Below are 57,671 nucleotides of genomic sequence, written 5' to 3' on the forward strand. Positions count from 1 at the left end.
GCCTTCCAGGTGCTATCGGTGCCAAGATTGGTAATCCGGACACACCGGTCATCTCCGTTTCCGGTGACGGCGGCATGCAGATGAATATTCAGGAGCTGGCTACCGCAGTTCTGGAGGAGCTTCCGATCATCTGCTGTATCTTCAATAATGAATATCTCGGAATGGTCCGCCAGTGGCAGAAGCTTTTCTACGGAAAACGTTACGCCATGACAAACCTGAAGGCCGGTGCACTCTCCCGCCGTACAGACGGTCAGGAATATCCGGAATACACACCGGATTTCATCCGTCTCGCAGAGAGCTATGGGGCAAAGGGTATCCGTGTAACTGAGAAGGATCAGATCGCGGCTGCTTTCGAAGAGGCTAAGAAGAACACAAAAACTCCTACGATCATCGAATTTATCATTGATCCGGAGGAAATGGTTTACCCGATGATCAAGCCGGGCGGCACCCTGGCTGATCTGATCATGGATTGTTAGGAGGAATGAATGATGGATAAAGGAATGAAAAAAAGATGGATCTCTCTCTACGTTGAAAACCAGGTCGGTGTTCTTTCCAAGATTTCTGGTCTTTTCTCCGGAAAGTCCTATAACCTGGACAGTCTTACGGTTGGAACTACGGAGGATCCCACAGTTTCCAGAATGACCATCGCCACAGTCAGCGATGATGAAACCTTTGAGCAGATCAAAAAACAGCTGAACCGTATGATCGAGGTGATCAAGGTTATTGATTTTACAGACGTGTTCGTTCGAATGAAGGAGATCCTTTACATCAAGGTAAAGGACTGCTCCCCGGAAGATAAAGCGGAACTTTTCCAGATTGCTGAGACTTTCAAGGCACGTGTCATCGACTATGGAAAAGACAGCCTCCTTCTGGAATTCGTCCAGACCGCAACCAAAAATGACGCGGTCATCAAGCTTATCAAAGAAGAGTTCAAACATATCGAAGTTGTCCGCGGCGGAAGTGTCGGAATTGAGTCTATCAGTATGATGGAGAGATAAAAGCTGAATAATATCACGATATAAAAACAACGGGAAGATGATCCCTTCCGCAGACAGCGCCAGCTGCTGCGGAGGGGAGCCATAAGCCATCTTTTCTTTTAGGGCAAGTTTCTTTCCTATTGTATCCATCACTTCATTCCTCCTATACGACATTCATCACATTCTTTTCATCTGATACAACACACAACCATGACTATCTACTTCTTCTGCTGCTTCAGTTGCTTTTTTGCCGGACCAGATTTCTTTTGCATCCTCTTTGATATATATTTCTGCTAATTTATCAGGAATTTCTTTCTTTTTATCCGATACATTAAATATTGCAATATATGTATTCTCTTCGTTTTCTCCTGACCAGACAATCCATTCATCGTCTCTGTACTCTTGTCTCTGTCCATCCAGTGTACGATGCATCTCGTTTACCTCTGTATTTGTTAACAATGAGAGCGTCCACTCATCCAAATCAGCTAGTTCTCCGCCATACATCAATGGTGACTGAAAGATAGACCACAATGTGATCATTGTCTTTTGTTCTGGCTTTGTAAAGCAGGTCATACGGTCTGCCTTTCCACGTTCACCTGAGCGTATTCCAATATGCCCCAATGGAAGCATGTCACAATCAGGCCAGTTTCCTTTACGAATAAATGGTGACCAATAATTACAGCGGTCAAACATATCATACAGCAATTCCCACTCATCCCAGAAATCATCTGTCAATCTCCACATATTTGCAGTTTTTTGAAGAAAACTTCCATCCTGCAGTCTTGCCGGTCCCGGCGAAAGGGAAAGTACAATGTCCCGTCCCGTTTTGTCGATAGCCTTTCGAATCCCTTCAATTTCCTTTCTATGTGAATCTCTGTAAATCGTTGAATATGCGATATCATCAACTTTAATGAAATCAACTCCCCAAGAAGCATACAATTCCATAAGCGAATCATAATATAACTGTCCTTCTGGAATTGACATATCCACTCCATACATATCTGAATTCCATGGACAGATACTGTTTATTGCAATCTGATCTGCTGTCTTATCCGTTCCTTTGATATGCATTCTTCCATGAACAGCCTGTCTTGGTATTCCCCTTAAAATGTGAATACCGAATTTCAACCCTAATTGGTGTACATATTCAGCAAGTGGTGCAAACCCAACTCCATCTGCTGAACTTGGAAAACGATTTTCAGCCGGAAGCACACGACTATATTCATCTATCTTCAAATCCGCAAACTTGCGATATGCTGCTGACTCAGCTCCTGGCTCGTACCACTGAATATCTACAACCACATAGTTCCATCCATATTTCTTAAGCTTTTCTGCCATAATATCTGCATTTCTTTTTACTTCTTCTTCTGTAACAGACGCTCCATATACATCCCAGCTGTTCCATCCTTTTGGTGGTGTTTTTGCAAATTCTAACATATCTCTTTCCTTACCTTTCCATTTTATTTTAGGGTGCACAAAATACAGGTCACCTTTTACAAACTGACTTCTTTCTTCTAATAACTATAGCTTTTTACTTTTCTGTGAATTTGAATCGATTCGTTTCCTGTCTGAATTTTTAGATTATTTTTGTCTTTTCTTTCTCTTGTCTACATTGATATCATATACTATAATCTTATTACCATGTTAGTCACTTTTGTTGGGTAACTTATAAATTTTGTCGGAAATTGTAGTTTAATAAAAGCAAGAATTTTGTATCTATCGAATATAAATATACAAACTACCGAAAGGAGATCCTATGGAATTAGAAAAATTGAATCTGTACAGAGACACCATCTGGAATGATATAAAACTTCGTTTCTGCGGTCATTCAGAATGTCTGCCGCTTCATTCCTACGGACCTGGAACAAGACCCTATTATCTCATGCATTTTGTTCTTTCCGGGAAGGGACGTCTTGTTGTTAATAAAACAGAATATCTTATTGAAGAAAAACAGATTTTTTTGATTGAACCGGATCAGATGGTCTTCTATCAGGCCGATAAGGAGAATCCATGGACTTATTCGTGGGTTGGCTTCAATGGCAAACTCGCTCCATACTTCATTCATCGTCTTGGATTCGGTTATCCGTCCCTCACAAAAGGACTTTCTACAGAAGTCTTTGAGGAAATCAAGGATCTCCTTGAGATTCTGATTTCCATAAAAAATGATAGTACAAAAAATGATCTGTATACCAATGGCATTCTTCTCCTTCTTCTTTCAAAAGTTGGTACTTTTATCGAGAACTCCAAAGAGCTTCCCGAAAGAAAAAGTCGTCAGAATTCAGAAAGTCATGTACAGCAAGCAATTTCTATTGTAGAAGATTTCTACGGACGAGACCTGACAGTTCAGTATATTGCAGACAAACTGAATCTGAATCGATCCTATCTCTCAGAAATCTTTTCAAAGCAGATGGGTGTTCCATTGAAAAAATATATACTGGATTTTCGCATCACCCAGAGTGAAGAATTTCTTTTTACTTCTGACTGGTCCGTGGACTATATCAGTCAGATCTGTGGATTCAGTTCGCCTTCTTATTTTTCAAAAGTATTTAAAGAATACCACGGAATTTCTCCTACAGAATATAGAAAAAACCGTCACAAACGCGAACGCCAAATTGTTCTGGTAAAATAATGGGCTGTCGCACTAAGTATTAGTGCGTAGCTCATTTTCTTGTGCAAAAAAATAACTGCCAGACCTCGAAAGAATAAATTCTGTATCGCCCAGAACACTTTTGAAGATTGTGCTTTATTCTTACATGAACGGGGATTACTCCTCTCGTTCCATGGAAGTGAATTACTCGGTAACTGAGTTACCAGAGCATCTGAATTAAGGCGGGATACCGCCTTTTTTTCAGGGTGCATCCATGACACCACTACTGCCTGCTCGTTAGAGCTATACAGCTACTTTTATTATTTCCGGTGTTTTCAGTCCGGTTACGGACAGTTCTTTTTTCACTCCGGACACGGAATGATATTTTCTCAGGATATTATATGCGCCTACGGCATCTGCGTTATAAACTCTGTTTCCATCCCTGTACAGTCCTCTCTCTTTCCGGTTGGACGGTTCTGCATATCTTTTCCCTACTTCCGGTGACAGTGGGCTGCACTGGCTCGTATAACTTTCTTCCTGCTTTACGAAACGGATCCCATACATTTTCAGCTTATATTCCAGCATGGTGTAGATCCTGTTATACGGCAGACTGTGAAATTTCTGGTTTGTCCTGTGTCCCAGGTCTTTTTCTCTCCGGATGTTCCGGATATCCCCTGCAACAACACAAGTGATCCCTCGTTCCCGGCAGTATTCTGCAAGATATCTTGTGACTTTGTGCAGATAATCTGTTACCGAATCCTGTTTTTTCCTATATAATTTCCTGATATGTTTTGATGTGACCGGATGTTTTACTCCCTTTCCGGACTGCTGCCCATACCACCGGGCCTGCACCCTTGCAATCTCCTTATGGAAATATCTTTCCAACGCAAGGTACTTCCTGCCCAGGATAAACGTCTTCCCATTTTCAGAATCATAACACGTCATAAGGTTGTGAAGCCCCAGATCAATAGACAGTTCATGTCCGTTCTGTGGAAGTTCTTCCTGGTCAGGGACCTCATAAACAACTATGATTTTACAATTTCCCTTCTCCGGCGGATAGATCCGCATCTGTTTGATCCGACCCATGTCCCTGAAGATCTTATTTTCAAGGTAAAGAAATCTTTCATGGATCTGATATGTTTCTTCCATATATTTTTTTAATGCCTTTGGAAGGGAAAGGCGGACTCTGCCCGTATCCCTTTCATGCGCGATTCCCATCTGCATATAGGTAATGGGGATACTTTTCTGCTTAAACCGCGGCGGTCTGGGAGTCTCGATCCCTCCGGATCTTTTCAGGGCATAAAAAGATTTCCATGCCTTGTCCAGCAGCTTACAGACTTCCTGGGCGGTCTGGGACGGGAGCTGTTTATACCACAGATCCTCTTTATGGGCTTTTTTCTGATAATACCAGTCCGGATACTGCTCCATCCCGGTTTCTTTGTAATGCTGACGCTCGTAATTACAGACATTCCAGAGCTTGGATGCTGCATAGCACATATGCCCGATGAGGTTCGCATATTCCCGGCTGACCTTTATGGATGTTTTCTTTGACAGCAGCATTTCCTCTCCTCCATCGTATCAGTAAGCTTTGCTCTGATGTTCGATATACCTGCGGATATTTTCTTCCGATACAGATCCGACCGTTTCCACATAATAGGAATGGTTCCACAGCTCCCCTTTCCAAAGCTGGTTTCTTATTTCCGGAAAACGTTCGAAAAGTTTCCTGCCGGATATCCCCTTCAGGTATTTCACGATCGCAGTTATGGACAATTTCGGAGGGGCTGACACAAAACAGTGTACATGGTCTCCTTCCCCACATTCAAACAGATGGACCGTAAAGCCCTTATCCTCTGCGATCTCCTGCACCAGTTCCTGCAGATATGCCTCGATCTCCGCATTTAATATCTTCCGCCGGTATTTTACCGACCATACCATATGGTAATTAATATTGCACACACAAGTGCGGTAATGTATAAGATTTTCTTTCATGCATATAGTATACCATGATATCGAAAATTCTGCAATAAAATATCGAACATACTTTCTTTTTTATAATGCTGGATACAGCTTTTTATAGAAAGCTTTTATAGGAGAAAATTGAACGAAAACCGTTTTGTTATTTCTGTTTATTATGAGTGCAGATATGCACAGTTTACGCTTTCATCTCGGTAATTGAATTGCCGAGGATTCCCGCTTTTATCCTAAATTGTAAAAGAGATATCAATTTTATGTTTCTTCTAGAAGGTTCCCCAACTCCTGATCATGCAACATTTGCAAGATTTAGAAGTATCCATTTTGCTCCCTGTTCTAAACGTATCCTTGCAGAAATGTCTAATGCATTGTTTGATATGGGAGAACTTCCCGGAGAAACCATTTTTATTGATGGTACAAAAATTGAAGCCAGTGCCAATAAGTATACTTTCGTCTGGAAGAAGGCAGTAACAAAAAACCAGGCAAAACTTTTGCAGAAACTTGCTGATTTTGTAGCTGAGTGTGAGTTGCTTTATGATATAAAAATCGTTTATGGAAATACGATAAAAATAATGGTCCCATATTATCAGCTTTGACCCAAAAGACAGAGAGGAATGTGGATATGACTCTCTTGAAGATTTCCATATTGCACTTGATCAGGCATCCGATCAGACCAGTGCCGCCAGAAAATCTTTAAAGGATACAGAACAGCAACTTAAAGATGTGAACGAGCAAATACATTTTACCGGACAATATCTGGCATATAAAAATGTGTATGCCGACTACCGCAAGAGCCGCAATAAGGATAAATTCTACGAAGAACACCGGGCAGAGCTTTCTCTTTATGATACAGCTCTCCGAACACTGAAAGAAAAATCTGTCGGAAATAAACTGCCTTCCATGAAAGCCCTCTATGCTGAAAAAGACCGACTTATTGAATCGCGAAATATGCAACGGGAAGATTTTTCTAACCGCCGGAATTATGAACGGGAATTTCGTACCGTGTCTGCCAATATTGATATGATCCTTGGAAAGAGCTACGAACAGGAACAGCAGATTGAGAAAGAACAGAATTTATAAATTTCCTGTTTTCATGCTTTCTAAAAAGAGGTATTATATAAAAAAACGCAGGAGGTATATTCAAATGAAAACACATAAATATTGGTCACTTGGTGCATTGGCAGCCATGATTGGAACCTTTTATACCGGCTATAAAAACATGAAAACGGCTCACAAATATTTTGCTTGCAGCTCTCTTCTCTGTATGATTATGGCTATCTACTCCGGTCATAAAATGATTTCGGGAAAGTCCCGAAAAAATTCTTTTAATTCGTAAGAAACGCCCGGTACATTAATTTGCACCGGGTAATCTTTTTATGTTCCAAATTGTTCTAAACCATGCTATACTAAAAGAGCTGTCGAACCTCCAGCAGAAAGGAGGTGTCCACGATGGAAGAAATTCTCACCTCATTCCTTGTCTCCGTTATAGCAAGCGTAGTTAGCTACTACATATGCAAACGGCTGGACGGTAGACGATAGGCAGCAACAGCCTAAACGGAATAACTCACCTTAACGAGCAAGAAAGCCCCCAGAGCTGCAACTCTGAGGGGCTTTCACTTTGCCACTTGGAATCTCACCACATTCCTTAGCTGTTATTATCATATGCTATTACCGGTAAAAAGTCAACTCAAAACGTCACGGAGCTCTCCATATTTTCTGGCGTTTGTCATAAAAACGTCACAAAACCATATCTCTGAATCAACCCACATATCCAGAAATGGCTTAAAATCAACACTTTCCAGACTTCACAGTATAAATACATTGCTTTCCTTTTTATAATACTGTATTTAAATCAGACCTGTATCATTTCTCCAATTACACCGAATATATCTTTCAAATTCTTCTTTGCACTCCAAGTTTTTCCCGTCCACATGGTCTACAATAATAATTTGAGGCAATATTCCTGTGTCTTCACCGATGGAATTGATTTCATCAAAAATTGTCTTATACATTTTATTGACGTGGTATCCTTCCCGTTGGTCAGGCTCGTGCGCTCTGCCGAGGGCTTTATCCGCTGTTGCAGGCAACATCGAAAGGAGGTGCCAGATATGGCAATTTATCATATGCAAGCTAAAGTCGTCAGTCGTGGTTCCGGTCGGTCTGCTGTTGCTGCTTCTGCTTATATGAGCTGTAGCCGGATGTACAATGATTACGATGGTATTCAGCATGACTATACCAGAAAGCATGGTCTCATTTATCAGGAAGTATTGCTCCCACCGATGGCTCCACCAGAATGGAAAGACCGTGAACAACTCTGGAATGCTGTGGAAGCTGCTGAAAAGACAAAAGACAGCCGACTGGCAAGGGAATTTGTTGTCGCACTTCCCATTGAATTAGATAAGGACAGTAATGTTTCTCTTCTTCAAAATTTTATTCAAAAGAATTTTGTGGATATGGGCATGTGTGCTGACTTTGCTATTCACGATACAGATGGACACAATCCTCATGCACACATTCTGCTTACCGTCCGTCCACTGAATGAAAACGGAACATGGCAGTATAAAACAGAAAAAGAATATCTCTGCATAAAAAATGGAGAAGAAAAAGGATTTACAGCTACTGAATTCAAAGCTGCTCAAAAAGATGGCTGGGAAAAGCAATACAGATATAAAGTTGGAAAAAAGAAGATTTATATGACCGCATCTGCCGCACAGGAAAAAGGCTATGACCGCATTGACAAGCATCCAAAAAGCAGCCGCTATGGCAGGCAGAATCCCATTTCTGAACAATGGAACAGTGATGAGCAACTCTGTATCTGGAGAGCAAACTGGGCAGATACTGTAAATGAAATGCTTGCCCGCAATCAGATAAATGCATCCATTGATCACCGCAGCTTTTCAGATCAGGGAATCACCGAACAGCCGACCATCCATGAAGGCTATATTGCTCAAAACATGGAAAAGAAAGGAATGATCGCTGACCGTTGTGAAATCAATCGTCAAATTCGTGCAGATAACAAAATGCTCCGGGAATTAAAAGCTCAGGTAGAGAAACTGGCTCAGGCTGTCAAAAATTCTATTCCTGTAATTGCAGAAACAATGGAAACTATCCGAAATCATATGATCTTTACACAATATCATTTGCTACACAATGAGATGCAAAAAGAAGTAATTCATGATTGGATGAATCATTTTAATCCAATACTGAATAAATACAACACCGTTAAAAAGAAACTCAAAGCTAAAGTTACGGAACGGAAAGAACTGAATGTGCAAAAGGATAAAACCAGTATTTTGAATCCCATCCAGCATATAAAATTGAATCAGCAGCTTACAACTGTTACCGAAGAAATTGAAGAACTGAAATCAAGGAAAGAGCAGCTAATCTTCCAGGCACAATGCTCTACTGATAAAGATATGATGAATCTATCCAAGAAATATGACCAGATGAATAACAATCTTGATATTCTTGATTCTCAGGACATCTCCCTTAAAAAACAGCTTGAAAAAGACGCCGCTGCTTTCCGGGAAGAAAAATTTCGTCCTGATCCAGAACAATACACAGAATTGCTGGACACCAGAATCCAGATACGTCCTGATTTTCGGGATAAGCTGATCGAACAGCTCAAAGGTACTTTCGGTAAATATTATGACTATCACCGTCGTGATATTGCAGCCAATGAGATGGATTATCTCAATGTGGAAGATCCTGATGTCTTCTCCCATCGTGCATGGGAACTGGAATATCAGAGGAAACGGGAAATACGGCGAAATCAGCCTGCTCAATCTAAGAAAAAATCACATGATATGGAATTGTAACCGTCTTTGAATAGATAATATGTTCTTACAAATCTCTTGTTCAAAAATGAGTTTTTTTCAAAAAAGCGTATGGATTTAAAACTTCCATACGCCTTTTTATATTCCGTTCTTCAAATTGTCTAAAAGTTGACTAAAAATATATCACCGTTCATATGATGCAATAATTTCTTTGCTATCTGCTGTTTTATAATCAATTGTTCCCAAATTACCAATCAAGTCAAATGTCATATCTGCATTAACCTGCAATTGATCTTCAAGTTTGACTGCCGACGGTTCATCTTTTAGAAAAACTGTTAATCCATAAGGCTCTGTTTCAGACTGTATCTCTATACTGTCATATGAGTATCCCTCTGGATACTCTTGACCGCTTACAATATTTATAACATTTGAAGAATCTCCTACATAATCTGTCTTATACTGCGATAAATCAGGAATTTCGTACAATTTTTCTTTTTTTCCGCACGCTGAAATCAACATGATTGACATGGCGACTAACATAATTGCAAGTACTTTTTTCTTCATAGAAACACCTCCCGAAAGCTTTATTCAACACTTTTCGATTTGAGTAAAAGGCCAAGGGACTTTAATGTCCCTTATGCTTTTCTCTTTTCTTTCGCTGTTTCAGTTCAAACATTCGCTGCTCTTCTGCCTCTTTTTTCTTGCGTCTTTTCTCTTTGCGTTCCTGCTTGTTCTGTTCCTGCTGTAATTTCAACGCCTGTTGCGATTTTGTACCAATGCCTATTTCCAGCATCTGCTTCTTTACTTCCCGCTGCATCCGTTTCGGATTTCTTTTGATATCCTTTACAACAGTTTCAACAACCGAACTGAATTTCAAACTGAAATAGCACTTTTGAATATATTCCTGTACTTCATAATCTTTTGGCTCTGCACCAAATGTTACCTTTGCCACAGATAGTTTACCATCTTCGATGCGTTCAAAGATTCCCACCCAAAACGGCTCTTCAAAAAATACTGTCAGCTTTCCATTTACTTTGTCCATAAGAATCCCTCCTAAAATTGATTGAACAAAGAATGGACAACCCGGAGGGGCAGGTTACTTACCCTATTTATATAGGACGGCCGGGCTACCTACCGGCTCTGGCACATCAAAGATGTACGTTGCGTTTTTATCTTTGCGTTTATAATCAAGCCATATGGCACGATTAACTTAATTCTATAACTTCTAAGTTACATTCCTCAAAAATCTTCTTGCTTCCTAAGATTCTATCTTCTGTTCAAATCATACCATATGATTAATGCATTTTCTATATACTTTCTTGATACCCAGCAAAAACCAGAAAAAAGCTCCCGAAGGAGCTTTCCACGTTCTAAATGTATGCTAATTCGCTTAACACAATCTCTTCTGCATCATTCCTTATTTCCCATGAAGAATGTTGTAAATTAGTAATATCCACAACGATAACAGGTAATTTAATTATTCGTATTTTTTCCCGATAATGTAAATCGAAACTACCATACCACCTAATATCATAATTAAGAAAATTTTACTTAAAATATCCCATAAAGCTATATTGAGACAATTGATTATTATAATACCTGCAAGAGGATATAGAACAACCGTTGCAAGTGTCCAAATTTTTAAAGTTGTACAGATGTACATCCAATTTCCGTTGTTAAAGGATAAACCAACTAGATGTATTCTAAAAATTCCTTGTGAAACATAATTTATCTTGTTTGCATCATAATATGTTGGTAATATGTCTTTGGCAAAGAAACAAAACCATGCACCAAATAAAAGCATTAACCCTGTAACCAGCAATATATCATCTTTCATCTCAGCTATTGAATTCCCAGATACGACTAACATAATAATTTCTGTAATAGATATTAAAAAGCATAGCAAATATGCTAATATCCAGTTTTTTCTATGCTGATGAATAGAATTCCTAACAGCCATATCGAGAGAGCCTACTACCAATTCCTCGACTTCTTTTGTATCAATATTTTTCTGTGTATCTATTTTTTCTCCACGTAACAATTCTGTAACGGTAACATCTAATATATCAGCTATTGGTATGAGTAATACGACATTAGGCATACTAAGACCACGTTCCCATTTGCTGACCGTTTTATCTGATACATATAATTTTTCAGCCAAATCCTTTTGAGTTAAATTCTTTTTCTTTCTTAATTCGGTTACAAATAAACCGAATTTTTCATTACTAATTTGATACATACATCCACCTCCTGCACACATATTATAATGGGAGTACGCATAAATCAATCGACTAGCAGTAGAATTGCAGAATATTAGCACAAATATATCAAATAATCTCTCCATTATAATTATTTCTGTGAAGTTATATTCGGATATTTTTTAAGCCATACTATGAAGTAATTAAATCTGTGTAACTTATAACCATGGCAGAAAAAAACAACCTTCCGGAACTTAGAAATGGTCACCTGATATGGAATTGTAATTTGATTCTTCTTTGAACCCTTACAAATGCAGAAGCTGAACAAATAGGAGTTTTCTTCCTACCTGTTCAGCTCTTTATTTACCTGTAAATCAATTCTTTTAACACAATCTCTTCTGCCATATTACGAATACCATTTACCGCCCTAACCCATTCCATCTGGTCACGAGCTTTCATTTCTTCCGTAATGCCCTGCCTCTCCATCATCTGATGCACCAGAACTTCCATTCTCTCCTGCGCTTCATCATCCACAAGATTCAGATGTTCCACCAGTCTGTCTTCCAACATATACAGTGAATACATTGCCGGACAATGCTCTTTCAGATACGTTTTCCGCATTATTCCATATTTTCCATAATGCGGTTCTTCATCTGTACTGACAAGATTCGGATAGTAAATTCCGTCTGCTCCCAGTGTGTAGGTTCCACCCATTTTTTCAAATGTGCTTTTCATGTGTTATTCCTCCTTGAAATCAGCGATATCCTTAAATCATCGCAAAATATTTCAGGGCAGCCTTGATAGCATCTTCTTTCTCTTTCGGACACTGTGGCACTTTTGGATTTTCTGTCTTTGGCAGATTATAGTTTTCTCCTACTTCGATTCCACATTTCCTTTTGATTTGAGAAATATATAAATTTGAAACCTTCAAGCCAAATTCCTTCAGCACATAATCTTTGATTTCCTGATAGGTTGCCTTCGTCTCTGCACTGGTTGCATCCAGCTCACCTAAGTCTAAGTCGATCTCTATCGTGTCATCCGGTTCCGGTTGCTCAAGAGACACACAGTCTCCACATGAACCCCCTGGCAGAACTGATCCACTGCACAGGCGTGGGTCATCTCATATCCTGCCTCATAAAATGCCGGGAGGTCTCTCACAAGACTTGTAACCTTGCAGGAAATGTATACGATCTGGTCTACGCCGTAAGCCAGGATCTTTGGAAGGGCTTTGGGGTGAACACCATCTCTTGGCGGATCAAGGATGATCACATCCGGTTTCTCCGGCACATCGTCCAGAACCTTCAGCACGTCTCCGGCAATAAAACGACAGTTATTGATGTTGTTAAGTGCAGCGTTTACTCTGGCGGCTTTTACCGCGTCTTCCACGATCTCCACACCGATCACCTCGCTGGCAACGGACGCCGCAAGCTGGGCAATGGTGCCGGTTCCACTGTAAAGGTCAAATACCACCTTGTCTCTGGTATCTCCTACATATTCCCGTACCTTGGAATACAGGATCTCCGCAGCCAGGGAATTTGGCTGGAAAAAGGAAAAGGTGCTGATCTTAAATTTCAATCCAAGAAGTTCTTCATAGAAATAATCCTTTCCGTAAAGGATCTTCGTCTCGTCGCTCTGCACTACATCAGATAAAGAATCATTTAAAATGTGCATGATCCCCACGATCTTCCCTTCCAGCGGAAGTGCAAGAAGCTGTTCTTTCAGAGGCTCCAGATCATATTCTTCCTGGGTGGTTGTTACCACATGGACCAGGATCTCACCACTTGTAACGCCTCTTCGAAGAAGAAGATGTCGAAGATACCCCACATGCTGCAGCTTTTTATAGAAGCTGGCATTACGCTCCAGGAAAAACTCCCGCACACAGACCAGGATCTTTGTCATATCCGGATGAACCAGCTTACAGTCATCCGTATTCAGGATATCGTAAGTGCTTCCCTTTTTGTGAAGTCCAAGGGACAGCGGCCCATCCTTATACTCATCCCCAAAAGAAAACTCCATCTTATTGCGGTACCCGAACTCAATGGGACTGCCGTAGATCCCATCCCAGTGATATAAACGATCTGCAGCCTCAGCTTCTTCTGTCACATTACCGTTCTTCCCGATCTTAGCCAGACTTTCTCTTACTGCCCCATCCAGAAGTTCCCTCACCTGACATTCCTTCATCTCCTTCTGTGCCTCATAGCTCATGGTCTGATACATGCAGCCGCCACATGCCGGAAACTCCTGACAGGCAGGTTCTCTTGTCTCCAGCGGAGATTTCTCCAGAACCTCCAGAAGACGTCCTTCCGCCCGGCCGGAACGTTTCTTATTGATCATAAACCTGACTTTCTGTCCCGGGATTCCGTTTTTTACAATTACTTTCTGGTCATCAACCCAAACAAAACCTTTGTTTGGAAATTCCACTTTTTCTATAATACCTTCGTAAATTTCACCTTTTTTCATAAATCCTCTTTCTGTTTTATAACTAGTACAGCGTTTCACGGTCCGTCTTCAAAAATCAAGCCCCGGTATCGCGCCGGGGCTTCAATTATCCGCTTCTCATATTCATACATAACAGACAGCCATTCTGATCTGCTCAAAACAGCCTCTGCAGTGAAAGTTCTTACTCTTCCTCATCCTCGAAATAATCATCGAAGTCATCATCAAAATCTTCTTCAAAATCTTCCAGATAATCCGGAGCGAAGAAACGGTATACTGCAAACGCAATACCGGCAACAGCTGCAACAGCACCGATGATCGCCAGTACCCAAAGGACTGTGTTCTTATCTTTCTCTTCTTCTTTTTTCTTCAGTGTTGCGAGCAGTTCTTCAAGTTTTGTTGTATTTAAATTCATAACACTGCACCATCCTTTCTTTCTGTTCGGCTGTACTTTCTGTCAGTAAATCTACAGCGCAGCGTTTTTGAGGTCGCTGCACCCGAGCCTTTTTTTAATGTTCTTATTATACCACCATATGTCTGGTTTTACCAGAACTTACACAAATTTTCGCAGAAACATTCTGTAAAAAAATCGCCGTATTTCCGGCATTTCCGGAAAGATACGGCGGTTTTCTCTTATTCTTTATGGGTTCCTCGGATCACTTTGATCCCGCGTTCTTCTATCAGACCGCAGATCTGTGTTATCCGCGGACATTCCTTTTTTTCCTCATTCAGACGGCATACCCCGACATGGATGACGCTGATCTTTTCACTGACCAGCCGGTCTGCCTTTTCCAAAATCCCCTCATCTTCAGCAGGTTCTTTTGCATTGGTTTCTTTGCATCCGTTGCATGTCATCACAGCTGCCAGAATCGTATCTTCCGGATAGCCGGAAAAAAAATCTCTTCTTTCCCGAAATGCAGACAGACATCCTGCCCTGGTACACACATCATTGGAATTAAGGCATGTCAAAATCCCAATCTTTTTCATCTTTTTCCCTCTATGCATCCCGCCTCACAGCCAGAATCATAAAAACAAAATATGCATCTTTCCGCGGCTGTCGTAAACGATCTCCGCTTCTACTTTATAGATCCTGCGGATCAGCTCCGGGGTCAGGACTTCTTCCGGCGTTCCGTAACCTTCCAGAACTCCGTCCTTCAGTACATAGATCTTATCACAGTATGCTGCTGCAATATTCAGATCGTGAATAGCGGAGATCACGGTTACATTAAGTTTTTTCACCAGCTCCATCAGCATGATCTGGTGGGTAATGTCCAGATGATTGGTAGGCTCATCCAGAATCAGTGCAGAAGTCTGCTGGGCAAGTGCTCTTGCCAGGATCACCCTCTGCTGCTCTCCTCCGGAAAGAGTGGAAAAGGTACGGTCTGCAAACGCCTCCATCTGTACGGTTTTCAGCGCTTCATCCACGATCTGGTAATCTTTTGCATTGTCCCGTTCCAGAGTCTTTTTATGAGGCGCACGCCCCATAAGAACCACCTCGCGGACCGTAAAATCAAAATTATAATAATTGTGCTGTGCCACCACGGCCATTTTTTTCGCAGAGCTTCGAACACTCATGGAATGAAGCTCCTCGCCGTCCAGATACACGGCTCCTGCGTCTGGTTTCAGAATACGGTAAATGCATTTCAGCAAAGTGGATTTTCCGCTTCCGTTTGGTCCGATGATTCCTACCAGTTCCTTATCCTGGGATTCCATGGAGATTCCCTTCAGGATCTGTCTGGCGTGAAAGCCAACCTGAATATTTTCTGTGGTGATCTTCATTACCGGGCACCTCCGAATCCATAGGATTTCCGCACAAGCAGATAAATAAAGCAGGGAGCACCGATAATGGATACCAGCACACCGATGGGCATCTCGGAATTTTTAAGGATCACACGACATGCCACATCGCACCAGATCAGAAACGATGCACCAAGAAGCGCACTTAAGGGGAGCAGTTTTCTGTGATCTGTTCCAAAAAGGATCCGGACCACATGAGGGATCACCAGTCCCACAAATCCGATCACACCGGCACAGTACACGGCAAATCCGATCATAGCAGAAGCAACGATCAGATAAAAAGTCCGCAGTCTGTGCAGATCTGTTCCAAGGGTAATGGATACGTCATCTCCCAGAAGCATCAGATTCAGGTTCCGGTACTGCGTCCAGAAAACAGCCACGCACACCAGCGTGACCGGAAGCATTACACCCACTCTGGTCCAGCTTGCTCCGGCAAGACTTCCCATGCTCCACTTCATAACTTCTGTTGCCGCATTTTTGTCATTGGTAATATAAATGACAAAATTGGAAAAAGCAGAACAGACTGCGCTGACCGCCATTCCCGCAAGGATCAGTTTTGCGGAAGTTGCCTTTCCACCCATGTTTGCAATGGCGATCACCGCAAAAGAAGTGATCATCGCGCCAATGAAAGCAGTGATTCCCACAGAGTTTCCGCCAAGAAAGCTTCCGATTCCAAGCATGATGGCCAGTGTGGCACCCAGAGATGCACCAGATGAGATACCCAGCACATACGGGTCTGCCAGCGGGTTCTGCACGATAGCCTGCATCACCACGCCGCACACGGAAAGAGCCATTCCAACTGCCAGAGCCAGAAGGACTCTGGGCAGCCGGATCAGCCACACAACATCATGAACTGCGCCTTCCGCATAGGCGGACAGACTTTTTATATGAAACAATTTATAAGCGATAACGCTGTATACATCCTTCAGTGACAGATCCGCATTTCCAAAAGTGATGGCTGCAAGTATGGAAAAAATAAGGAATCCTGCAAGTCCGATGAGAACTGCCACATACATGGATGTTCTGAGCACCTTATCTTTTTTTCTTTGTGAAGCTGTTTCTTTCACTGCATTTTCTCCGATCAGTCAAGATTTACGTCCGGATATAATCCCTTTGCAAAAGTTTCGATTCCGTCCTGGGTACGTGTTGCACTTGCATACATCTCACTGAGCATGATCGGGTAAACACGTCCGTTCTTTACTGCGTCAAGACTCTTCAGGGACTCATCATCCTGGATCACTGCAAGCTGGCTGTTCTTAACAGTTTCCGGATCATCTCCTGCATATGGCATGTAAACCACAAAGATCACGTCAGGGTTGGCTGCGATGATATCCTCTTTTCCAACGGTGGAAGCATCCGGGTTTGCAAGAGTTGCGCCTAACTGTGTTACCATATCTCCGCCAAGGCTCTTTACGCCATAGTTTGTGATGTCATCTCCAAGAGGCTCCAATACCATTACGCTTGGTTTGTCTTTTACATCTGCAGTTGCAGTAAGAGTTTTGTCGATCACTGCTTTTGCATCATCAACGATAGCCTGCGCTTTGTCCTGTACATCGAAGATCTTTCCGATATTTAAGATATCTGTGAATTCATTTTCCAGTGTTCTGTCGCCGTCCGGACGAGTATTGGTGTTGTAGTAGGTGTTGCAGCCTTTGTCGATCCAGTCTGTTACATTTCCCAGATTCTTATCAGAGAAAAGAGAGCTCCAGGATAAGATCATGTCCGGCTCCAGCATTGTTACAGTTTCAAGGGATGGGGTAAATTCGTCAAGATAATTTGTTTTTGAGAATGCTTCTTTGAGATCTTCCGGAACTTCATTATCAAGACCTGCGGTAGCTACCAGGTGGTCTTCCAGACCAAGTGCGAGCATAGTCTCAATGCTTCCCTGATATACAGCAAGGACTTTTTCCGGTGCTTTTTCATAAGTGGTTTCGATTTCGTTTCCATCGTAATCATAGGTTGTGATGGTCAGAGGATATTCTGTCTTGGTTGCCTCTGCGGAAGAATCTTCGGTGTCTGCAGACTCTGTACTGTCTTCTGCTGCCGGCTGGTTGTCTTCCTTGATGGTCTCGGAGTCTGCTCTCTCTGCGGCATAAACAGCCGGAGCTGCAGATACGGTCATTGCCGCTGCCATTACCATTGCCATGATTCTTGTGGATACATACTTGTTTTTCATTTCATTTCCTCTCTTTTCGCCTGTTTTATCTTCTGTTGCCTATGGGTAACCGAAAAGATGGGGCTTCATAAAATCTGCACGGAACACTTTGTACGGAAGCTCCCACTTACATACTGTCAAGCAGGTTTCCTGACTTACAGACTCAGAAAAAACTCCGCAAAATAAAAACTGATACACCATTCATCTTTTAGCCGATCATGAATGATGTATCAGAATTTTCTCCAGAATCTCTCTGACATCGGGATTTCGCCTTCTCACATAAGTTTCTGCAATGGCATGTGAAATCCCTTCTTCTGTATACAGTGGCCGCAACCGCTCAGGCTTTTTACCCGATTCCCTCTCACAGTATCCGGCAGCATATGTGCCGGTGATACTGTTCACTTCACAGTAATTCAATTACGCTGATATTAATTCTAACATACCGGTTTTCCAATTACAACCTTGAGGCCGGATTTTTACAGTTTTTTGCAGAAATAGTCTGCCCGGAGAGATCCCTCTCAGATCTTTTTCAGCTTGGCAAAACCGGCGAACATTTTTTTCACGCCGACTTTGTCAAAGTCTACCGTCACTTCGTAGTCTCTGCCGCCGTCTGCGATATTTTTTACGATACCGACTCCGAATTTCACATGACGGACCGTGTCTCCCTCACCATAGTCCAGGCTGTCCGCCTTCTTCACTGTGAAATCTTTTTTCTGCAGGGTGCTCTTTGCCTGGAAATTCATTTTCATCTGGGCATAGGCGCTTTTCGGAGATACGATATCATCTACCTTGGGCTTTTTTTCCTGAATGGTATGTCCAAGATCTACCAGCTCCCGTGGAACCTCCCTTACAAAACGTGACACACGGTTATACTGAGTCTCCCCACGGATCATCCGCTGTTTTGCACAGGTTAAGGTCAGCTCTTTCATGGCACGGGTGATTCCCACATAACAGAGCCTTCGCTCCTCCTCTATATCCGACGGATCACCGGACCAGATGGAAGCATATCCCGGAAAAACACCGTCCTCCATTCCTACGATAAATACATTGGGGAACTCCAGTCCCTTGGCACTGTGAAGGGTCATCAGCAGCACATAATCCTGATCCGGATCAACAGAATCGATATCTGCCACCAGTGCAATCTCCTCCAGAAATGCAGAAAGTGTTGCCGGCTGTCCGGCCTCCTCCATGGCTTCCTGGAAGGATTCTGTCTTGGAGATCAGCTCATCAATATTTTCGATCCTCGCCTGGGCCTCCTCCGTTTTCTCTGCCTCCAGCTCCTTCACATAACCGGTAAGCTCAATAACCTCTTCCAGGGTTTCACGGACTGTATAGGCCTCTGCCTTACTTTTCAGTCCCTGGATAAAGGATACAAAATCATTGATCTTTCCTGCTGCCCTGCCAATGGACGGTACTTCCTCCACCACGCGGAGAGCATCGTAAAAGCTCAGGTTCATCATATCCGCATAGTCCTGGACCCGGCCGATGCTGGTGAGTCCGATCCCTCTTTTTGGCACATTTAAGATCCTGCGCACAGCCAGATCATCACTGGCATTGTCAATGGTCTTCAGATAGCTTAACAGATCCTTAATCTCTTTGCGGGCATAAAAGTTCACGCCGCCGACAATCTTATAAGGAACATTTGCCAGAAGGAATTTCTCCTCAAAGAGACGGGACTGAGCATTGGTCCGATAAAGTACTGCACAATCCTTGTACTGGAATTTCCCGTTGCGGCGCCCCTGGATGATTTCTCCTGCAACATACTCCGCTTCCTCAAATCCGTTGTTGAACTGACGGAAATGTACTTTATCTCCCTCTTCGTTCTCTGTCCAGAGGCGTTTTTCCTTACGCTCTGTGTTGTTGACGATCACCTCATTGGCTGCATTGAGGATATTCTGGGTAGAACGGTAATTCTGTTCCAGGCGCACCACCTTAGCCTCAGGAAAAACCTTCTCAAATCCTAAGATATTCCCGATATTTGCTCCACGAAAACGATAGATGGACTGGTCATCATCACCAACCACACAGAGATTCTTGTATTTCTCAGCAAGAAGACTTACAAATTTAAACTGGGCAGTATTGGTATCCTGATACTCATCCACCATAATATATTTGAAACGTTCCTGATAATAGTCCAGGATATCCGGATTATGCTGAAAAAGCTCCACAGTCTTCACGATCAGGTCATCAAAATCCAGCGCATTGTTTCCCCGGAGGATAGACTGATATTCCTTATACATACCGGCAATCTTCCGTGCATCCGGATCGCCGCCCGCATTCAGCTCCATCTCTTCCGGTGTGATCAGTTCATCCTTGGCATGGGAAATATCAGCAAGAACAGCGCGTTCCTTGTAAATCTTGGTATTGATATCAAACTTCCGGAAGATTTCCTTCATGACTGTTTTCTGGTCGTCGGCATCATAAATGGTAAAATTACTGTTGAAACCCAGCACCTCAATATGTCTGCGCAGGATCCTCACGCAGGCGGAATGGAAGGTGGAGACCCATACGCTCTCCGCACCCATTCCCGCAATTTTATTCACACGTTCCCGCATCTCACTGGCAGCCTTGTTGGTAAAGGTGATCGCCAGGATATTCCATGGGTTTACCCCCTTTTCTTCCATTAAATAGGCGATCCTGTGGGTCAGCACTCTTGTTTTTCCGGAACCGGCTCCTGCAAGGATCAGAAGCGGTCCCTCTGTATGTACGGCAGCTTCCCGCTGCATAGGATTCAATGTGTCCAAAGCATCATGTATACTCATTTTGATCTCCATTTCTTTTTCCATATGAACAGTATCTTTATATACTATCATGACTTTACTTTCCGGTAAACCCACCTCTCTGAAAAAAGTTTCTTTACAAGTAGTATTTAAAACTATATAATAAGGAGCAGAGGTGATAATGCAATGACAGAAAACGAAAAAGAAATGATGAACAGCATTTTTGCAAAAATTGCTGAGCTTGATTATATAAAACCCGATGAAATTCCCAATATCGATCTTTACATGGATCAGGTCACGACCTTTATGGAAGATAATCTCGCTTCCACCAAACGTCATGATGATGACAAGATCCTGACCAAGACCATGATCAACAATTACGCAAAGAACAAGCTCCTTCCCCCGCCGGAAAAAAAGCGGTATTCCCGGGAGCATCTGCTGATGCTGATCTTTATCTACTATTTTAAAAATATCCTCTCCATCAGTGATATCCAGACCCTTCTGGGACCGATCACCGAGAAATACTTCAAGTCCGTTACAGAAAAGGACATGACTTACATCTACCGGGAGGTTTTCAGTATGGAGCAGTCACAGATCCGTTACCTGGAAAAGGATCTTATGCGCCGTTTCAAAAGTGCCGGAGAGATCTTTGAGGACGCCGACCCGGAGGATAAGGAATTCCTTCACCAGTTTTCCTTCATCTGTCTTCTTAGCTTCGACGTATATATGAAAAAAATGATCATCGAAAACATGATCGACCACATGAATTCCTCAAAAGATACTGATTCCTCAAAAAAAGACAAATAATATCCGGAGCTTACATCCGGTCATAAACGTGCGTCGCCGGACGCACCGAAAAAAAGAGACAGACGTGTGATCGCCTGTCTCTTTTTCGTTACAGCATTATCCGTTATCACCACGGTATGGACGTAAGCCTTATTCTGCTTCGCCGCCCTGCTCCCCGTTATCCTTCTTCATACGTGCAAATACCATCTCATAACCATCATTTCCATAGTTCAGGGAACGGTTCACACGGCTGATCGTAGCTGTGGAAGCTCCTGTTTTCTCGGAAATATCAAGGTATGTACGCTTATCGGTAAGCATCTTGGCTACCTCGAAGCGCTGAGATAAAGAAAGCAGCTCATTGATGGTGCACACATCCTCAAAAAATGTATAACACTCTTCCTTGTCCTTCAGGCACAGGATCGCTTCAAAAAGATGATCCACAGCCTCCGTCCTGATTTTTTTGCTCATTGTTACGCTCCTTTAAAATACATAAATTTCGTCTAATACAATACTGATATTTTAACACTCTAATTCGTGATAAGCAAGTCTTTTAGGGAAATTTAATAAACTATTTCACTATTTTGTCTTTCTATGGCGGACACATGATTTTCCTGTTTCCACAGTCTCGGAAAACATTTGGGATTTGCTTTTTCTGCTGTGATTGGGTATACTTAAAATAATATCCCAAAGAAAAGGAGACTTATCAAATGAATCGTTTTTTCAACATGGACAACAAATTCTTCGTGTTCATGGGACGCGTAGCAGATCTGCTTCTTCTGAATTTTCTGTGCATCCTCTGCTGTATTCCGGTTGTCACCGCAGGCGCCTCCATAACAGCTCTCTACTATGTCACACTGAAGATGGCAAGAGACGAAGAATCTTATATTGCCCGCAGCTTTTTCCGCTCATTCAAACAGAATTTCAAACAGGCGACCATCATCAATATCATCATGCTCCTCACCGCTGCTGTTCTGTTTATCGATCTTCGGATCGCCAGAGCCGGAAGCGGAGCTATGTACAAAGGACTTTTCAGTCTGTTCATTGCATTTGCACTGATCTATGCGATGATCCTTCTGTACATTTATCCGATCCTTTCCAAATTTTTTAATTCCATCAAGAATACCTTTGTAAATGCATTCCTGATGTCCGTCCGCCATCTTCCGCTGACACTTTTGATGCTTGTGATCTCTGCGTCTCCGCTCCTGCTGATGTGGCTTTTTGCTTATGTGAGCTACGCACAGTTTACATCCATCCTGATCATGCTTTTTATTCTGATGGGATTTTCCACGCTGGCCTACTGGAAATCAAAGATTTTTGTAAAGATCTTCGATAACTATATACCTAAAGATGAAGACGAAGAAAATGACGAAGAGAAAAACGAACTGAAAGAGGCATAATGAAACGCTGGAACGACAAGCCTTATCACTCTCTGGACTATATGCTCCGGGAGCGATACGGCGAAAAGGTCTACCGGGTTGCATTAAACGGCGGCATGTCCTGTCCCAACCGTGACGGCACCCTGGGCAAAAAAGGCTGCATCTTCTGCAGCCAGGGCGGGAGCGGAGATTTTGCAGCAAACGCCGCTCTTTCCATTACAGAGCAGATCAACACACAGATCAAAAGTCTCTCTTCCAAACGCCCGATTCATAAATATATCGCCTATTTTCAGGCATATACAAACACATACGCTCCTGTGGAACACCTGCATAAGATCTTCACAGAAGCCATCTCTCATCCGGATATCGTGGCACTGTCCATTGGTACCAGACCGGACTGTCTGGGAGATGATGTACTGGAGCTTCTTTATTCCCTGAACCAGATCAAACCGGTGTGGGTGGAGCTGGGACTCCAGACTATCCATGAAGATACCGCCAGATATATACGGCGCGGCTATCCACTGTCCTGTTTTGATACCGCATTGAAAAATCTCCGTACAGGCGACATCGAAGTAATCGTCCACACCATCCTGGGGCTTCCCGGCGAAAGCCGGAAGGATATCCTGGAAACAATGGCTTATCTGAACGCCATGGATATCCAGGGAATCAAGCTGCAGCTTCTTCATGTACTGCGTGGTACAGATCTTGCCGCTGATCATGAAGCTGGTCTTTTCCGTACTTATGAACGGGACGAGTATCTGGACCTTGTCATTGACTGCCTGGAACATCTCAGACCGGATATCGTGATCCACCGGGTCACCGGCGACGGACCGAAGGATCTGCTGATCGCACCTTTATGGGCCAGCCGCAAACGTGAAGTTTTAAATCTTCTTCATCACCGGATGAAAGAAAGAGCAAGTTTTCAGGGAAAAGCTCTCGAAGCCCTTTCCCGCAGCCAGTAAAAAGGAGGATTCTTATGGCATCACCTTTTACAACCTATAAGCTTATTATTTTATATATGCTGCAGAATTCCGATGGGGATCTCACAAATTCCCAGATCACCGATTTTATCCTGGACCGGAAATACACCAATTATTTTCAGCTCCAGCAGGCAGTTTCCGAACTTGTGGAGGCAGATCTGGTGGAAATGTCTTCACAGTCCAACCGCAGTTACTATCGACTGACCTCGGAGGGAAAAAACACTCTGAAATATTTTTCCAAAGAACTTTCTTCTGACATCAAGAAAGAAGTGGAAGAATATCTCAATTCCCTCCACTGCAAGATCGAAGAACATCTCCTGACTCCTGCTGATTACTATCCCACCAAAGAGGGCAGCTACTCGGTACGTCTGCGTATCATTGAAAGCGGTGTCAGCATCGTTGATCTCAGCATCAATGTTCCAAATCTTGCTGCTGCACAGTCTGTATGCGAAAGCTGGCCTTATAAATACCAGAATGTTTATGACAAAATAATGGAGGAGCTTCTCTGAGAGGCTCCTCCGTTTTACTTATATTCATTTATTTCGCTTCTTCGTGGATCTTCTTCATGTGCTCTTTCAGTTTCTTTTCATATCCCATATCACTGAGCTCGTAAAAATGTTCTCCTTCGATTTCTGATGGCAGATACTGCTGATTTACATAATGGTTCGGATAATCATGGGCATATTTATATCCGATACCATGACCCAGACTTTCGTGGCCACCATAATGGGCATCCTGCAGATGCACCGGAACGGTTGTCTTCTTCGCCTTCACGCAGCGCATGGCTTCCTGTATGGCATTTACTGCTGAATTGCTCTTGGGTGCACAGGCCATGTATGTAACTGCCTGGGAAAGAATGATCTGGGACTCCGGCATTCCCACACGTTCCACTGCCTGTGCTGCTGCCGTCGCCACGCAGAGGGCCTGGGGATCTGCATTTCCGATATCTTCAGAGGCAAGGATCATGATTCTTCTTGCGATAAATTTCACATCTTCTCCTGCATAGAGCATTTTTGCCAGATAATAGACTGCCGCATCTGGGTCGGAGCCTCGCATGCTCTTGATAAAGGCGGAAATGATATCATAATGATTGTCCCCGTTCTTATCGTAGCGCACCACACGCTTCTGGATACACTCAGAAGCCACCTCAAGGGTCAGATGGATCTTACCGTCTGTATCCCGGGGCGTGGTGAGGATTCCCAGCTCTACGGCATTTAAAGCGCTTCTGGCGTCTCCTCCTGCCATATCTGCCAGAAATTCCAGAGCATCCTCCTCGATCACCGCCCCATAGCTTCCCATTCCACGTTCCGGATCGTTAACCGCACGCAGGATCAGTTCCTTTATTTCCGGTATCTCCAGGGACTTCAGTTCAAAGATGATCGATCTTGAAAGAAGCGCTCCGTTTACCTCAAAATATGGATTCTCTGTTGTGGCCCCGATAAGAATGATGGTTCCGTCTTCAACAAAAGGAAGAAGATAATCCTGCTGTCCCTTGTTGAAACGGTGGATCTCATCAATGAACAGAATGGTCTTTTTCCCATACATGCCGAGATCGTCCTGTGCCTGTTTTACAACTGCTTCCATATCTTTCTTCCCTGCTACGGTTGCATTGATCTGCGTAAAGCTGGCGCTTGTAGTATTGGCGATGACTTTTGCCAGGGTGGTCTTTCCGGTTCCCGGAGGGCCGTAAAAGATAACTGATGTCAGCTTATCCGCCTTTATAGCACGATACAGCAATTTATCTTTTCCTACAATGTGCTGCTGCCCCACCACCTCATCCAGCGTTCGCGGACGCAGCCTGGATGCAAGGGGCGATTCCTGATCCAGCGTTTTTGACTTTGCGTATTCAAATAAATCCATGGTTTTCACTCCTGTATTTTCTGTAAAAAGCGGATATTCACGATCCGTATTCTTTTCATAGATCTGTATCCGGCAACGATCGTTTCATTTGTTTCCGGCATACGGACAGATTCCTTATTTTTATAATTTTACCTGTTTGCACATAAAAAAGCAATCGTTTCTGCCTTTTCGGCAGATCACAGTTACATTACAAGCAGTTGATCTGCAGTTACCAGGTCATAGCCTTCTTCCGTAAGCATATCCGCGATCTCCAGGGCTGCTTCCACAGAGGTAGAAAAGCTGTCATGCATCAGGATAATGGAGCCATCCTTCACTTGTCTTTTTACGATATTTTCCACAGAACGGACATTTTTTGATTTCCAGTCCAGGGTATCCACATCCCAGAATACCGGCAGCATGGTCACGCAGAGCTCCAGATCCTTCGGCCAGGCACCGTAGGGCGGGCGAAGATACATGGGATACTCTCCGGTGATCTCGTAGATCTCATTATTCGTCTTTATGATCTGCTGACAGGCCTGATCACCTGGAAGCTTATCAAGCTGCACGTGATCATACGTGTGATTACCGATGAGATGGCCGTCTCTCTGCATCTGCGTTACGATCTCCTCATTTCCCCGGATATTTTTTCCCATAAGAAAAAATGTGGCATGGATTCCACGCTTCCGCAGGCCATCCAGAAGCAGAGGTGTATATGTTGCATTCGGTCCGTCATCAAAGGTAAGAGCCACACGTGGTCGATCCTCTTTTTCGCTTCTGTCAGAGGCTGTCTCAGCCACCGGTTCTGCTGCTTTGTGTCCGTACTGTGCCGCCACCAGCCGGAGCATCCCCTCACCGGCGATCATTCTGGTCACCTGCATTTGAAATGCACTGTCTGACATTTTTCCATATCCGCTGAGCAGGATCAATACCACTGCCACTACACAGAAATATTTTTTTCGCTTATCCATATTTCCCGCCGGATCAAATATACTTTTCCACAATATATGAAAAAATCCCCGAGAAAAGACTTTTTGCTCTTCTTTCCCGGGGAGTATTCTCTGATATATGTCTTATTTCTTCAGGATCTCAAGTGCACTCTCGATCTCTTCCACGCATTTTTTATAGCCAAGGGTACCGTTATCCAGGCACAGATTGTATTTCGTCATGTCTGTCCAGTCAACACCCATGAATCGTTTGCAGAAATCTTCTTTGCGTTTGTCATCTTTATGCATGAATTTCTCAATGTCCTTTGTGGTTCCGCTGAGCTTCTTGCTTGCCTCGCGGATACGGAAATCCCAGTCTCCGTAAACAAACACACGAAGAACATTGGAATAATCCTTCAGGATCATATTTGCACAACGTCCGATGATCACACAGGACTCTGTTTCTGCCAGCTGCCGGATCACCTTTGCCTGATAATTAAACAGGTTCTCATCTGATGTGAAATCCTTGCTCTGAGGCGGGATCAGCTCACCCTTGTAGATTCCGGACTTTGCAAAAAATCTCTGCTTTGTGCTGACATTTTCATCTGCCCTTCCAAAAAGCTGCTCATGAATGCCGCTCTCCTCAGATGCCATGCGGATGATATCCTTGTCATAGTAAGAAATCCCTAATTTCTTTGCAAGCTCCTCTCCGATGGTACGTCCGCCGCTTCCATACTGTCTTGCAATGGTAATTACGAAATTATCCATGTCTTTCCCCCTACTCTCCAAGGTATGCCTTCTGAACAGCCTCATCGTTCAGAAGATCCTCAGCCTTTCCATCCATAGTGATGCTTCCTGTTTCCAGAACATAGGCACGGTCTGCAATGGAAAGTGCCTTCTTTGCATTCTGCTCAACAAGAAGTACCGTAGTTCCGCTCTCGCTCACCTCACGGATAATGTCAAAAATCTCATTTACAAAGATCGGTGACAGACCCATGGACGGCTCATCCATCAAAATGATCCTTGGTCTGCTCATCAGTGCACGTCCCATGGCAAGCATCTGCTGCTCACCACCGGAAAGTGTTCCGGCACGCTGTCCTTTACGTTCTTCCAGACGCGGAAATCTCTTGTATACACTTGCAAGACTCTCTGCGATCTCTGCCTTGTCCTTTCTTGTATAGGCTCCAAGGAGCAGATTCTCATAAACGGACATATCCGCAAATACACGTCTTCCCTCCGGAACATGCGCCATCCCCATCTCTACGATCTTATGAGCCGGTGTTCTTGTGAGGTCTTTTCCCTCAAACACAATGCTTCCGGACTTCGGAGAAAGAATTCCGGTAAGTGTCTGAAGTGTGGTTGTCTTTCCGGCGCCATTGGCACCGATCAGCGCAATAACCTCTCCCTGATTTACATGAAAAGAAATTCCCTTCAGAGCCTGGATCACACCATAATAGACCTGGAGGTCCTTTACTTCCAACATTGCCATTGTCTCGTTCCTCCTTATTCTCCCAGATATGCAGTGATAACCGTCGGGTCTTTCAGCACTGCAGATGTTTCACCCTGGATCAGTACCTGACCGAAGTTCAGAACTGTAAGTTCCTCACAGATACCGCCCACCAGTTTCATGTCGTGCTCGATCAGAAGAACAGTCATATCAAAATGCTCCCGCACAAAACGGATAGTATCCATCAGCTCCTGTGTCTCATTCGGGTTCATACCAGCCGCCGGCTCATCCAGGAGAAGAAGCTTCGGCTCTGTGGCAAGAGCTCTGGCAATCTCCAGCTTACGCTGTTTACCATAAGGCAGGTTTCCTGCCAGAGTATCCGCTTCCTTATCCAGATCAAAAACCCTCAGTATCTCCATTGCACGTTCATTCATCTCTTTTTCTACCTTGTAATATTTCGGCAGTCTTAAGATCCCGGTCAGTGTGGAATATGGATGATGATTGTGAAGTCCTACTTTTACATTGTCAAGAACCGGCATATCCTTGAAAAGACGGATATTCTGGAAAGTTCTTGCGATTCCGGCCTTGTTGATCTCAATGGTGCTTTTTCCTGTGATGTCCTGGCCGTCAAGTTTAATGATTCCCTCTGTAGGCTTATACACTCCTGTGAGAAGATTGAATACTGTTGTCTTACCGGCACCATTAGGTCCGATCAGTCCATAGAGCTGTCCCTTCTCAATGGTCATATTAAAGCCGTCAACAGCACGAAGACCGCCGAACTGGATAGACAGATTATTTACTTCCAGCATTGCCATGATCAGGCCACCTCCTTTTTCTCTTTTTTGCCTTTGAATTTCTCTACCATACGTGCTCTCCAGTCTCTTGCTGCCGGTGCCCAGTTAAAGAGCATCATGATGATCAGCACGATGGCATAGATCAGCATACGGTAGTTTGCAAATCCGCGGAGAAGCTCAGGCAGCGCATAAAGGATAATGGTTGCGATGATCGATCCTCTGATATTTCCGATCCCGCCAAGTACCACATATACCAGTACCAGGATGGACATGTTGTAATCAAATACAGATACCTTCAGAAGAGAAAGATTATGTGCATACAGCACGCCTGCCACTCCTGCAAGGGCTGCGGAAATTGTAAATGCAAGCAGTTTATATCTGGTGATATTGATTCCTACGGATTCTGCTGCGATACGATTATCTCTGGTTGACATAATTGCGCGACCACTTCTGGAATTTACCAGGTTCTGTACAATAAACAGAGTCAGAAGGAGCAGGAGCACACCGATCAGGAAAAAGTAACTCTTGATATCTTTATAAAGGGTTGCTGTTCCGGAAATACCAAGGGCACCCTTGAGGATCTGCTTTCCGCCGGCTTCCAGATGAAGACCTGCCGCACTGGTTGCAACATGAATACCCTTGTCATCCACACCAATATAAAGCACGTTGATCAGGTTCTTGATGATCTCACCGAATGCCAGTGTAACGATGGCAAGATAATCCCCGCGGAGACGAAGTACAGGGATACCGATGATCACACCGAACAGGGCTGCAACTGCCGCACCTACAAGGATCGCAAGGATAAAGCGCGGAACCTGCGGGATAGAATCTGCAGCCACCTGAGAAAACAGGGCGCTGGAAAAGGCTCCCACGCACATAAAGCCTGCATGTCCAAGACTCAGCTCACCGGAAAAACCAACTACCAGATTCAACGAAACGGATGCGATGGTATAAACACAAAGAGGAACCAGAAGTCCCATAAGCAGTCTGGAAAGATTTCCCGTCGAGGAAAGCGCCTGCACAATGATAAAAAGTACAATGACGATTCCATAATTGATCATATTGTTTCTTGTTGTTTTGTTCTTCATATTCTTCATATCGGCCACCTTACACTTTCTCCTGGATGTTCTTGCCGAACAGTCCGGTAGGTTTTACAAGAAGCACGACGATCAGAACAGCAAATACGATCGCATCTGCAACCTGGGAAGAAATATAAGCCTTTCCGAAGATCTCGATGATTCCCAGAAGGATACCGCCTACCATAGCTCCCGGAATAGAACCGATTCCACCGAATACAGCAGCTACGAAAGCCTTGATACCAGGCATGGCTCCTGTGTATGGAGTCAGTGTCGGATATGTCTGGCAGAGCAGAAGTCCTGCAATGGCCGCAAGTCCGGAACCGATGGCAAATGTGAGGGAGATCGTTGCATTAACGTTAACTCCCATCAGCTGTGCTGCATCCCTGTCCTCGGAAACAGCCTGCATGGCGCGTCCAGGTTTGGTCTTTTTTACAAAGAAAGAAAGTCCCACCATGATGATGATACATGCAAGAATGGTCACGATAGTGATTCCCTTAATGGTAAGTTCTCCGTCAAACAGTGTGATGGACGGAACCTTGATAACTGACACGAAGCTCTTGGCGTCTGCGCCAAAGATCAGGAGTGCCAGGTTCTGAAGCAGATAACTGACACCGATAGCCGTGATCAGAACGGCCAGGTTTGAGGAAGCTTTTCTAAGCGGACTGTAAGCTACCTTCTCAATGACAACACCAAGCAGTGTACAGATCACCACGGAAAGGATCACTGCAAGGATCGGTGACATACCGCCTCTTGTGATACAGGTAAGGATGATATAAGCTCCTACCATGATAACATCTCCGTGTGCGAAGTTCAGCATCTTGGCAATACCGTAAACCATAGTATATCCAAGTGCAATGATCGCATAGATACTGCCAAGACTGATGCCGTCTTTCAAATAAGATATAAAACTCATAACGCACCTCTTTTAATTGTTTATTGATAAGGGAAAAAGGGGACGGTTCCCACTAAAGGTGACCGTCCCCTGACCCCTAACGTTAACAGAAATTACTTATTTCATCTCTACATAAGCACCGTCTTTGATCTCGAATGCTTTCGGCTCTTTATCACACTCACCATCCTCGGTCCATTTTGCTTTTCCGGTAAGTCCGTCAAGCTCGATGTTTGCCATGGATGCGCTCATTGCTGCACTGATGTCTGCATTTTCCATATCTGGTGTGATCTTTGCATCGTCAGCTGCAAGCTGCATTGCGTAAAGTACATCATATGTATCTGCCGCAAACTGGTTCGGGATCTCACCGTTGTGAGCATCGCCGTATGCTTTTACGAAGTTCTGGCTCTTCTCATCTGTGGATGTTGCTGAGAATGGTGTCAGGAGCATAACGCCCTCTGCAAGAGATTTATCAAAGTTCTCTACGTTAAGGATACCATCCATACCGTCTACACCGAAGAATTTAATATCCATTCCTGCCTCAGATGCCTGCTGAAGGATCAGCGCATTGTCGGAATAGTAGTTCGGAAGGAAAAGAAGCTCAGCGCCGCTCTTCTTGATCTTTGCAAGCTGTACAGAATAGTCTGTGTTGCTGTCTGTTGTGTAAGCCTCATCTGCAACTACTTCAAGTCCGTCATCAGCAGCTGCTGCAACGAATGCGTCATGTACACCGGAGTTGTAGTCAGCAGCAGAATCATAAAGTACTGCTACTTTCGTTGCAAGTTTGTGCTCGGAAATGTACTGAGCAGATTTTGTTCCCTGTGCCGGGTCTGTGAAGCACATACGGAACTCGTTTGTTCCTGCTGTGATACAGTCAAGTGCTGTTGCGGATGGTGTGAAGAGGAATGTATCCTCAGCTGCCTCAGCTCCTACTGCGATACAGGAACCGGATGTTACAGTTCCACAGAGCATCTGCATTCCTTTATCGATCAGGTCATTGTATGCGTTAACAGCCTTCTCCGGATCTCCCTGGTCATCACCTGCATCAAGGATCTCAACCTTATATCCGTTGAAACCTCCGTTCTCGTTGATCTCATCTGCAGCGATCTTTGCTGCGTTGTATACGTTAGTACCGTACTGTGCGTAATCACCTGTCATCGGTCCGATCACACCGATCTTAAATGTCTCATCTGCTGCAAAAACTGATGCAGGCATCATCATAGCTGCTGTCATCGCTGCTGCTGATGCAACGCCGATTACTTTCTTCCAATTCTTCATAATAATCTCTCCTCCTGCGCTTTGTCGCGTTACTAATGTTTAATGGTAAAATTATAGCATCGCATATTTTTTATTTCAAGGACAAATTTTGTTATCTGCTGTTTTTCGTCTGATTGCACAACACGGACACTTGTCCGCTGTACAGCTTGTGTTGTTTTTCGGCAAATTGTCTGAATTTTTTCACGCAAAAAAATCCAGGGAAAACTCCCTGGACTTCTTCGTCTCTTAATACTTTACTTATGCGATTGCTTTCTTAGCGATCTCAGCAAGTGCTGTGAAGCCTGCTGCATCGTTAACTGCCATCTCTGCAAGCATCTTTCTGTTGATGTCGATGTTTGCAACCTTAAGGCCGTGCATCATTTTGCTGTAGGAAAGTCCGTTCATTCTTGCTGCTGCGTTGATACGAGCGATCCAGAGCTGTCTGAACTGACGTTTCTTCTGCTTTCTTCCTGCGTAGGAACTTGTAAGAGCTCTCATTACAGACTGTTTTGCTACTCTATACTGTTTAGAACGGGCTCCTCTGTAGCCTTTCGCCAGTTTTAATGTACGGTTATGTCTTTTCTTTGCGTTTAATCCGCCTTTAATTCTTGCCATTTCTTAATTCTCCTCCTGTTCGTCTTCTCTATCTTATAAATATGGTAATACTTTCTTCATGCTCTTTACGTTAGTAGAATCAACAACAGTAGATTTTCTCAGATTTCTCTTTCTCTTCTGAGATTTCTTTGTAAGGATATGGCTCTTGTAGGCTTTATTTCTTACTAATTTTCCTGTACCTGTTTTTTTAAAGCGCTTTGCTGCTGCTCTGCAAGTTTTAATTTTTGGCATTATGAATTCCTCCTTGATTTGGTACTTCTAAATTTTATATAGCATCCCGTTCTGCCCGGCTGTTGCCGTGAAGACTGAGATATCTACCGTTTCTCAGTCAGAAACATAGTCATGCTTCTGCCTTCTATCTTCGGAGCCTTCTCTACAGTCGCTATATCGGACAGAAGATCTGCGAAGTCGTCAAGCACATGCTTACTGCTGGCCATGTGTGCCATCTCTCTTCCGCGGAAACGAAGTGTAACCTTAACTCTGTCACCCTTGCTAAGGAACTTTCTTGCTGCATTTACCTTCGTCTTCAAATCATTCGTATCAATGTTCGGGGAAAGACGCACTTCTTTGACATCGATGGTTTTCTGCTTTTTTCTGGCCTCTTTTTCTTTTCTTGCAAGCTCGTAACGGTATTTACCGTAATCAATGATCTTGCATACCGGCGGTTTCGCCTGTGGGGCAATCTTTACAAGGTCAAGTCCTGCCTCCTGCGCTTTCGCCATCGCTTCTCTGGCGGACACGATTCCAAGCTGAGCTCCGTCCGGACCAATCAAGCGTACCTCTCTGTCTCTGATCTGTTCGTTAATCATTAAACCGCTAATTGTTGTACACCTCCATGAACATGATAGAATTATTTTTTTCTCATTAATGTAGCTAAAGCCGCACAAAAAAAGCGCAGACAGATGTCCACACTTCAAACAATTACACCTGCGCACCGATGGTTGATCCGTTCGCAGTACTGTGCAATATTGACCTGAGTCGCTTATCTTCAGCGCTGAGGTGAGAGTGAACTCTGCTTTCTTTTCGCTACGTACTTTAAGAGGATACCATGGTGTCTGCTATTTGTCAACTGTTTTTTTATATTATTATGTATTTTTTTGAGTATGATTTTTTCTTCTTTCGGACATACTATGCAACATCGGAATCTGTCAGGCTTTATCGCAGTGCTGACGATCAGACAGGGTGCGCATTCCGGCAGGCTGACGGTTTCCGGTAAAATCATAATTATCAGGAGGACACTTTTATGACAAATCTTAAATGTTCCGCACACAACTGCTACTATAACAAAAATTCTCTCTGTTCCCGGGGAGCCATCAATGTTGAAGGAGCAGATGCACGTTATGCAGATGATACCGCCTGTGAAAGCTTCCGTGCTCAGGAAGAAGGTTCTGTAAAAAATGCCGCAGATCCCTGCTATGGGTGTGAGACCGTTAACATCGACTGCAAAGCACACAACTGTACCTACAATGAGCACTGCAAATGCACCGCAGCTTCCATCAATGTATCCGGTGCCAATGCTCATCGCTGCTGTGATACAAAATGTGATACTTTTCACTGCGAATGCTGATATCCTGAACGGAACTCCTGTTTCCATACAGAGCAGTCATTCCTGTTTCTTTTGATCGAAGAGTCAAAAAGATCCGGCAACGTTCCAGATGGAACCTCTGCCGGATCTTATCATGTTCATTTATTATCTGTTCTTAAGAAAATCCGGGATCTGGATATCCTTTTTCTGAACAGTGCTTGTAGGAGCCTTTGTTCCAAACTGTGTGGAATTCATAGTCGGCAGGCTGAAGCTTGGCATGTTAAGGTTCATACCACCTGGCTGTGACTGGCTTGTTTTTTTGGTGTTTCCAAATACAGAATTGGAAGCTCTGTTTCCAAATGGTGTGTTCTGAAGGTTATTGTCTGTAAGACCTGTAGCAATAACTGTAATTCTTGCATAATCTGCAACAGAATCATCATACATAGCACCAAAGATGATGTTTGCCTCCTCACCTGTAAGCTCCTGTACATAGCTTGCAGCATCGTTGGCATCCATAAGAGAAATATCTCCGGAAATGTTGATGATCACATGAGTAGCGCCCTTGATGGTTGTCTCAAGAAGCGGAGAAGATACCGCCTGCTGTACAGCCTCCATAGCCTTGTCATCGCCTCTTGCCTCACCGATACCGATGTGAGCGATTCCCTTGTCCGTCATGACTGTCTGCACATCTGCAAAGTCAAGGTTGATCAGAGCCGGCAGATTGATCAGGTCTGTGATACCCTGTACTGCCTGCTGAAGAACTTCATCAGCCTTACGCAGTGCTTCCGGCATGGTTGTTCTTCTGTCAACGATCTCAAGTAACTTGTCATTGGGGATGACAATCAAAGTGTCAACTGCTTTCTTCAGATTCTCGATTCCCGCAAGTGCATTGTTCATACGGGTCTTTGCTTCAAAACGGAAAGGCTTGGTAACAACACCGACAGTCAGGATACCCATCTCTTTTGCCGCACCGGCAATCACAGGAGCAGCTCCGGTTCCGGTTCCGCCTCCCATACCACAGGTAACGAAAACCATGTCCGCTCCCTCGATGATCTTCTTAACTTCCTCAATGCTCTCCTCAGCTGCCTTCTGTCCAACCTCCGGCTGTGCGCCGGCGCCGAGACCTTTCGTAATTTTCTCACCAATCTGAAGTACAGTCGGAGCTTTACACAGTGTCAGAGCCTGTTTATCGGTATTAACACCTACAAACTCAACTCCGCCAATGGCCTCTTCCACCATTCTGTTTACCGCATTATTACCTGCGCCACCTACTCCAATTACAATAATTTTCGCAGAAGACTCAGCCTCATTCGTCATTATCTCTAACAATGTACTTCCTCCTTTATTTCTACCTGATATCCGATTCAGTGTAATAATCTATTCCAAGCTACATATACACATAGTTATATCATATATTTTTTTCGGTAATTAATCAACCATTAATTTTGTTTTTTTATACTTTTTTCACTAAATTTCGGCACTGTTTCTATTAACCGAAACATTTACAAAACAATCTCTGGCAAAATGCCCAAATACCGGTACTATACATTAAGAAAGCTTTTTTTATCTTTACTCATAATCGTACTCATCACTGTAATCGCTGTACGTATTTTCATCATAATCCTCAGACCCGTCTCCCAGATCACTGCTGTGATCAGCCTCTTTCCCGATGCTGTCCAGGCTGCTGTCTGAAGAATCTTCTTCATTTTCCGGATCTTTGGTATCCGTACTCTGAGCATCTGGATCTTCGGAGTCTGTTCTGTCTCCAGAGCTTTCTGCCGAGGCCTGATAATCCTCCAGAGTACCTACGTAATTGCCATCACGGTCATATTCACTGACTCCGTCATAGCCGCCGTCTTCCCGGTAACCGCCCTTCCAGTTTCCTTTTTCTGCCATGGTTTCTTCTGTGGGGGCTTCGCCTACATAGGTCATGTTGGCATCGTACTCACCACTGCCTGTGTAATCTCCCTCTTCATCATAACCACCCACCCAGTTTTCCTGCGCATACTCCAGATCCGTCTGCGGTTTCGGTCCTACATAGTTACCATTTTCGTCATATTCGCCTTCTCCGGTATAATTTCCCTCCTCATCATAGCCACCGGTCCAGTTTTCTGCGGAAGTCTGGCTCTCATCCTGTTCCTGCTCCAGGGTAATGTTCTTTGAATTATCATTTACATTTTCTGCATGGAGAATTCCTTTTTTTCCGGAAATCATCGGAAGGATAGCCAGAACTCTGGTCATTTTGTCTTCCAGATATTCATCCTTTCCAAGTTTAACTGTGATATCCCCGTAAACAAGACTGATCTGTCCGTCATCTTCAAATTCAATGTGATCCGGAACCTTATCATTTTTTGCAAAAATAGTAGAAAGAGCAACTGCCGTGTTCATCACCGTTTCATCCTTGATGGGGAGTTTCTCGTTCTGGATCACTTTTTTGACTTTGATCCCGTCAAAAAACGGGATTTTTTCGTCACGTTCCGTGGACCCTTCCACAAAAATACCGTTTCTGTCAAAATAAATATAACTGTCCAGATAAGGGATACAACCAACGATATCCTTCTCCTTCACACTGACACAGATGGTGTGCCGGTTCAGCCTTGTTACGGTATAGCCTTCTACAAAAGGAACATCTTTTGTGTTCTGCTTAGTATAAAGAAGCGGTGCAAAAACAGAATTGGATGCCAGCGGTCCCCTGAGTACCATCTTCCTGATCTGTTTTTCAGAATAATGGCTACTGCCCATCACCTGCACTTCATCTACCTGATAATACGTAAAAAAGAAAATAATTCCTGCCAGCAGCAGGACAAGAAGTACGCCAACTGCTTTCAGTGACTTTTTTTTTGATGTTTTCATAAAGTTCCTCTGTCCTTTATCAGCAGACCGCCCAGTGCGGTCAGATCCTCACAGATATGTTCATAGCCTCTTTCTATGAAACAACAGCCCCGGATCCTGGTAATCCCCTGCGCGGCAAGTGCTGCGATCACAAGTGCCGCACCACCGCGAAGCTCCTCTGCTTCCACAGTACAACCGGTCAGGGGCTGCCCTCCGTATATCACAGCAACTCCATCCCGGATCTGGATCTGTGCTCCCATTTTACAGAGCCATGAAGCTGTTTTATATCTGTCTTCAAAAATCTTCTCGCGGATCCTGCTCACTCCCGGGATCGTGGCCAGTACCGCCATCGCAGGAGACTGCAGGTCTGTAGGAAATCCCGGATAAACTTCTGTTTCCAGAAGCTCCAGGGGAAAACCTGTATTTTTTCCGTTGACTATTAGTTTACCACCTACCCTGCGGCATTGTCCACCCATTTTCCGATATACATCCAGGATTCCACCCATTTCCTCCAGAGGCGGATTTTCCAGGATGATCTCTCCTCTGGTTGCCGCCGCTGCCATTAGATAGGTTCCGGCGACAATACGGTCTGGTGGAATGCAGTCATCGCCAGCTTCAAGCTTCTCCACTCCTTCAATACAGATACAGCCTTTTTCATGAATCCGGATCTTTGCCCCCATTCCGGTAAGATAATGGCAAAGCCAATAAATTTCCGGTTCACAGGCACAGCCGTTAAGAACTGTTTTCCCCTCTGCAAGGACCGCTGCCAGAATGCCCTGTTCTGTAGCGCCTACACTTCTTTTTTGAAAAAACATCTCTGCACCTCGGAGTTTTCCACAGGATGCCCGGATCATCCCGCCGTTTTCCACCACAGCTGCCCCAAGGCGGCGCAAAACCTGGATATGAAGATCCACCGGCCGCTTTCCGATCACACAGCCTCCGGGATATCCTGTCTGTGCCTTTTTGCTCCGCCCCAGCATTGCTCCCATTAAGATCACGGAAGAACGCATTTTTCCGGAATAACACTCCGGTATCATGGTGCCGTCCGCATGGCTGCAGTCCAGATAAAGATCTTGACCTTCCCACCAGGTTTCTGCCCCCAGATATTTCAGGATCTTTTCCATCAAATATACATCACTGATTCTCGGGCATCCCCGCAGTACACTGGTCCCGGTGCTTAAGAGTGCTGCTGCCATAACCGGAAGTGCCGCATTTTTTGACCCCTGGATCCGGACGCTTCCATGCAGCGGCCTGCCTCCGGTCACGATGATCTCATCGATCTCATTCAAGTATTCCACTCCTAAAAGGGCCTCTTACTTGTTATTCTATGTGATCCTTCCATGTCTGTGACTGCTGACACTTAAGGCCAGCCCCATTTCCCCCAGAAGAAAAACAACAGAAGTTCCGCCATAGCTTACAAAGGGCAGAGTGATCCCGGTGTTGGGAATCGTATTCGTTACTACTGCAACATTCAGGACCACCTGGATCGCCATATGTGCCATGATCCCGGCGCACAGCAGCGTTCCCTGCAGATCCCGGCAGTTTAATGCCAGAATACAAAGCCTCCAGATCAGAATGCCAAACAGAAAAAGTGTCAGAAAGGCTCCCAGTATCCCCGTTTCCTCACACACAATAGAAAATATCATATCATTCTGGGCTTCCGGGACAAATCCCAGCTTCTGCAGACTGTTCCCGAACCCCTTGCCAAAGATCCCTCCGCTTCCGATTGCATACAGGCCCTGTATAGTCTGAAATCCTTTTTCATATTTTTCCGGATCCCGCCAGATTGCCAGGCGTTCCAGACGATAACTCTCCGCGGCAAGAAAAACCGCAATAAATCCTGTCCCCGCACCTCCAAGCGCGAGAAACTGCAGATATCTGGGATTGGCCACAAAGATCAGCAGCACACCGATCCCTAGAATGATCACCGCTGTGCTTAAGTTATTGGAGCCCACCAGACCTGCTACCGGAAGCAAAGTCATCATAGTCCTGCAGATAAACCAGAATCCGGTTGTTTTGCTTTTTGTATTGCTGATCTGCCATACCAGGAACAATATCACTGCCACCTTGGAAAACTCCGACGGCTGAAAGGAAAGCGGCCCCAGGTTCAGCCACCTCTTCGATCCATTGATCTCCTGTCCGAAAAGCAGGACTGCAGCAGACAGAAAAAGTGAAAAAATATAGGCAGCCGGCGCCAGCTTTACAAACAGCCGGTAATCTACCCGTGATGCCAGATACATAACAAGCAGCCCCAGTGCCGTGGCAAAGAGCTGCTTTTTAAAATAATAGGCAGAGTCGTGGAAACGTACTCTGCCATTATATTCACTTGCCGAAAAAAGCGCCCCGAGTCCCAAAACCACCAGAATCAGAACCAGTACCCAGAGAACGGTATCTGTCTTTCCGGTCTGTTTCTGTCCTGCCTTCATGCATGGCCTCCACAGTGGTCTTTATTTCAGCTTATGTATGTATTTTTCGGATTATTACAGTGCTTTCACATATTCCTTGAACATGTCACCGCGCTGCTCATAATTATCAAACTGTCCCCAGCTCGCACATGCCGGTGAAAGCAGAACTGCATCTCCGGGATTGGCTTTTTCCGCACAGACCCGGACAGCTTCCCTCAGATCCTCGCAGAGGATGATATCTGTAAATCCAAGACGTTCTGCTGCTGCTTTGATCTTCTCTTTCGTCTGACCGATGAGAACAAGATAACGGACTTTTCCGTCGAAGGATTCTATCCACTCATCATAGCTGGATTCCTTGTCATAGCCGCCGCCGATCAGAAGAGTCGGACGGTTCATTGCCTGAATCCCCTTGATGGCCGCATCCGGGTTGGTTCCCTTGGAATCGTTGTAATATGCAACATCGTTTTTCTCTGTCACATACTCGATCCTGTGTGGAACTGCCACAAACTCACAGACACTCTTGCGGATACTCTCCACAGAAACTCCCGCATAATATGCCATGGCTGCTGCTGCCATTACATTCTCGTGATTATGACGTCCCAGGATCTTAAGCTCTCCGGTTTTTACGATCGGGATCTCTTCTTTTTCTGTTTTGAGAATGATCTGGTCTCCGTCCAGATAGATTCCCCTATCCAGTTTGCGAAGACTTGAGAAATATACCACCTTCGGAACGATATTTTCACCGAATTTGCGAAGGACTTCATCCTCGTAATTCAGAACACATACATCTTCCGGTCCCTGATTTTTGGTGATCAGTTCTTTTACACGGATGTATTCCTCCATGGTATGATGACGGTTCAGATGGTCCTCTGTGATGTTGAGGATCGCACTTACCTTCGGGCGGAACTGGTCAATGGTCTCCAGCTGGAAGCTGCTGATCTCCGCAACAGTTACGGAATCCTCCCTCATCTCCAATGATTTGGATGTATATGCAGTTCCGATATTTCCTACAACGAATACAGATTCACGGGCATCTCCCATGATCTTTCCGAGGAGTGCTGTAGTTGTTGTCTTACCGTTGGTTCCTGTGATCGCAAGAACCTCTCCCTTGCCTGTACGGTAGGCAAGCTCCACCTCGCTCCATACCGGAAGGCCCTTTTCATAGAAGCTCTTTACCAGTGGAAGGTCTGTGGGAACTCCCGGGCTTAGCACTACGAGATCAAGACTGTCCAGCGCTCTCTCAGGAAAATCTCCGGCCCAGATCTCCGGGGTGTATTTTCCGTTTGTTTTATGTAAAACTACCTCTTTATCAAGATCTGCGTTTCCGTCATAGATCACCGGCTGTGCTCCTGCACTTCCAAGCAGATCAGCTGCTCCGATGCCGCTTTTTCCGGCTCCGAAAACGAGAACCTTTTTTCCTTTTAAATCCATTTTTCTGTTCCTCCTTATAATGCCAGGAGAGCGATCAGGCACATAATAGCAGTTACAACAGAGAACACTGCAACAACCCGTGTCTCGGACCACCCACAAAGCTCAAAATGATGGTGGATAGGCGCCATCTTGAAAATTCTTTTTCCGTGTGTTGCCTTGAAATAGGATACCTGGAGCATAACAGACAATACCTCCACAAGGTAGATCAGTCCGACCAGGATGATAAACAGCGGCATCTGCATGGCATAAGCTACACCAGCCACAAAGCCCCCCAATGCCAGAGAACCGGTGTCTCCCATAAATACCTTGGCAGGATATACATTAAACAGAAGGAATCCCATAAGACTGCCCACAACTGCACAGGTGATAGGTTCCACACCACTTTTCATTCCAAGGGAAACCACCGTAAAGAATACTGCCACGATCAGGGTAACACTGGAAGCCAGTCCGTCAAGTCCATCCGTAAAATTGACTCCGTTTACTGTACCGATCACCGCAAAGAACAGTACCGGAACCGCAAACCATCCCAGGTTCAGATAATGTCCGCTCCAGAACGGGATCTTCATAGTCAGGGATACGTTGGAATAATTTACAAGATAAAAAGCAAATACAGCTGTCACAACGATCTGCAGTGCCATTTTCTGCCATGGCAAAAGTCCGTCAGAACGCTTCAGGACTACCTTCAGATAATCATCCAGAAATCCGATCAGTCCAAATCCCAGTGTCAGGAAAAGTACCGGGATGATCATCGGATAATCTCTGATATAAAACAGTGATGTTACAGTTGTTGCAATGAGAAAGATCACTCCACCCATAGTAGGGGTACCGTTCTTTTTCAGGTGAGACTGCACACCCAGCTCTCTCTCTGTCTGTCCCATTTTAAGTCTTCTTAAAAAAGGGATAACAATCGGTCCTAATACAAGGCTGATCGCAAATGAGATCAGCACAGGGATCACAACATGAAACTCCATCCTCACACCTCTAATTCTTTCGTTTTTTTATACTTCTTCAACAGTATAAGGCTTTTATCCTCATTAATCAACCCCATCTGCCCGGTTTTCCCCGGATGGAGTTTCCGTAACTGTCCTCTCGATTCCAAGATAGGGAAGTACATTTTCAAAAATACTGCGTACCACCGGTGCGGCAATGATCCCGCCATAATACATACCCTGAGGTGCATAGATGATACAAAGAGCCAGGACCTTCGGATCCTCTGCCGGGGCAAACCCCAGGAATGAAGAAATATATCTGCCGGAGCCTCTGGGCAGTGTCTGAGAGGTAGCTGTTTTTCCCCCAATGGAAAACCCCTTGATCCCGGCATTTTTTCCGGAGCCTTCTGAAACTACAGTTTCCAGGATCTTACGTACTGTCCGGGAAGTCTCACCGGACACGATCCCGCTTTCCACCGGATATTCCAGTGTCCGCACCTTTGTTCCGTCCGCACTTTCCACGCTGATCCCAAAATGAGGTGTGATCCGGTTTCCGCCATTGATGATCCCACTGACGGTTGTTGCAAGCTGGATCGGTGTGATCTGAAACGACTGGCCAAAGGATACCGTGGCAAGCTCCACCTCCCCCATATTTTTGGGGTTATGCATGATCGTTCCTGCCTCTCCCGGAAGATCTATTCCTGTTTTTTTCAAAAGTCCGAACTGTTTAAAATATTTGTAATAACGGTCTGCTCCAAGCCGCAGGCCCACCTCAATAAATACCGGGTTGCAGGAGTTCTGGGCACCTTCTACAAAACTCTGCGCACCATGTCCTGTTCTCTTTGCACAGTGGATCCGCCGGTTCTCCACCACCTTATAGCCCGGACAGAAAAAACGATCCTCTGTTGACACCACTCCTTCCTCCAGCCCTGCTGCCATAGTGATAATCTTAAAAGTCGAGCCAGGTTCATAGGTATCATTCAGGCAGGGGTTTCTCCACATCCGGTTCAGAAGATCCTGCTTCTTTTCTCCCTCTGCTGCTGTTTCTTCTGTATTCAGAGTAAACGGATCGTTCAGATCAAATTCAGGCACATTGACACAGACATAGATTTCTCCGTTCTGAGGGTTCATAAGCAGTATGGAAACTCTCTCCGCCTGTTTTTCTTCCATGACTTTACCGGCTGCCTGCTGCACATATTCCTGGATATTAACATCCAGACTGGTACGCAGAGTATTTCCTGACACCGGTTCCTTCCTCCGTTCTCCGGTTCCGTCGATCTCCACACCACGTGCATCCGTAACTGTGAGGATCTTCCCGGGCTCTCCTTTCAGGATCTCATCGTATTTCACTTCAAGACCAATGATCCCCTGATTATCGCCTCCGGTAAATCCCAGTACTTTTGAAGCGAGAGATCCATAAGGATAATATCTCCGATAATCCTCATCTACCTTCACTCCCTCAAGGTCATATTCTCGGATCCTGTCTCCAATGCTTTTTTCCACGTTTGTCTGTATTCTTTCAATAGAAGAAATTTTTTCAACTTTTTTTCGGATTTCCTCTTCTTTTACAGACAATGCTCCGGACAGTACACGGATCACTTTTTCAGGATCTTTGATCTGGCTGTGTATCACCGATACTGTGCAGACTGTCCGGTTATCTGCCAGAATATTTCCCCTGATGTCCAGGATCTTTCCCCTGGCTGCTTTTATGTCACGTTCCCTCTCATGAAGATCCTCCGCCTTTTTTGAATAATATTCTGCCCGGACGTTCATAAGATACCAGAGTCTTCCCACAAGTCCCAGAAGAAGCATTATGCAGATCAGAAAAACCATCCATATTTTTTTCCTGTGATAAACCATGGTCCGGATCATAAAAAAATCCCTCTCAGAGGTCGTCACTGTAATATATGACGTTCCCCTGAGAGGGTATTCTTTTTATCTATTCCAGGCCGGCCTCCTCGTTGGTAAGACCTTCGCTCTGCATATCGTTATTATCTTCGGTATCACTGTCCTCCGACTCATCTTCCGGCGGACTTGGTACATTCTCATCGGAAATGGCCTCCTTCTGCCCGTCTGCGCCGGTTCCTGTTGCAGAATCGCTGATTCCCTTAAAAAGTTCCCACAGCTCTGTAGTCGGAACTTCTCCATCCTCTGCCTCATCCGGCTGTACATTCAGATACGGAAGTGCTTCGGAAAGGATTCCCTGTGCAATGTACTGTGCGTACGTACTGCTTGCCTGATCATCTACCTTCGGCTCATCCACAACTACATAGATCACAAGTGCCGGATCATCTACCGGTGCAAATCCGATAAAAGATACCAGATACTTGCCATTGCCTCGCGGAAGCTTCTCGGCAGTACCGGTTTTACCACCGGAGCTGTAGCCCTGCACCTTGGAGGTACGGCTGGTACCATGGTCTACGCTGGCTGCCATGTAGGAACGGATGTCTGCAGATATCTTCTCGGAAATCGTCTGCTTCATCAGTGTCGGAGAGATCGTTTTTACGATTCCGCCGCTGCTGTCCTTGATCTTCGTCACCAGATGAGGCTGATAGTAGTATCCTCCATTGATAACAGAACACATTGCATTGATCTCCTGGATCATGGTCAGTGTATATCCCTGTCCGAAAGCAGAACATGCAAGCTCCGTTTCTCCCATGGTATCGCTGGTATGGATCACACCGCTTCCCTCATTGGGAAGATCGATACCGGTTCTTGTTCCGAAATTGAAAACGCTTTGTGTCTTAAGGAAATTATCTTTTCCCATCTTTGCTGCGATCTGCATCATACCATCGTTGCAGGAATTGGCAATGACATCGGAAAGAGCTTCTGTCCCGTGAGCATCCGGCCATACCGCACATTTGATGAAAGTAGTCGCACCTTCCGCTCCAAAAGACTGTCCGCCGTCACAGACAAAATTATCGCTCTCGGAAATCGCTCCCATTTCAAGTGCGGAGCCCATAACGATAGGCTTTACAACCGATCCCGGCTCGTAGGCATCTGTCACGCAGAAATTACTCCACATTCCGTTCAGCGCATCTACGGTCTCCTCATCGTTCATGGCATCGATCTCACTCTGGGAATACACGTTTGAAAGATCTCTCGGGTTATTCAGATCATAACGGTCACCGCCATCCATTGCCAGGATCTCTCCTGTTTTCGGATCCTCGATGATCACGCCTACATTTTTGGCTCCCATCTTTTCTTCAAAGGTATTTACGTATTTTTCCACGATCTGCTGAAGTCCCAGATCCAGCGAAGTCTCAATGCTTTTGCCATCCGTCGGTTCGATAATCGTCTGTTCTACGTCGGAATTGTTGTTGATGTATCCGTATTGTCTTCCATCCACGCCGGTAAGTGTCGCATTGTAATATCCTTCCAGTCCGGCATCCGCCACATCTCTGGAAAGTGTAAATCCAATGGTATCACAGGCAGTCTCATTAAACGGATAAGATCTGAGATAATCTTCTTCAAACCATACACCTGTGATCCTGGAACGTTCTTTCAGCTGCGTGGCAGTCAGTTCACTGTCGTCTCCCGGATCTTCGTATTTTTCGAAGGCTTTTTTGTCGTCCATGGAGATCTGTTTCTTTACGATCTGATACTGACTTTCCTTTGTACCGCTGTCGGTGAGAAGCTTCCGCATCTCATCTTCATCAAGTCCCAGAACTTCTACAAGCGCCTTGATGGTAGGCTCCACGGAATCCTGATCCTTATTGACCTCCAGACAGTCAAGGATCACATTATAGACCTTGTTGCTGGTTGCCAGGATATTCCCGTTCCGGTCATAGATATCTCCTCTTTTTGCCGGGAGTGTCTGATTTTCATATTTCTGCTGAGCCTGGCTCAGCACCTGCTTTCGATATTTGCTTCCGCTGGTGGCATTGATATAGGTAATTCTTGCCACCAAACCGACTAAAGCCAGCAACACTAAGGAAAATAGTACTGCCAGCTTTTTCTTCATACTGTAATTTATTTTTTTTACCGGCCTGCGCCTTCTTGTACTCAATCGATCACCTGCTTAAAAACTGTACTTCTGCTACTTGTGTGTGTCCACATCCTGATACTGTCTCACATAACTGTTTCCTTCAGTGGTATAGGTCTGTATCTGATCCTCCGAAGGATATTTCATTCCAAGCTCGCCGATAGCTTTTTTCTTGATCTCGCTGATATCCACTGTAGAAGTGACCTGACTGTAATATGCATCGTTATCTTCTTTCAGCTGTGCAAGCTCAGATTCCAGATTTGCAACATTTTTCATACTCGCCGTGATTTCGGATTTTACCTGAAGATAATTGATACAGGTAAAAAGTACTGCGATAGAAACTGCCGTAAGAAACAGAACGAACCCCTTGTTCATGGCCATTGCCTTTTCCCGGTTCCGCTGTGCCTGTCTGCTCACCATCTGTTTTGCCGGTGTCACAGGTACTGCGGATTTCTGTTTTCTTTTCTGAGCCAGCCGTCGCCTTTCCTGTATCTCGGGCAGATCAGTCCTCTGAGGAACTTCCTGCAACCGTTTTACCGCATTTCCCTGAACATACATTTCTCTGCTGTTCCTGACGGTATTTCGATTTCTTCTGGCTGTAGTCCCTCTTCCTGTCTTCGCCATTTGCCTACCTTCCATCTCTCAACTACATTTTCCGTTCAAAAATACGAAGCTTCGCACTTTTGGATCTCGGATTCTCTTCCATTTCCTCTTTTCCCGGTAAGATCGGTTTCCTTGTGATCACCTTCCCCTTGGATTTCTTTCCGCATACACAGACCGGAAAATCCGGCGGGCAGGTACAGGGATTTTCATTTTTTCGGAAAATGGTCTTGACAATCCTGTCTTCCAGAGAATGGAATGTAATGATACAGATCCTTCCTCCGTCATCCAGGAGATCGATCATGCCGTCCAGGGAATCCCTGAGCACGTCAAGCTCCCGGTTGAGCTCAATACGTATTGCCTGAAAAGTCCTCTTGGCCGGATGTCCTCCTGTAGCCTGTATTTTCATGGGGATCGCACCCCGTATGATCTCTGTCAGTTCTCCGGTTGTCCGGATCGGTGCCTGCTCTCTGGCAGCCACAATGTGTTTCGCTATATTTTTGGCAAATTTGTCTTCGCCGTAATCACGGATAATACGATACAGTTCCCGTTCCTCATAGCCGTTGACAATATCACCGGCTGTACGGCTCTGTCTTCTGTCCATTCGCATGTCCAGAGGAGAATCGTACCGATAAGAAAAACCTCTCTCTTCATTATCCAGCTGATAAGATGACACTCCTAAATCCAGCAGGATCCCGTCCACCTTCTCAATGCCACGGGATCTCAGCTCATCTGCCATGTAACAATAATTGCTGCGAATGATTGTCACCTGATTAAAGGCTGACAGCCGTTCACTCGCAGCAATTATCGCATCCTGGTCTTGATCTATGCCAATAAATCTCCCCTTGGCAGAAAGTTTCTTACACACCTCTGTGGCGTGTCCCGCTCCTCCTAAAGTGCCATCCACATAGATTCCATCCGGCTTTACCCTTAAGCCGTTAATGGTCTCATCGAGTAATACAGATTTATGCTTAAATTCCATATCCGTCTCCTGTGGGATTTCTACCTGCGTTATGCTCAAATGACGATTCCTATGTTCTGCATGCTTTCCGCAATGCTGTCCATATCATCATAATTGCAGTTCTCGCTCCACTTCTCTTTGCTCCAAACCTCGATCCGGTTCAGATTACCCGTAAGCACCACATCCTTGTCCAGACCAGCGAACTGGCGCAGCGTCTGCGGCACCAGGATTCTTCCCTGCTTATCCAGCTGACATGCTGTAGCTCCGGCTACAAAGAAACGTGAAAAGGTTCTTGCGTCTTTATTTGTAAGTGGTAATGCTCGGAGTTTCTCTTCAAAGGCAACCCATTCATCCATCGGATAAATAGAAAGGCAACCATCCAACCCTCTTGTCAGTACGAACTCTTCCCCTAAGAGTTCCCTGAACCTGGAAGGGATGATCAGACGCCCCTTCGCGTCGATCGTATGATTATACTCGCCCATGAACATGAAACCCACCTACTCTCGTGAAACACGATTCTCCCCTTCGTGTTTCCAGGGCGCAAATGGTGTGTTCTGCCACTCATCCCCATTCGCTACCACTATTCACCACTTTCTACCACTTATGTAATCATTTTAAACTATTTACCATGAAAAAACAAGTGCATATCCAAGTTTTTTTTCATTTCATGAAATATCCACAGGTTTTTTTTCAACCTGTTTATTTTCTGTGCATTATTATGAAACGAAAAAGCTTCCGGACAGTCGCCGGAAGCTTTTTTCTGACTTTATGTTCTGTTATTTTATGACATTTTAAAGACCTTTGAACGCAAAGGAAAATTTCATCTTTCCATTGGTATCCAGGAGGTATTCCGGATGCGTGCGGGCACCCCAGCTGTCATCTCCTCCAACACCCATCTGCGCCTTTGCAGCACGGACAACGGTATAATGGATTGCCGGAAGCTCATAGGGATGCATGGCATTTTCCATTTCATGAGGAGTATATGGAAGTGCTGAGAACATCATCGGGCCGTTTTCTTTATCCATCTCAAAGAGCATTCCTCTACCCTTTCTGTCTGTGATCTTTGCCCAGCGTACTTCCTCTTTGTTTCCGCATTCCTGCGGCACAAGATAGCGTGCCATATTGTCTGTCACGAGATTCTCATAAATGCCGAGTTTTGCGCCATGCTTCCGGTCTGCATAAGTCTCTGCCGGTCCCAGGCCGTACCACTGAACATGATCATAATCCGCATTGAATTTAAAGAGTACTCCGAACTCCGGCATATCGCCCAGCTCTTTTACAGGATCATAGGTCAGCGTTGTCTTTACTCTTCCATCTCCGGTTACCTCATAGGCAAGGCGGCATTCACTGGCAGGCGTAGTTGGCAGGATGTAGGTAAAAGCAACCTCCACGCTGTTTTCGTGAACCGTTGTCTCCGGAGCATTGGCCGGACCATACATGCCTTTTCGGTAATCCTTATGACTTGCGTACATGCTGGCGATCTTCCACTGTGCATAACGCATCTGCATCAGACTTCCGCAATCATTATCTGTAGGTGCTCTCCAGAAGTTGGGCTTCGGGATCGCTTCGATCATTTCTCTTCCTGCATATTTATACGAAACCAGGCCACCATTGAGAACGGAGAACAGCACTTCGAAATTTTCCCCGCGGACACCGATGTTATGAAGGCTTCTCACAAGCTCCACGCCACACGCAGGAGCTTCCGGTATTCCTTCCACCTGATAAACATGCTGGCCGAAAGCAACCTCATGTCCTGCCTCTGCCCAGAGTGTTTTTTCTCTGAGAAGGAAGGCTACGGTTACCGTATATTCGCCCGGGCGCTGCTGTTTTCCAAATGGAAGTCTGTAGGTCTGTTGGCTTAAAGGCTCCACCGCTGTATCCAGTGTCTCTGTGCGGAGAACATGACCGTTCTTTGCAAGAGTCACTTCACATCGGAATGTGTCCGTATTTACAAAAAGATTTTTGTTGATGATCTTAACAGAATCCTCACTTACCTGCGCAGTGATATTCTGGTAGTTGAATTTTACCTCCTGCATCTTTGGAGAAGCATCTCTGTCACCGCCGTATGCGATACCGTTTCCACTGAAATTATAATCCGTAGGACGTTCACCGAAATCTCCGCCGTATGCCTGGAATTCTTTTCCGTAACGGTCTTTTTTGTAAATAGACTGATCAATGTAATCCCAGATAAAGCCACCCTGATATTTCGGTTCTGTATCTGTAAGATCTGTATATTTATGCATTGCGCCGCAGGAATTTCCCATTGCATGGGTATACTCACAACAGATAAACGGCTTGCTGTCATCCTTTGCAAGGAACTCCCGGATCGCTTCTACGGAAGGATACATCTGGCTTTCCATGTCACTGGTGGCATTGTAGCTGCGGTCATGGATAACCCCCTCATAATGTACCAGTCTTGTAGGATCATTCTTGCGGTAAAACTCAGACATCTCAAAGATATCTTTTCCGCCAAAGGATTCATTTCCACAGGACCAGATCAGGATCGCCGGGTGGTTCTTGTCACGCTGATACATGGAATTTACACGGTCCAGCATCATGCCCAGCCATTCCGGTTTGTTGTGCGGAACGATATCCGTGTAATCTCCGGTAAATTCTGCTATATCCCAGGTTCCGTGAGACTCCAGATTGTTTTCTGCGATCATGTAAATACCATATTCATCGCAGAGACGGTAGATCGGAGATGCATCCGGATAATGACAGGTACGGATTGCATTGATGTTGTTCTGTTTCATGATCACGATGTCTTTGAGCAGTTCCTCACGGGACACATGTCTTCCTGTGACGGAGCTGAACTCATGGCGGTTCACACCCTTGAATACGATACGTTTTCCGTTAAGGGTCATGATACCATCCTTCATTTCAAAACGGCGGAAACCAACTTTCTCCGGGATGATCTCCTGGAGCTTTCCGCTTTCATCACTGATCTCCAGCTCCAAATCATAGAGATTCGGCTCTTCTGCACTCCAGAGAAGGGGATCCTGAATCTCCCAGGTACAGGTATCCTCTCCGTTCAGAGATCTTTCCTCCTGCAAAAGAACCTCTCCCTTTCCGGAAAGTGTAAGCTTCATTTTTCCTTTTCCCCAGGTACTGGTCACGATCTCAAGCTCGGCTTTTCTGAGAGTTTCATCCGGAATGGCACGGATCCTGAGATCATATACATGGACATCCGGTACCGTAAACAGATAAACATCTCTGTAAATTCCGGAAAAACGGTAAAAATCCTGATCCTCGCACCAGCTGCTGGCTGTCCATTTGAACACCTGTGCCGCCAGCTTGTTCTCGCCGTCCTTCAGATATTCCGTAAGCTCAAATTCTGACGGAGTAAAGGAATCTTCACTGTATCCCACAAATTTTCCATTGAGCCACAGAGCCAGTCCGCTCTCTGCTCCCTGGAATGAAACAAATACTCTTTTTCCTTTCATGCTCTCCGGCACATGGAAATATTTCACATAGCTTGCCACCGGGTTAAAACGTTCCGGAATCTGTCCCGGATGAAGTTCTTCATGGCCTTCCCACGGATACTGGACATTGGCATACTGCGGTGCATCATATCCTTCCATCTGGATATGTGCCGGCACATAAATATCCTCCCAGTCCTTGCAGGAATATGCTTCTTCCTCAAAACCTGGGATGGCAGATGCATAATTCCGTGCATAATGGAACTTCCAGAGACCATTCAGGCTGTGACGGAAAGAAGTTTTTCCATCTTCTCTCTCTTCCTCACAGCGATAATACGTATGATCTGAATGAGCATCCATTCTTCCATCGCTGAAATACCGGGGATCTTTTAACAGAGAATGATCAAATCTTTTCATTTTTTCCTCCTGTCCGGCGGCTTCTGTTTTTCTGCCGGATCCTTCGTTTTTTTATGCTATGATCATTATAGTATAATCCACCGGATTATGGTATAATATGTTTCGCCAAAATATATAACATTTAGAAACAGGTGAATATCATGTCGATCTATTTCAGAAATACTCCGGTCAGTGCTCCCTTCATGTTTGAATCTCTTGGGAACCACTGGAATCAGGTTAATATCTTCCGTCCGGACGGATATCCGTATTATCATTACCTCCAGACTGAAAAGGGTACCGGACGCATTGAAGTCCGTGGAAAATTTTACACTCTCGGAGCCAACGAGGGCATCCTCATCGCTCCTGGTGTCCCTCATTCCTATCACAGAGAGTCTACTTCCTGGACCACAATGTTTGCCACCTTCACAGGAACACTGGCAGGCAGCATCCCTTACATGACAGACAACCAGGAAGTGATCCTTGTCGAAAAGGAACAGGGGGCCAGTATCCGGAAAATGATTTCTTCTACCTTGCGTAAATATCATCAGCCCACACCGGATATGAAATCTCTTTCTTCCGACTGCTACAACTTTCTTATGAATTTTACAGACTGTGCAGCTTCTCCGAAGATACAGGATAATCCTCTCTACCAGAGATATGTGATCCCGGTAATAAAAGAAATCGAAACCGGTTATCAGCAGGATATCACTGCAGCGCAGCTGAGCCGGAGCGTTTTTGTCTCTCCGCAGTATCTTTCCCGTCTGTTCCGCCGTTTTATGGGCTGCTCGGTTTACGAATACGTTACCATGTACCGCATCAGCCGCGCCCGTGAGCTTCTGCTTTCCAGACCGGATATGAAGATCCAGGATGTTGCCGGCGCTTCCGGATTTTCCGACGCCAGCCACTTTATCGCCATGTTCCGTAAAGTCACAGGCACAACTCCTCTGGATTTCCGAAAGATGTACTGATATATTCCTGCTGCACAGCACAAAAACTGCCCTGCCGGAAACGTCGCAGAAGACGTTTTCCTGCAGGGCAGTGTTCTGCTGCTCTTATCATCCAAATGCCGGTATCTTATCCTATACTCTGATCCATCAGACAAAAGCATCTGTATCTGTTTGATCTCAGTTTCCGTAATATAATTCCAGAATACGGTCAACTTTTTGGCTGGCCTCCAGATTCTTCAGAAGATCGCTCCTGCTCCTGATCTGGCTGTCCAGCTTCTTCCGTTCCTCCTGCAGCTGCTGCAAAAGTGACGCTTTCCGAAGAGCTTCCTCTTTCTGCTGTATCTCGTTCTGGTCCATTTTTTTCTCCCTGTACAGTCTCTGTTTCCAGATTCTCTGCTGCATTTTCCCGTTGCTGTTCAGCTTCTTTCTCTGCCTGCTGATCTTTCTCGATCCTTCTCATCCGTACTTTTGCCCGCTTTCTGGACATCACGCGTTTTACTGCAACTACCACGGTGCAAAAAACAAAAAGTATTACCGAGATCACCAGCGAAACATCCACGCCGGTTCCCGGAAACAGTACTTTATCTGTGCGGAACCACTGGATCACTGCTCTTCCCAGACCATAGCTCGCCAGATATCTCAGAAATATCTCTCCCTGGAATACTTTTTTGCGAAGCAGCATCATAAGCACCAAAAGCACAAGCAGACACCAGAGACTTTCATAGAAAAACAGGGGCTGTACCAAAATCCAGGTACCACCGTCCACGGTTTGAAGCTTTTCACGCATAGCCGTGGTGACCTCTCCTGCCCGTACCGCAGTCAGCGGCAGCTGCATGGAAAAAATGTTGTCTGCATATTCCCCGAAAGATTCTCTGTTAAAAAAGCTTCCCCACTTTCCTATTATCTGCCCGATCAGAAGTCCCATGCATGCAAGATCTGCCATCTGACAGAAGGATTTCTTTCGGATCCTGCAGTAGATCGCACCACCTAGCACACCGCCCAGAAGTCCTCCATAAAACATAAGTCCTCCGGACCGTATATTCAGAAGCTGTCCCGGATCATTTTTATAAAGGCTCCAGGAAAAAGCTGCATAAAGCAGCCTCGCCCCTGCCACACCGGAAAGCAGCGTTATGATGGCCAGATCCAGATATGCATCCGGATCTTCATGATTTCTTCTGGCTTCCAGTACCACAAAAAAGATTCCCAGAAGCATTCCTATCGCGATCAGGACGCCATAGATCGTGATCTCAAAGCCAAAAATCTCAAAGGATCTCGGCACATAATCCAAAACCAGATTTAATCCGGGAAACCGAATTGACATATCCATAAAATCACCTGTTATAATTTTTCAGCTTACAGCCGGTATTTCACGACGTTGGTGATCACACGTTAAATCTGAATAAGATCACATCTCCGTCCTGTACAACGTACTCTTTTCCTTCCATACGTACAAGGCCCTTCTCTCTGGCACCTGCATAGGAACCGCAATCCAGAAGATCCTGATAATTCACAACCTCTGCTTTGATAAATCCACGTTCAAAGTCTGTGTGGATCTTACCTGCTGCCTGCGGTGCCTTGGTTCCGATCTTGATGGTCCATGCTCTTGTCTCATCTTCTCCTGCTGTCAGGAAGCTCATAAGACCAAGAAGGTGATAGCTTGCGCGCACCAGCTTCTCAAGGCCGGATTCTGTCAGTCCCAGATCCTCAAGGAACATCTTTCTCTCATCCTCATCCAGCTCGGAGATTTCTTCCTCGATCTGTGCACAGATCACAAATACCTCGCTGTTCTGTTTGGCAGCGTATTCCCGTACTGCCTGTACATACTGATTGTTCGCCCCATCATCTGCGATATCATCCTCTGCAACATTAGCCGCATAGATCACCGGTTTTGCAGTAAGAAGATTATAAGTTGCAAGCCATGCATCCTCGTCTTCGTTCTCTGTTTCAAGAGTAATGGCAAGCTGTCCCTCTTCCAGATGCGCCTTTACTTTTTCAAGGAATGTAAGCTCTTTGGCAGCTTCCTTATCCATACGTGCAGTCTTGGTAACCTTGGCAATTCTTCTCTCGAGGATCTCAAGATCAGAGAAAACAAGCTCCAGATTAATGGTCTCTATATCGCGGAGCGGATCAATGCTTCCATCTACATGAACAACATTGGAATCCTCAAAGCAGCGTACCACGTGAACGATAGCATCTACCTCACGGATATTTGCAAGGAACTGGTTTCCAAGTCCCTCTCCTTTAGATGCGCCTTTTACAAGACCTGCGATATCGACGAATTCGATCACTGCCGGTGTTACTTTTTTTGATTTATAAAAATCTCCGAGAAGATTCAGTCTCTCATCCGGAACAGTTACAACACCCACATTGGGGTCGATAGTACAGAACGGATAGTTTGCGGATTCTGCTCCGGCTTTTGTCAGTGAATTGAATAATGTACTTTTTCCTACGTTAGGAAGACCTACGATTCCTAATTTCATCTCTCTATATACGTCCTTTCGATATATTTATTTACAGTATTTTTCAGATACTCTTTAAACAGGCCTTTCCGTTTTTCAGGCCATTCCTGTCCCATATTACCATACACAGCCTGAAATCGCAACTGTGAGGCATTTATTGTTACTGTCAGTCCCTGGACATGATCATCAGAAGCTGCCCGCTTTCATACAGAATCTCTGCGGTTTCTTCCGAAATCTCATTACTGACGGTCAGGCCACTGTCTTCTACTGTCAGATGATATCCGTTCAGAGGATACTTAAATCCCCTCAGAGTGAGGCCTGTCACATCACCTCCCACAGTAAAGAATGAAACATATTTTCCAAACTGCTCCTCTCTGTGCAGTATGGTTCCGCTTTCTGCAAGTGTAATATAATTCCACTGATCTGCGATCGCAATGTGGACACCCTTTTCTTTCCCCATGGAAAGCAGTCCCAGATTCGCCAGCACATGATCCAGCCTTGTGCCGGTAGCTCCCAGGATCAGGATATCCTTTGCACCCCTGCGGATCATCTGATTTACCGCAGACTGTGTATCCGAATCATCCTTCTCAGGCTTCAGCCTGATGATCTCCGGTCCCTTCAGGCTTTCCATGTATTTTTTGCCTTCTTCGGAAAGACTGTCAAAATCCCCTACTGCAAGATCCGGAATAAATTCCCGGTTTTTCATAAACCATTCCATCCCTTTATCTGCAGCAACAAGAGTAATTTTCTTTCCTCGGCTCTCTTCTATTCTTTTTTTTAAAAAATCGAGGGCAAAACCATTCTGGATATTGCCCCCGCTGATTATTATTGTATCGATCATTTTCAGTCCAGCTCTTTTTTGATATTGTGGATTTTTTCTGTAATGTGTCTTACATTGGCTGCCACATCGCCCTTAAATACCCAGGAACCTGCAACCATGAGGTTTGCACCTGCACGCATAACAGTCTCCAGTGTATCATCATTGATACCGCCATCTACCTGGATATCAACATCCAGCTCTTCCTCATCAATAAGCTCACGAAGCTCCTGGATCTTCTCCGTGCATTCGTCCATGTATTTCTGTCCGCCAAATCCTGGCTGAACAGTCATTATCAGCACCATATCCACATCTTCAAGAAGATGGCTGATGTCATTTACCGGTGTGGATGGCTTGATTGAAACTGCCGCCTTTACGCCTGCTGCCCTGATCTGCTCCAGTGTACGTTCCAGATCCTCACATGCCTCCGCATGTACAGTAATGGAATCTGCTCCGCATTCTACAAAATCGCGGATATATCTTTCCGGTTCTGTTACCATCAAATGTACGTCGAAAAACATGTTGGATTCTTTCCGGATCGATTTGATCACCGGCATTCCAAAAGAAATGCTGGGAACAAAATCTCCATCCATAACATCAATATGCAGATATTCAACGCCTTCCTTTTCCAGAATTTTAATCTGTTCTCCCAGTCTGTTAAAATCTGCTGATAAGATCGACGGGCACAATCGGTATTCCATGACTCAGTATCTCCTTTTCTCTTTTAATTCCTGGTGCAGCTCCAGATAATCTTCATATCGGAGTCTGCTGATCTCATTGTTCTCAAGGGCTTCCTTAACGGCGCAGCCCGGTTCATGTATGTGACGGCACCCCTGAAAGCGGCACTGTCCTTCATACCTTCGGAACTCCGGAAAGTAATCCTTCAATTCCTGCTCCTCCATATTTTCAATATATAAGGAGGAAAATCCCGGCGTATCCACAAGAAATGTATCCTGCGCCACCGGTATGATCTGTGCATGGCGGGTAGTATGTTTCCCACGCTTCAGCTTTCGGCTGATCTCGCCTGTTTCCATCTCAACCTCTTCCTGAAGAGAATTGGTAAGAGAGGATTTCCCCACGCCGGAAGGGCCGGCCACAACGGTGGTCTTTCCCTGCAGGACCTCTTCAATCTCTGCAAGACCTTCCCCCTTCAGGGCACTTGACAGGATTACCTGATAGCCGCAGCTCTGGTATGTTTCACAGAGAAATTCCAGCTCTTCCATTGTTGCCAGATCTTTTTTGTTAAAACAGATGACTGCCGGAACACCTTCCCTCTCCATCATAATGAGGAAACGATCCAGAAGCATGAAGTTCGGCTTCGGATTATCCATGGCAAAGATCACCAGTGCCTGATCGACATTGGCCACAGCCGGACGGATCAGAGAATTCTTCCGCTTGTGGATCTCCGTCACACTTCCCTCCAGTTCCTTTTCATCCAGAACTGTAATATCCACATTGTCACCTACCAGAGGCTTGAATTTATCCTTACGGAAAATTCCCTTGGCTCTGCATTCATATGTATTGCCGTCTTCTGCATATACGTAGTAGAATCCGGCAATACCTTTGATTATCTTTCCCTGCATGATCACTCAGCTTTCTTGAATGTAACCGTGTAGGTTCCAAGCTGCTGATAATCCCCGTCTACCTCCTCATAGAGATAGATGGTTCCTGAGGTAATGCCCTCAGCACCTGAGATATTAAGCTGATACGGGAAGCTGATATTCTGTCCGTCAATGATAGTGGATGCCTTAGGCTCACCGTTTACGTCCTGGATCAGTTCCAGACGAATTGCTCCTCCATTGTAACCAGACGGTGTATCCAGTGTCTGTGTACATTTCCAGCCTGTGTTTGCATTGACATCTGCTGTAGATGTAGTTGTGGATACTGTGCTGTCTGTAGATGCTGTGCTGTCCGCAGATGCTGTACTGTCTGCAGATGCTGTGCTGTCTGTGGATGGAGCCTTGTCACCGGAGCTGATGGTAAGATAAATTGGATCGTCCGGATCTGCTATTGTATCCTCATCTGCACTAACTTCTGGGCTCTGTGCAATAACCGTACCTGCTGGTTCTGAGCTCTGCTGTTCTGTTATCTGGATATCAATAAATTTACCTAAAGTAGTAAGTGCATCATCCTTGGTCATTCCCACAACACTTGGCACTAACGCATTAGCGCCAAAATCCTGACCACGACTTATTGTTAAAGTAACCGTTGATCCCATCTGCACAGATGTACCTTCCGCAGGTTCTACGCTATAAACATACCCTGGTTCTACTAAAGCAGAAACTGTACCCTGATCGTTTACATCAGTTTCACTATACTCTTTCTGGACATTCACTCGTAATCCTAAATCTTCAAGCGTTCTT

59 protein-coding genes and 1 riboswitch (2 of these 60 running past the window's edge) are annotated in these 57,671 nt (G+C 44.9%); of the genes, 13 read left to right on the forward strand and 46 right to left on the reverse strand.

All coding sequences use genetic code 11. From position 1 onward, the window contains the following. Window positions 1-476, forward strand: the 3' portion of a protein-coding gene (gene ilvB / locus MUB50_RS00755) for a biosynthetic-type acetolactate synthase large subunit (RefSeq protein WP_118623453.1). The gene continues 1,243 nt to the left of window position 1, outside the view; only the last 476 of its 1,719 coding nucleotides appear in the window; the start codon falls outside the window, past its left edge; its stop codon occupies window positions 474-476. Between the two features lie 12 nt (window positions 477-488). Beyond that, window positions 489-998, forward strand: a complete 510-nt coding sequence (gene ilvN, locus MUB50_RS00760; RefSeq protein WP_118513263.1) for an acetolactate synthase small subunit — start codon at window positions 489-491, stop codon at window positions 996-998. Between the two features lie 156 nt (window positions 999-1,154). Here ilvN and MUB50_RS00765 read toward each other — a convergent pair whose 3' ends face one another. Further along, window positions 1,155-2,315 (reverse strand): hypothetical protein, encoded by a 1,161-nt coding sequence (locus MUB50_RS00765; RefSeq protein WP_330384595.1) that lies wholly within the window; start codon window positions 2,313-2,315, stop codon window positions 1,155-1,157. A gap of 418 nt (window positions 2,316-2,733) precedes the next feature. Between MUB50_RS00765 and MUB50_RS00770 the strand changes: the two genes are divergently transcribed. Continuing rightward, window positions 2,734-3,606: an AraC family transcriptional regulator gene (locus MUB50_RS00770; protein ID WP_118062220.1), complete on the forward strand. Its 873-nt coding sequence runs from the start codon at window positions 2,734-2,736 to the stop codon at window positions 3,604-3,606. A gap of 261 nt (window positions 3,607-3,867) precedes the next feature. Here the strand turns inward: MUB50_RS00770 and MUB50_RS00775 are convergent, their stop codons facing one another. Together MUB50_RS00775 and tnpA are read right to left on the reverse strand one after the other, a co-directional pair. Continuing rightward, the gene (locus tag MUB50_RS00775; protein WP_244789949.1) at window positions 3,868-5,124 is read right to left on the reverse strand and encodes an RNA-guided endonuclease InsQ/TnpB family protein; all 1,257 of its coding nucleotides are present in this window, start codon (window positions 5,122-5,124) and stop codon (window positions 3,868-3,870) included. Window positions 5,125-5,142: 18 nt separating this feature from the next. After that, complete coding sequence (tnpA, locus tag MUB50_RS00780; RefSeq protein WP_180214248.1) at window positions 5,143-5,553, reverse strand: IS200/IS605 family transposase; 411 nt, start codon at window positions 5,551-5,553, stop codon at window positions 5,143-5,145. A 239-nt stretch (window positions 5,554-5,792) separates the two neighbouring features. On the opposite strand from tnpA, the gene MUB50_RS17110 reads away from it, so the two are divergent. The 3 genes from MUB50_RS17110 (at window position 5,793) to MUB50_RS00795 (ending at window position 6,871) form a co-directional block, all read left to right on the forward strand. Next, window positions 5,793-6,131, forward strand: a complete 339-nt coding sequence (locus MUB50_RS17110) for a hypothetical protein (RefSeq protein ID WP_353652858.1) — start codon at window positions 5,793-5,795, stop codon at window positions 6,129-6,131. A gap of 127 nt (window positions 6,132-6,258) precedes the next feature. Continuing rightward, entirely contained in the window at window positions 6,259-6,615 is a 357-nt protein-coding gene (locus MUB50_RS00790; RefSeq protein WP_244789947.1) for a hypothetical protein, read from the forward strand. A gap of 64 nt (window positions 6,616-6,679) precedes the next feature. Continuing rightward, window positions 6,680-6,871 (forward strand): DUF6219 family protein, encoded by a 192-nt coding sequence (locus MUB50_RS00795; RefSeq protein ID WP_118623451.1) that lies wholly within the window; start codon window positions 6,680-6,682, stop codon window positions 6,869-6,871. Between the two features lie 511 nt (window positions 6,872-7,382). On the opposite strand, the gene MUB50_RS17010 is transcribed toward MUB50_RS00795, so the two are convergent. Beyond that, complete coding sequence (locus tag MUB50_RS17010) at window positions 7,383-7,763, reverse strand: DUF3732 domain-containing protein (protein WP_306466228.1); 381 nt, start codon at window positions 7,761-7,763, stop codon at window positions 7,383-7,385. Here MUB50_RS17010 and mobQ point away from each other — a divergent pair. Further along, the gene (gene mobQ, locus MUB50_RS00805; protein ID WP_118623449.1) at window positions 7,644-9,353 is read left to right on the forward strand and encodes a MobQ family relaxase; all 1,710 of its coding nucleotides are present in this window, start codon (window positions 7,644-7,646) and stop codon (window positions 9,351-9,353) included. The two genes, MUB50_RS17010 and mobQ, sit on opposite strands and share 120 nt — an antisense overlap. A gap of 141 nt (window positions 9,354-9,494) precedes the next feature. Here the strand turns inward: mobQ and MUB50_RS00810 are convergent, their stop codons facing one another. The 12 genes from MUB50_RS00810 to pcrA form a co-directional block, all read right to left on the reverse strand. After that, the gene (locus MUB50_RS00810; RefSeq protein ID WP_117688327.1) at window positions 9,495-9,875 is read right to left on the reverse strand and encodes a DUF4825 domain-containing protein; all 381 of its coding nucleotides are present in this window, start codon (window positions 9,873-9,875) and stop codon (window positions 9,495-9,497) included. A gap of 61 nt (window positions 9,876-9,936) precedes the next feature. Further along, entirely contained in the window at window positions 9,937-10,353 is a 417-nt protein-coding gene (locus MUB50_RS00815) for a YjdF family protein (protein ID WP_005335528.1), read from the reverse strand. A gap of 435 nt (window positions 10,354-10,788) precedes the next feature. Beyond that, a complete protein-coding gene (locus tag MUB50_RS00820; protein WP_024853912.1) occupies window positions 10,789-11,550 on the reverse strand; it encodes a helix-turn-helix domain-containing protein in 762 nt (253 codons plus the stop codon). A 322-nt stretch (window positions 11,551-11,872) separates the two neighbouring features. Further along, window positions 11,873-12,244 (reverse strand): TnpV protein, encoded by a 372-nt coding sequence (locus MUB50_RS00825; RefSeq protein ID WP_117688326.1) that lies wholly within the window; start codon window positions 12,242-12,244, stop codon window positions 11,873-11,875. Window positions 12,245-12,275: 31 nt separating this feature from the next. Then, the gene (locus tag MUB50_RS00830) at window positions 12,276-12,572 is read right to left on the reverse strand and encodes a hypothetical protein (RefSeq protein WP_118623447.1); all 297 of its coding nucleotides are present in this window, start codon (window positions 12,570-12,572) and stop codon (window positions 12,276-12,278) included. After that, the gene (gene rlmD, locus MUB50_RS00835) at window positions 12,536-13,969 is read right to left on the reverse strand and encodes a 23S rRNA (uracil(1939)-C(5))-methyltransferase RlmD (RefSeq protein WP_244789945.1); all 1,434 of its coding nucleotides are present in this window, start codon (window positions 13,967-13,969) and stop codon (window positions 12,536-12,538) included. Before rlmD ends, MUB50_RS00830 begins: the two co-directional genes overlap by 37 nt. 160 nt (window positions 13,970-14,129) lie before the next feature. After that, entirely contained in the window at window positions 14,130-14,360 is a 231-nt protein-coding gene (locus MUB50_RS00840) for a hypothetical protein (RefSeq protein ID WP_015526073.1), read from the reverse strand. 218 nt (window positions 14,361-14,578) lie between these two features. Beyond that, a complete protein-coding gene (locus MUB50_RS00845) occupies window positions 14,579-14,932 on the reverse strand; it encodes a CGGC domain-containing protein (RefSeq protein ID WP_044961569.1) in 354 nt (117 codons plus the stop codon). A gap of 36 nt (window positions 14,933-14,968) precedes the next feature. Further along, window positions 14,969-15,724, reverse strand: coding sequence for an ABC transporter ATP-binding protein (locus MUB50_RS00850; protein ID WP_021651662.1), 756 nt, complete (start codon window positions 15,722-15,724; stop codon window positions 14,969-14,971). Further along, the gene (locus tag MUB50_RS00855) at window positions 15,724-16,809 is read right to left on the reverse strand and encodes a FecCD family ABC transporter permease (protein WP_244789943.1); all 1,086 of its coding nucleotides are present in this window, start codon (window positions 16,807-16,809) and stop codon (window positions 15,724-15,726) included. The genes MUB50_RS00850 and MUB50_RS00855 overlap by 1 nt, the downstream gene beginning before the upstream one ends. Window positions 16,810-16,823: 14 nt before the next feature. Continuing rightward, window positions 16,824-17,918 carry an ABC transporter substrate-binding protein gene (locus MUB50_RS00860; RefSeq protein WP_021651660.1) on the reverse strand — a complete coding sequence of 365 codons (1,095 nt, stop codon included), beginning with the start codon at window positions 17,916-17,918 and terminating at the stop codon, window positions 16,824-16,826. A 106-nt stretch (window positions 17,919-18,024) separates the two neighbouring features. After that, window positions 18,025-18,314: riboswitch (cobalamin riboswitch) on the reverse strand. Window positions 18,315-18,415: 101 nt separating this feature from the next. Beyond that, window positions 18,416-20,659: a DNA helicase PcrA gene (pcrA, locus tag MUB50_RS00865; protein WP_118623656.1), complete on the reverse strand. Its 2,244-nt coding sequence runs from the start codon at window positions 20,657-20,659 to the stop codon at window positions 18,416-18,418. 144 nt (window positions 20,660-20,803) lie between these two features. Here pcrA and MUB50_RS00870 point away from each other — a divergent pair, with 144 nt between their 5' ends. Continuing rightward, window positions 20,804-21,424 carry a DUF1836 domain-containing protein gene (locus tag MUB50_RS00870; protein ID WP_118512543.1) on the forward strand — a complete coding sequence of 207 codons (621 nt, stop codon included), beginning with the start codon at window positions 20,804-20,806 and terminating at the stop codon, window positions 21,422-21,424. Window positions 21,425-21,553: 129 nt separating this feature from the next. Here MUB50_RS00870 and MUB50_RS00875 read toward each other — a convergent pair whose 3' ends face one another. Then, a complete protein-coding gene (locus MUB50_RS00875) occupies window positions 21,554-21,871 on the reverse strand; it encodes a YerC/YecD family TrpR-related protein (RefSeq protein WP_015526079.1) in 318 nt (105 codons plus the stop codon). Window positions 21,872-22,110: 239 nt separating this feature from the next. Here MUB50_RS00875 and MUB50_RS00880 point away from each other — a divergent pair, with 239 nt between their 5' ends. The 3 genes from MUB50_RS00880 to MUB50_RS00890 are packed head-to-tail and all read left to right on the forward strand — an operon-like array spanning window position 22,111 to window position 24,268. Then, window positions 22,111-22,800 (forward strand): YesL family protein, encoded by a 690-nt coding sequence (locus MUB50_RS00880; RefSeq protein WP_118623443.1) that lies wholly within the window; start codon window positions 22,111-22,113, stop codon window positions 22,798-22,800. After that, window positions 22,800-23,741, forward strand: a complete 942-nt coding sequence (locus tag MUB50_RS00885; protein WP_118623442.1) for a TIGR01212 family radical SAM protein — start codon at window positions 22,800-22,802, stop codon at window positions 23,739-23,741. Before MUB50_RS00880 ends, MUB50_RS00885 begins: the two co-directional genes overlap by 1 nt. Before the next feature lie 14 nt (window positions 23,742-23,755). Further along, window positions 23,756-24,268: a DUF4364 family protein gene (locus MUB50_RS00890; protein ID WP_059086750.1), complete on the forward strand. Its 513-nt coding sequence runs from the start codon at window positions 23,756-23,758 to the stop codon at window positions 24,266-24,268. A gap of 28 nt (window positions 24,269-24,296) precedes the next feature. On the opposite strand, the gene MUB50_RS00895 is transcribed toward MUB50_RS00890, so the two are convergent. From MUB50_RS00895 to infC, 11 genes are all read right to left on the reverse strand, one after another. Beyond that, complete coding sequence (locus MUB50_RS00895) at window positions 24,297-25,619, reverse strand: replication-associated recombination protein A (RefSeq protein WP_118623440.1); 1,323 nt, start codon at window positions 25,617-25,619, stop codon at window positions 24,297-24,299. Between the two features lie 182 nt (window positions 25,620-25,801). After that, window positions 25,802-26,566 (reverse strand): polysaccharide deacetylase family protein, encoded by a 765-nt coding sequence (locus MUB50_RS00900; protein WP_118623654.1) that lies wholly within the window; start codon window positions 26,564-26,566, stop codon window positions 25,802-25,804. 102 nt (window positions 26,567-26,668) lie between these two features. Next, on the reverse strand, window positions 26,669-27,289 hold the full coding sequence (locus MUB50_RS00905; RefSeq protein ID WP_118623438.1) for a cytidylate kinase-like family protein: 621 nt from the start codon (window positions 27,287-27,289) through the stop codon (window positions 26,669-26,671). A gap of 10 nt (window positions 27,290-27,299) precedes the next feature. Then, the gene (locus MUB50_RS00910; RefSeq protein WP_092071187.1) at window positions 27,300-28,010 is read right to left on the reverse strand and encodes an ABC transporter ATP-binding protein; all 711 of its coding nucleotides are present in this window, start codon (window positions 28,008-28,010) and stop codon (window positions 27,300-27,302) included. Between the two features lie 14 nt (window positions 28,011-28,024). Beyond that, window positions 28,025-28,783, reverse strand: coding sequence for an ABC transporter ATP-binding protein (locus tag MUB50_RS00915; protein WP_021651650.1), 759 nt, complete (start codon window positions 28,781-28,783; stop codon window positions 28,025-28,027). A gap of 2 nt (window positions 28,784-28,785) precedes the next feature. After that, window positions 28,786-29,859 (reverse strand): branched-chain amino acid ABC transporter permease, encoded by a 1,074-nt coding sequence (locus MUB50_RS00920; protein ID WP_182433923.1) that lies wholly within the window; start codon window positions 29,857-29,859, stop codon window positions 28,786-28,788. Window positions 29,860-29,869: 10 nt separating this feature from the next. Then, on the reverse strand, window positions 29,870-30,754 hold the full coding sequence (locus tag MUB50_RS00925) for a branched-chain amino acid ABC transporter permease (protein WP_118512549.1): 885 nt from the start codon (window positions 30,752-30,754) through the stop codon (window positions 29,870-29,872). 96 nt (window positions 30,755-30,850) lie between these two features. Then, window positions 30,851-32,008, reverse strand: coding sequence for an ABC transporter substrate-binding protein (locus MUB50_RS00930; RefSeq protein WP_118512550.1), 1,158 nt, complete (start codon window positions 32,006-32,008; stop codon window positions 30,851-30,853). 237 nt (window positions 32,009-32,245) lie between these two features. After that, window positions 32,246-32,602, reverse strand: a complete 357-nt coding sequence (gene rplT / locus MUB50_RS00935; protein ID WP_015526090.1) for a 50S ribosomal protein L20 — start codon at window positions 32,600-32,602, stop codon at window positions 32,246-32,248. A gap of 33 nt (window positions 32,603-32,635) precedes the next feature. Continuing rightward, window positions 32,636-32,833: a 50S ribosomal protein L35 gene (gene rpmI, locus MUB50_RS00940; protein ID WP_021651646.1), complete on the reverse strand. Its 198-nt coding sequence runs from the start codon at window positions 32,831-32,833 to the stop codon at window positions 32,636-32,638. An 83-nt stretch (window positions 32,834-32,916) separates the two neighbouring features. After that, window positions 32,917-33,411: a translation initiation factor IF-3 gene (gene infC / locus MUB50_RS00945; RefSeq protein WP_118368792.1), complete on the reverse strand. Its 495-nt coding sequence runs from the start codon at window positions 33,409-33,411 to the stop codon at window positions 32,917-32,919. 434 nt (window positions 33,412-33,845) lie between these two features. Here infC and MUB50_RS00950 point away from each other — a divergent pair, with 434 nt between their 5' ends. Continuing rightward, window positions 33,846-34,169 (forward strand): DUF1540 domain-containing protein, encoded by a 324-nt coding sequence (locus tag MUB50_RS00950; RefSeq protein ID WP_118512551.1) that lies wholly within the window; start codon window positions 33,846-33,848, stop codon window positions 34,167-34,169. A 123-nt stretch (window positions 34,170-34,292) separates the two neighbouring features. Here MUB50_RS00950 and ftsZ read toward each other — a convergent pair whose 3' ends face one another. The 12 genes from ftsZ to MUB50_RS01010 form a co-directional block, all read right to left on the reverse strand. After that, window positions 34,293-35,444: a cell division protein FtsZ gene (gene ftsZ, locus MUB50_RS00955; RefSeq protein ID WP_118368794.1), complete on the reverse strand. Its 1,152-nt coding sequence runs from the start codon at window positions 35,442-35,444 to the stop codon at window positions 34,293-34,295. A 252-nt stretch (window positions 35,445-35,696) separates the two neighbouring features. After that, complete coding sequence (locus MUB50_RS00960; protein ID WP_243164960.1) at window positions 35,697-36,980, reverse strand: cell division protein FtsQ/DivIB; 1,284 nt, start codon at window positions 36,978-36,980, stop codon at window positions 35,697-35,699. After that, a complete protein-coding gene (gene murA / locus MUB50_RS00965; RefSeq protein ID WP_244789938.1) occupies window positions 36,977-38,257 on the reverse strand; it encodes a UDP-N-acetylglucosamine 1-carboxyvinyltransferase in 1,281 nt (426 codons plus the stop codon). The genes MUB50_RS00960 and murA overlap by 4 nt, the downstream gene beginning before the upstream one ends. A 27-nt stretch (window positions 38,258-38,284) precedes the next feature. Further along, a complete protein-coding gene (locus MUB50_RS00970; RefSeq protein ID WP_173752772.1) occupies window positions 38,285-39,385 on the reverse strand; it encodes an FtsW/RodA/SpoVE family cell cycle protein in 1,101 nt (366 codons plus the stop codon). 54 nt (window positions 39,386-39,439) lie between these two features. Next, window positions 39,440-40,795, reverse strand: a complete 1,356-nt coding sequence (gene murD / locus MUB50_RS00975) for a UDP-N-acetylmuramoyl-L-alanine--D-glutamate ligase (RefSeq protein ID WP_244789936.1) — start codon at window positions 40,793-40,795, stop codon at window positions 39,440-39,442. Between the two features lie 14 nt (window positions 40,796-40,809). Further along, window positions 40,810-41,766, reverse strand: a complete 957-nt coding sequence (gene mraY, locus MUB50_RS00980) for a phospho-N-acetylmuramoyl-pentapeptide-transferase (RefSeq protein WP_118368798.1) — start codon at window positions 41,764-41,766, stop codon at window positions 40,810-40,812. Window positions 41,767-41,829: 63 nt separating this feature from the next. Beyond that, window positions 41,830-43,596, reverse strand: a complete 1,767-nt coding sequence (locus MUB50_RS00985) for a peptidoglycan D,D-transpeptidase FtsI family protein (RefSeq protein WP_244789934.1) — start codon at window positions 43,594-43,596, stop codon at window positions 41,830-41,832. A 67-nt stretch (window positions 43,597-43,663) separates the two neighbouring features. After that, entirely contained in the window at window positions 43,664-45,733 is a 2,070-nt protein-coding gene (locus MUB50_RS00990) for a peptidoglycan D,D-transpeptidase FtsI family protein (protein ID WP_227574159.1), read from the reverse strand. A gap of 30 nt (window positions 45,734-45,763) precedes the next feature. After that, window positions 45,764-46,333 (reverse strand): hypothetical protein, encoded by a 570-nt coding sequence (locus MUB50_RS00995; RefSeq protein ID WP_118368799.1) that lies wholly within the window; start codon window positions 46,331-46,333, stop codon window positions 45,764-45,766. Window positions 46,334-46,355: 22 nt separating this feature from the next. Further along, window positions 46,356-47,291 carry a 16S rRNA (cytosine(1402)-N(4))-methyltransferase RsmH gene (gene rsmH, locus MUB50_RS01000; RefSeq protein ID WP_118368800.1) on the reverse strand — a complete coding sequence of 312 codons (936 nt, stop codon included), beginning with the start codon at window positions 47,289-47,291 and terminating at the stop codon, window positions 46,356-46,358. A 35-nt stretch (window positions 47,292-47,326) separates the two neighbouring features. Further along, a complete protein-coding gene (gene mraZ / locus MUB50_RS01005; RefSeq protein WP_118368801.1) occupies window positions 47,327-47,758 on the reverse strand; it encodes a division/cell wall cluster transcriptional repressor MraZ in 432 nt (143 codons plus the stop codon). A 303-nt stretch (window positions 47,759-48,061) separates the two neighbouring features. Then, complete coding sequence (locus MUB50_RS01010; protein ID WP_244789932.1) at window positions 48,062-51,106, reverse strand: glycoside hydrolase family 2 TIM barrel-domain containing protein; 3,045 nt, start codon at window positions 51,104-51,106, stop codon at window positions 48,062-48,064. Between the two features lie 140 nt (window positions 51,107-51,246). Here MUB50_RS01010 and MUB50_RS01015 point away from each other — a divergent pair, with 140 nt between their 5' ends. Then, window positions 51,247-52,053, forward strand: a complete 807-nt coding sequence (locus tag MUB50_RS01015) for a helix-turn-helix domain-containing protein (protein ID WP_118368803.1) — start codon at window positions 51,247-51,249, stop codon at window positions 52,051-52,053. Between the two features lie 187 nt (window positions 52,054-52,240). Here MUB50_RS01015 and lgt read toward each other — a convergent pair whose 3' ends face one another. The 6 genes from lgt to pknB form a co-directional block, all read right to left on the reverse strand. After that, complete coding sequence (lgt, locus tag MUB50_RS01020) at window positions 52,241-53,359, reverse strand: prolipoprotein diacylglyceryl transferase (protein WP_118368804.1); 1,119 nt, start codon at window positions 53,357-53,359, stop codon at window positions 52,241-52,243. Between the two features lie 55 nt (window positions 53,360-53,414). Continuing rightward, a complete protein-coding gene (gene ychF, locus MUB50_RS01025) occupies window positions 53,415-54,512 on the reverse strand; it encodes a redox-regulated ATPase YchF (RefSeq protein ID WP_022426886.1) in 1,098 nt (365 codons plus the stop codon). Window positions 54,513-54,657: 145 nt separating this feature from the next. Continuing rightward, the gene (locus MUB50_RS01030) at window positions 54,658-55,332 is read right to left on the reverse strand and encodes a thiamine diphosphokinase (RefSeq protein WP_118368805.1); all 675 of its coding nucleotides are present in this window, start codon (window positions 55,330-55,332) and stop codon (window positions 54,658-54,660) included. A 2-nt stretch (window positions 55,333-55,334) separates the two neighbouring features. Continuing rightward, window positions 55,335-56,009, reverse strand: a complete 675-nt coding sequence (gene rpe, locus MUB50_RS01035) for a ribulose-phosphate 3-epimerase (protein ID WP_015526113.1) — start codon at window positions 56,007-56,009, stop codon at window positions 55,335-55,337. 3 nt (window positions 56,010-56,012) lie between these two features. Beyond that, entirely contained in the window at window positions 56,013-56,891 is an 879-nt protein-coding gene (gene rsgA, locus MUB50_RS01040) for a ribosome small subunit-dependent GTPase A (protein ID WP_118368806.1), read from the reverse strand. A gap of 2 nt (window positions 56,892-56,893) precedes the next feature. Then, window positions 56,894-57,671 carry the 3' portion of a Stk1 family PASTA domain-containing Ser/Thr kinase gene (gene pknB, locus MUB50_RS01045; protein ID WP_244802488.1) on the reverse strand. 1,454 nt of this gene lie beyond the right edge of the window, so the window shows 778 of its 2,232 coding nt (coding positions 1,455-2,232); its start codon lies beyond the right edge, outside the window — the gene reads right to left on this strand; it ends in the stop codon at window positions 56,894-56,896.

The sequence above is a fragment of the Blautia sp. NSJ-140 genome (assembly GCF_022868965.1).
In the GTDB taxonomy this organism is placed as follows: domain Bacteria; phylum Bacillota; class Clostridia; order Lachnospirales; family Lachnospiraceae; genus Blautia_A.

Excerpts from the sequence above, each read along its gene's own strand:
- ilvN (WP_118513263.1), top strand. The coding sequence starts at position 489 with ATGGATAAAGGAATGAAAAAAAGATGGATCTCTCTCTACGTTGAAAAC.
- MUB50_RS00765 (WP_330384595.1), bottom strand. The coding sequence starts at position 2,315 with ATGGCAGAAAAGCTTAAGAAATATGGATGGAACTATGTGGTTGTAGAT.
- MUB50_RS00770 (WP_118062220.1), top strand. The coding sequence starts at position 2,734 with ATGGAATTAGAAAAATTGAATCTGTACAGAGACACCATCTGGAATGAT.
- MUB50_RS00775 (WP_244789949.1), bottom strand. The coding sequence starts at position 5,124 with ATGCTGCTGTCAAAGAAAACATCCATAAAGGTCAGCCGGGAATATGCG.
- tnpA (WP_180214248.1), bottom strand. The coding sequence starts at position 5,553 with ATGAAAGAAAATCTTATACATTACCGCACTTGTGTGTGCAATATTAAT.
- MUB50_RS17110 (WP_353652858.1), top strand. The coding sequence starts at position 5,793 with ATGTTTCTTCTAGAAGGTTCCCCAACTCCTGATCATGCAACATTTGCA.
- MUB50_RS00795 (WP_118623451.1), top strand. The coding sequence starts at position 6,680 with ATGAAAACACATAAATATTGGTCACTTGGTGCATTGGCAGCCATGATT.
- mobQ (WP_118623449.1), top strand. The coding sequence starts at position 7,644 with ATGGCAATTTATCATATGCAAGCTAAAGTCGTCAGTCGTGGTTCCGGT.
- MUB50_RS17010 (WP_306466228.1), bottom strand. The coding sequence starts at position 7,763 with ATGCTGAATACCATCGTAATCATTGTACATCCGGCTACAGCTCATATA.
- MUB50_RS00810 (WP_117688327.1), bottom strand. The coding sequence starts at position 9,875 with ATGAAGAAAAAAGTACTTGCAATTATGTTAGTCGCCATGTCAATCATG.
- MUB50_RS00815 (WP_005335528.1), bottom strand. The coding sequence starts at position 10,353 with ATGGACAAAGTAAATGGAAAGCTGACAGTATTTTTTGAAGAGCCGTTT.
- MUB50_RS00820 (WP_024853912.1), bottom strand. The coding sequence starts at position 11,550 with ATGTATCAAATTAGTAATGAAAAATTCGGTTTATTTGTAACCGAATTA.
- MUB50_RS00825 (WP_117688326.1), bottom strand. The coding sequence starts at position 12,244 with ATGAAAAGCACATTTGAAAAAATGGGTGGAACCTACACACTGGGAGCA.
- rlmD (WP_244789945.1), bottom strand. The coding sequence starts at position 13,969 with ATGAAAAAAGGTGAAATTTACGAAGGTATTATAGAAAAAGTGGAATTT.
- MUB50_RS00840 (WP_015526073.1), bottom strand. The coding sequence starts at position 14,360 with ATGAATTTAAATACAACAAAACTTGAAGAACTGCTCGCAACACTGAAG.
- MUB50_RS00845 (WP_044961569.1), bottom strand. The coding sequence starts at position 14,932 with ATGAAAAAGATTGGGATTTTGACATGCCTTAATTCCAATGATGTGTGT.
- MUB50_RS00850 (WP_021651662.1), bottom strand. The coding sequence starts at position 15,724 with ATGAAGATCACCACAGAAAATATTCAGGTTGGCTTTCACGCCAGACAG.
- MUB50_RS00860 (WP_021651660.1), bottom strand. The coding sequence starts at position 17,918 with ATGAAAAACAAGTATGTATCCACAAGAATCATGGCAATGGTAATGGCA.
- pcrA (WP_118623656.1), bottom strand. The coding sequence starts at position 20,659 with ATGAGTATACATGATGCTTTGGACACATTGAATCCTATGCAGCGGGAA.
- MUB50_RS00870 (WP_118512543.1), top strand. The coding sequence starts at position 20,804 with ATGACAGAAAACGAAAAAGAAATGATGAACAGCATTTTTGCAAAAATT.
- MUB50_RS00875 (WP_015526079.1), bottom strand. The coding sequence starts at position 21,871 with ATGAGCAAAAAAATCAGGACGGAGGCTGTGGATCATCTTTTTGAAGCG.
- MUB50_RS00880 (WP_118623443.1), top strand. The coding sequence starts at position 22,111 with ATGAATCGTTTTTTCAACATGGACAACAAATTCTTCGTGTTCATGGGA.
- MUB50_RS00885 (WP_118623442.1), top strand. The coding sequence starts at position 22,800 with ATGAAACGCTGGAACGACAAGCCTTATCACTCTCTGGACTATATGCTC.
- MUB50_RS00890 (WP_059086750.1), top strand. The coding sequence starts at position 23,756 with ATGGCATCACCTTTTACAACCTATAAGCTTATTATTTTATATATGCTG.
- MUB50_RS00895 (WP_118623440.1), bottom strand. The coding sequence starts at position 25,619 with ATGGATTTATTTGAATACGCAAAGTCAAAAACGCTGGATCAGGAATCG.
- MUB50_RS00900 (WP_118623654.1), bottom strand. The coding sequence starts at position 26,566 with ATGGATAAGCGAAAAAAATATTTCTGTGTAGTGGCAGTGGTATTGATC.
- MUB50_RS00905 (WP_118623438.1), bottom strand. The coding sequence starts at position 27,289 with ATGGATAATTTCGTAATTACCATTGCAAGACAGTATGGAAGCGGCGGA.
- MUB50_RS00910 (WP_092071187.1), bottom strand. The coding sequence starts at position 28,010 with ATGGCAATGTTGGAAGTAAAGGACCTCCAGGTCTATTATGGTGTGATC.
- MUB50_RS00915 (WP_021651650.1), bottom strand. The coding sequence starts at position 28,783 with ATGGCAATGCTGGAAGTAAATAATCTGTCTATCCAGTTCGGCGGTCTT.
- MUB50_RS00920 (WP_182433923.1), bottom strand. The coding sequence starts at position 29,859 with ATGAAGAATATGAAGAACAAAACAACAAGAAACAATATGATCAATTAT.
- MUB50_RS00925 (WP_118512549.1), bottom strand. The coding sequence starts at position 30,754 with ATGAGTTTTATATCTTATTTGAAAGACGGCATCAGTCTTGGCAGTATC.
- MUB50_RS00930 (WP_118512550.1), bottom strand. The coding sequence starts at position 32,008 with ATGAAGAATTGGAAGAAAGTAATCGGCGTTGCATCAGCAGCAGCGATG.
- rplT (WP_015526090.1), bottom strand. The coding sequence starts at position 32,602 with ATGGCAAGAATTAAAGGCGGATTAAACGCAAAGAAAAGACATAACCGT.
- rpmI (WP_021651646.1), bottom strand. The coding sequence starts at position 32,833 with ATGCCAAAAATTAAAACTTGCAGAGCAGCAGCAAAGCGCTTTAAAAAA.
- infC (WP_118368792.1), bottom strand. The coding sequence starts at position 33,411 with ATGATTAACGAACAGATCAGAGACAGAGAGGTACGCTTGATTGGTCCG.
- MUB50_RS00950 (WP_118512551.1), top strand. The coding sequence starts at position 33,846 with ATGACAAATCTTAAATGTTCCGCACACAACTGCTACTATAACAAAAAT.
- ftsZ (WP_118368794.1), bottom strand. The coding sequence starts at position 35,444 with ATGACGAATGAGGCTGAGTCTTCTGCGAAAATTATTGTAATTGGAGTA.
- MUB50_RS00960 (WP_243164960.1), bottom strand. The coding sequence starts at position 36,980 with ATGAAAACATCAAAAAAAAAGTCACTGAAAGCAGTTGGCGTACTTCTT.
- MUB50_RS00970 (WP_173752772.1), bottom strand. The coding sequence starts at position 39,385 with ATGAAGGCAGGACAGAAACAGACCGGAAAGACAGATACCGTTCTCTGG.
- murD (WP_244789936.1), bottom strand. The coding sequence starts at position 40,795 with ATGGATTTAAAAGGAAAAAAGGTTCTCGTTTTCGGAGCCGGAAAAAGC.
- mraY (WP_118368798.1), bottom strand. The coding sequence starts at position 41,766 with ATGGAGTTTCATGTTGTGATCCCTGTGCTGATCTCATTTGCGATCAGC.
- MUB50_RS00985 (WP_244789934.1), bottom strand. The coding sequence starts at position 43,596 with ATGATCCGGACCATGGTTTATCACAGGAAAAAAATATGGATGGTTTTT.
- MUB50_RS00995 (WP_118368799.1), bottom strand. The coding sequence starts at position 46,333 with ATGGCGAAGACAGGAAGAGGGACTACAGCCAGAAGAAATCGAAATACC.
- rsmH (WP_118368800.1), bottom strand. The coding sequence starts at position 47,291 with ATGGAATTTAAGCATAAATCTGTATTACTCGATGAGACCATTAACGGC.
- mraZ (WP_118368801.1), bottom strand. The coding sequence starts at position 47,758 with ATGTTCATGGGCGAGTATAATCATACGATCGACGCGAAGGGGCGTCTG.
- MUB50_RS01010 (WP_244789932.1), bottom strand. The coding sequence starts at position 51,106 with ATGAAAAGATTTGATCATTCTCTGTTAAAAGATCCCCGGTATTTCAGC.
- MUB50_RS01015 (WP_118368803.1), top strand. The coding sequence starts at position 51,247 with ATGTCGATCTATTTCAGAAATACTCCGGTCAGTGCTCCCTTCATGTTT.
- lgt (WP_118368804.1), bottom strand. The coding sequence starts at position 53,359 with ATGGATATGTCAATTCGGTTTCCCGGATTAAATCTGGTTTTGGATTAT.
- ychF (WP_022426886.1), bottom strand. The coding sequence starts at position 54,512 with ATGAAATTAGGAATCGTAGGTCTTCCTAACGTAGGAAAAAGTACATTA.
- MUB50_RS01030 (WP_118368805.1), bottom strand. The coding sequence starts at position 55,332 with ATGATCGATACAATAATAATCAGCGGGGGCAATATCCAGAATGGTTTT.
- rpe (WP_015526113.1), bottom strand. The coding sequence starts at position 56,009 with ATGGAATACCGATTGTGCCCGTCGATCTTATCAGCAGATTTTAACAGA.
- rsgA (WP_118368806.1), bottom strand. The coding sequence starts at position 56,891 with ATGCAGGGAAAGATAATCAAAGGTATTGCCGGATTCTACTACGTATAT.